This is a genomic window from Marinomonas foliarum (assembly GCF_003337275.1).
Lineage (GTDB): Bacteria > Pseudomonadota > Gammaproteobacteria > Pseudomonadales > Marinomonadaceae > Marinomonas > Marinomonas foliarum.
In genome coordinates this window covers 1-57,671 of the sequence record NZ_QPJQ01000010.1, presented here as the reverse complement: position 1 = coordinate 57,671, position 57,671 = coordinate 1, and the positions used below count along the sequence as shown (strand labels likewise).

Sequence of the window (57,671 nt, the reverse complement as noted above, 5' to 3'; positions counted from 1 at the left end):
TTAGGGCACCTTCACATGAACTGGTATTCGTTATCTTAATGCAAGATTAATAACCGATTACCAGAGATTCGAAGCGTAAGGTTTAACCTGAATTTAAGCAACTAAAGCGATGAAAATAGTGAGGGGCTAACAAATGCCTTTCATAAAGAAAAGAAAGGCATTCATCTAGGTTTATTTTGCTAGAAAGTTTTTAAGACGATTTGCGTCCAGATAAAGAACTACGAGCATTCATACGCGACTCAATATTCTTCAGCAAAGACGTTCGATGAAAAATAGTACCGCCAATAATCCCAATCGCACTACCAATAGAAATGTCGACCAGCCGATGCTCCAGCAAGACCATAGTACTCATATTCGCACTGGTGATCTCAGCCATAATAACCGTTAAAGGCGTGATAAATATCACCGCCGCACCGTAGTTTTTAACGATTAATATTTCCACAACGAATTGAAAAAAAATCATGCTTAATGCCAACACCCAATAGTTAGGGTGAAACGAAAACAGTAAGTATGCCACGCCCATACCCAGTGCAGTTCCTACAATTCGATGAATATTTCGGTGCCAGATCATGCGATAAGTAGCACCTTGTAAAATAGCAGCACAGGAAATAGGTACCCAAAGCGCATTAGGCAAGGCTAACAACACCGCCAATAAATAAGAGAAAGCGATAAAGAAAGCCACTAATGCGCCCTCTAAAATAATCGCATTCACCTGAGTATCCGTTTCAATTTTTGTCGCAGGTAAATCATTTGCGCCAGTCATCAGGCTATAAATAAACGCCAAACCACACGATAGCATTCCACCCAAGGCAACCATGCCAATATTGGACGACCATTTCCCCAAATCAAACGGCAAATAAATCGCCAATGCAGAAACGAGAATAAAGAAAAAGCTACCTGGAGGCGGTAGGCAATAATATCGAGTAATCACAATCGCTCCGAAAGACAACAACCCAAGAGCAAGCGCCGCAACGTAAGGGTTAAAGCTGGACAGAGAACCAATAGTAAAGCAGATCATAAAACCAAAAGAACACATAGCGAGCGTCACCATGCGATGCGCCGTTCGAGTTTTGGGCAAATATAAAATAACCATCGCACCTAAACTAGACAGGGTTGCCAAGGCGAATTGATCTGTTGCTGCACCAATCAAGGCAGGAATACCAACACAAACAGCAGCAAGGACAGCCAGGTGCCAGGGGCGCTTGACATCACTCCATGCAAAAAGGCCTTTTAATTGAGTTAATAATACGTTGAACAAGAAAATACTCCGCTAAAAATGTTTAGTATTAAAACAGTATATCATTTTTGTAAATCTTCAACGGAAGAAAAACACACTCAATTTAATAATCTTGCCTAAGACAATAAAAGCGACCTTTCTAGAGGATTTTTAAAAATATACATATTCCTTTCTGCTATAAAAAATATAATCTCTATGTAATGTTTTGTAACTGACCACCAAAATACAACAATTTCTACAAGGACACAGATTATGAACCTGATACGGACTCTTTTATCCTTTCTCATGAAGGACAAAATCATTGCATCCCCAAACTTTAACCGCTGGTTAGTTCCCCCTGCCTCCATTGCTATTCATTTATGTATAGGCTCCGTGTATGCATGGAGTATTTTCAATCCAGCACTAACAACTGAATTTGGTGTTGTTACTAGCGCAGCAGAAGACTGGAGCCTAAGCAGTGTGGTGTGGATCTTCTCTGTGGCCATTGTATTTCTTGGTCTATCTGCAGCAATTGCAGGTAAATGGCTTGAGGAAGTAGGCCCTCGTTGTGTTGGTGTAACAGCAGCATTTCTTTGGGGCGGCGGTTTCATTATCGGTAGCGTAGGGATATCAACACACCAATTATGGCTGGTGTATTTGGGCTATGGCGTTTTGGGGGGGTGTGGCTTAGGCCTTGGTTATGTATCCCCTGTTTCGACTCTACTGCGCTGGTTTCCTGATAAGCGCGGTATGGCAACAGGTATGGCGATAATGGGTTTTGGTGGTGGCGCTATGATTGGCGCCCCTTTGAAGTCTTTTTTATTAGAAAAATTCGCGATTGCACCAACTTACCTTGGACCTGAATCAGCTGTAAATCTAATTACTGAAGGCGGAAAGCGCTTTGCAGAAATGACAAGTGGCAAATTAGAGGTTGTTATTGCCAGCGCTTCTGAAGCGGCAAAGCTGCCGACTCCTGGTGAAGCGGGTGTTTATGTTGTTGGTACAGGTGACACTGGTGCTTCCAGCGTATTTTTAACACTGGGAATTGTCTACTTTATTATCATGATCATTGCTGCCTTCGCTTATCGTGTTCCACCTAAAGATTGGAAACCGGAAGGTTGGACACCACCAGCAAAAGATGCAGCAAACACCATGATCAGCCACAATAATGTACACATTGATCAGGCCTTAAAAACGCCTCAATTTTGGCTGTTATGGGTTGTATTGTGCTTTAACGTGACCGCTGGTATCGGTGTAATCGGTATTGCAAAAACCATGATGACGGAGATATTTGGTTCTACTCTTCCCACTGTCGCTACTGCAACATTTGCTGGCACATACGTATTGATGATTTCTGTGTTTAATATGTGTGGTCGATTCTTTTGGGCATCTACTTCCGACTTCATTGGACGCAAAAACACCTATCACTGCTTCTTTGTCCTTGGCACGCTTTTATACCTTTCCATTCCTTATGCAGCTTCTGCGGTAAGCGCGGACCCTTCTGTAACTTGGTTAGTGATGTTCTACGCAGCAACCATGATTATCTTCACTATGTACGGCGGTGGCTTTGCCACTATACCTGCTTACTTAGCGGATATTTTTGGCACGCTACACGTTGGTGGCATACATGGCCGATTGCTAACTGCATGGGCAACAGCTGGTGTTCTAGGGCCTTTCGTTATCACCTACCTAAGAAATCTTTCGGTTGAAAATGCGATTACCGACTTGGTTAACAAAATAGACCCGGCCGCGTTCGAACAAAAATTTAACGCGTCCGTTTCCCAGCTAAATGAGCTAATCGCAGCTAAGTCAGTGACCGTCGCCAAATTGATGGAAATCGCTCCAGCCGGGACTATCGACCCAACGTCTAGCCTCTACAATACAACTATGTATGTTATGGCTGGATTGTTGGTCGTTGGCTTCTTCGCGAACTTAATGGTCCGTCCAGTAAAAGAAAAGCACCATGTAGAAAACACACACCCGAACCTCTAGTCGTTAACATAAACGTACAGTCGGTGACAAAATGTAAAGGCAACAAGACAAATCATGTCTTGTTGCCTTTTCTAGAAAATGTTCCGATCAATCGAACAAGTTCACACTACTTTTCGGAGTGTTCGAATTTTAAAAGCTCGTTCTCAGTCATTGTCGAGCAACAAAAATAAAGACAACTATAATAATAAAAGCTTTATCAAATGCTGTACTCATCTGATTAGAAGCATACTTTAATAGAAGGAACAACTTCATGATTAAGCGTATAAAATCCATGCCTATCACACATCAACTAGGTGTTGCTGTGTTCACGGTTTCTATTCTCTGTTTTAGTGCATTGAGCTGGTTAGCATCTAATAAATCCTACGACGGTTTTATGACCAGCATCGACCACGAACTACAAACTAGCGCTAACCAAGGCAGTATGTTGCTTGATTTTTATTATGAAAATCTAGAAAGCAATACAGACAGATTAGCCGATATATTTTTCACACTTTTCCCCAATGGAATCACAGTAAGTGATTCAGAAACGGTAAAAATTGGCGAATACGACAGCCCTTTGGCAACCAACTCAGGCGAAACCATTAATTTAAACTTTGATAAGCCAGACCAGTTTACAAAAATGACAGGCGGCACAGCGACGGTTTTCATTCGCTACGGTGATGACTTTCTTCGCGTCAGCACATCCTTGAAAAAAGAAAATGGTGACCGTGCTTTCGGCACTTTATTAGGCAAAGGTCACCCTGGTTATCAAACACTTATCCAAGGTAAAACATACTCTGGTCCGGCAGCACTATTTGGCCGCAACTACATGACAAAGTACGTTCCCTTTAAAGATACCGCAGGTAAAGTAGCTGGTATTCTTTATATTGGTTTTGATTACACTGAAGGGCTAAAAAGCTTAGAACAAGAAATCAATACCCTATCCTTTGGAGAAACAGGCAAAGCCACTGTTATCAGTTTAAAAGAAGGCAAAAACTTCGGCAGAGTCGTTATTGATTCCAAGAATAAAGGTAAGCTATTTAGTGAAATAGGCCTAGCCAATGCAGAAAAACACTTAGAGTTAATGAAAAAGCAAGATACTGGCACATTTTTCACCCAACAAACCATCAATGGTGTCACTAAAGAAAACATCATGTCATTTCGTCATGCCGAAAACTGGAATTGGGCGCTATTAACAGGAGGTCCGGTAAATGAATTCACAGTGGTCGCTAACTCTGTTCGTAATAGCTTAATCATCATCTCACTCATTTGTGCGACCATTCTTGTAGCTCTGATTGCCTTTATTACTCAGCGCATTCTTTCCCCTTTAAAACGTGTTGGTCAAGACTTGCAAGAGCTAGGTAATGGAAACCTTTCAACACATCTTTTTGAAAATGGGCACAATAACCAGATTCATAGTCGCAATGAAATAGCTATTCTGTTCGAGCACGGACGAAATACCATCAAACAATTACGCTCCATGCAAATGGAAGTAAGAAGCAGCATGGAATTACTTGCCAGCTCCAGCCAGAAAGTACAAAAAACTGCCTCACAGGCTTCAAAAGGTATGACCAAACAGCAAGTTGAAACAGACTTGGTTGCTACCGCCATGAACCAGATGGTTATTGCCGTTGAAGATGTGTCAAAAAATATCACAGAGACAACGAATGAAACCCATAAAGCCGACGAAGAAACTCGAGCAGGTACTCAGGTAGTTAATAATGTTGCTACCGATATGCAAGCGCTAACTAAGGTCATTGGCCATGCCTCTTCCGTTATGCAAGAAGTTGAAAAAGAAAGTGTAAACATTGGTTCCGTACTTGATGTTATTCGCAGCATTGCGGAGCAAACCAATCTGCTCGCCCTTAATGCTGCCATTGAGGCCGCTCGCGCAGGTGAACAAGGCCGAGGTTTTGCCGTTGTTGCTGACGAAGTAAGAACGCTGGCAACTAGAACTCAAGATGCGACATCTGAAATTGAAGGTATGATCGACCAACTACAAAAACTGTCTAAAACAGCTTCTATTGAAGTTATCAGTGGTCGTGACCAGGCAGCAGGAAATGCGGAAAAAGCGATTGAAGCAAGCAAAGGATTAATGAAGGTTACAGAGTCTGTTAGCTTAATAAACTCTATGTCTATTAACATCGCCAGCTCAATTACAGAACAATCTGCCGTGGCTGTCAGTGTTAATGAAAACATATCGAACATTCGCCACGTATCAAATGAAACTGCTGATGGCGTAAAAGAAATGATAGCAACAACCCAGACTCTTTCTGAGGTATTAGAAAAATTGAAGATTTCAGTAAATAGATTCTCTCTGTAACTTCAGCCCTGAAACACTTAGTTTGTTTGCAAAAAAGGGAACAGCCAATGGCTTGTTCCCTTTTTCATGAGTTTAAGAAGTCTTGTAAAATCTATTTAAAAATTTTATCAGACCAAACCGTCAAACCTGCCGCCACACTTCCAAAGTGGTCACCATCCAATACAGGAATGTCACCGATATTCGCTTGAATTGCATCGCGAATAACTGGCGATTTAGCCGAGCCCCCCGTCATATAAATGAGATCTGGTTTCTCGCCCGCTTGCTCAATGGCTGCTTTCATTAAATTCAGCATTTTCTCTAATGGCGAAGCAATCGATTTCGCCAATTGTTCGCGAGTAACATCAGCACCTAAAGCGGCTTCAATATAATCCAGTGAAGCAAAATAGTTCTGGGCGTCGGACAACGCAATCTTCGCCTCTTCCGCACTGCGAACAATATGATAGTTATGCTTTTCTTCACGCATTCGCAAGAAACGCTCAATCAATTTTGGTTCTGCCGCATCCACTCGTAGCTGATGCATTTGGTTCTTCGTCTCCATACTATTGAAGGTCGCAATGGCTGAAACATCATTGGTTGTAATGGCATTCCAATAAAGCTGCGTCGGCATTGGCAAGCCTGTTTTTAACAATGACTCCATACCAAAAAGCGGCATTAAATGCTTACCTGCAATCTGTATATCTAAATCATTACCGCCAATCCGCTCACCGGTATGCGCTAAAAAATCACCACGACGATCTTCTTTTTGAAGATAATCAGGGCCCATACGAACCATGGCACAGTCCGTAGTGCCGCCACCGATATCCACAACCAATACCGTTTTATTTTCGGTAAGCTTAACTTCAAAATCCAAACCAGCCGCAATTGGCTCATAAAGAAACTCGATTTCTTTAAACCCAGCTCGCTTGCCTGCTGTTGTTAAAATCTCTAGCGCTTGGCGGTTACTGACTTCTGCATCAAGGCCTTGGAAGTTAACAGGACGGCCAATAACAGTGTGAGTAATGTCAGCGCCCAAGCTTTTTTCAGCACGCTGTTTGATGTTCTGCATCATCACAGTGACTACATCTTCAAAAAAATGTATATGCTCGGAGCGCAGTCCTGCACCGCCTAGAAATGACTTAGGTGATTTTACGAAGTAACCTTCTTCAGGCCATTGGAAATATTCGTCAAATGCCGCACGGCCAAAAAATAACGTTTGATCTTCATCCGCAATATCTTCTTCATAACGAGCTCGTTTTGCTCTTGTTAACGCGTTCATTCGCAATTCTGCAAACGCTTGCCTTGACTGAATATCTGGCAGCCCTCTTCCGACCGCTTCAGTAATTAAATCTCTATCTAAAGCGTATAAAGTAGAGGGTAAAAATGCATGCTCTCCTTCTAAAGCGACCAAACGCACAGCAGAATCCTGAACTATGCCTAATGCACAATTTGATGTTCCGTAATCAAATCCACAAATCATCTAAAATTACCTGTTATCGCTAATAGGAAAGGGCCGCGGACGATAGCAGAAAGATCCAAAAGTATCAAAGCCATCGATAACACCAAGAAAACATTTATGAGACACACAAAAAGCTGCAATGAAATAACAGTGAATAATATAGAATATGCCCTATATTTATAATTGCATTTACCACTAAGCTCAGGAGATATTAAATGCATCTTTCGTTACAGACTAAAATAACCCTTCAGTCCATTATTGTGGCTGTGATTATTGCTATCGGTGTTGGCGGTGTTTCCTTCTATGCCTTCAAAACAGACAGTGATGCTCGCATAAAATCAGAAGCAAGCTCTCAAGCCAATGCTATTTCAACTTATATCAACAGCTGGTCTGATGATCGCAGCAGCACCATGCAAGCCATCAAACAAAAAATAGAAGCTTCTTTACAAGACAATCCTGATCTAAACGAAAAAGACATTCTTAATATCCTCCAACAAGCTCAAGCCAGTCTCGGGTTTGGTATGACTTTTTTAGGGATGGAAAATGGCGCAATGTACCGCCATGATCCATCACTCAACAGTGCTGATTACGACCCGCGTAAACGCAGCTGGTACATTGATGCCAAACAGAAAAATAACGCTTATGTCACTGCACCTTATATCTCAGCCTCTACTAAAAAGCTTTCAATGACATTTGTAGAGCCCATTACCGTTAACGGGAAGTTTATAGGTGCCATTGGTGGTCTGGTATTTTTAGATAGCATACTAGACAGTATTCTAGCGATGAAAGTCGCTGGTAACGGCTATAGCGTATTATTCGATGGCGACGGTAAAATCATTGCTCACCCCAACACAGATCGTATTTTGAAGGATGCTACGGACTTATCCCCGATATTAAACAACGACTTTTTCAAAGGTGTTGGCTCTAAAGCTAAATTTACCGAGCTAAATATAGATGACAAAGATATTGATATGTATGCAAGCAACATCAAAGGCAGTCCTTGGGTGTTAGGGTTAATGATGAACAAAGACGTTCTGAATGCCCCACTTGTTAGCTTGGGAACAAACATTATTATCGCCGTCTTTATTTTGCTTTCGATTGCCATATTGGTCGTTGTTCAAGTGACACGATTCCTATTAAAAGATTTACGTCGCGTTTCTGACAGCATGGCGCAAATTGCCCAAGGTGACGGAGATCTAACACAACGTCTAACCGCCAGTTCTAAAGATGAAATCGCGGTATTGGTAGACAACTTTAACAAGTTCGTCGCCCTGCTACATGGCACCGTGTCACATCTCAAAAAAATTGGCCATGAATTATCAGGCCAAGCCAGTGCGTCACACACATCCTCTAGAAACAGCTCTCTGAAACTAGAAGAGCAGCAACACAATATTTCAATGGTAGCGACGGCCATTCATCAAATGGCACAGGCGACACAAGAAATCGCTAGCAACGCGACCAACACTGCAATCAATGCTGATGAGACAGTTGCAGCCAGCAACATTGGTCAATCACAAGTACTGAAAAGCCAAGAAAGCATTAGAACTCTCGCAGAAGATATCCAAGGTGTTGCTGGTGTCATTAATGACCTTAGTAAAAACGCCGATGGTATTAATACTATCTTAACGACGATCTCAGGTATTGCTGAGCAAACTAACTTATTAGCCCTAAATGCAGCAATCGAAGCGGCACGTGCTGGCGAGCAAGGACGAGGCTTTGCCGTAGTGGCTGATGAAGTTCGAGTGTTGTCACAACGTACTTATAGCTCAATTGAAGAAATTCAAAAAATGATTGAATCTCTACAGAAAATCACCAAGGATGCGGTGAATAAAATTCAATTAAGCCATACCAGAGCAAATAGTAGCGTTGAAGACGTTAATCAGGCCAGAGAGAGCCTAGATAAGATTCAACAGTCTGTCACCACCATTAACGACCGCGCTGCACAAATAGCAACAGCAACTGAAGAGCAAACTAGTGTTACTGCAGAAGTAAATCAGAACACAGCTGACATACAACAAGGCTCGACAGAGCTTGTGGCAATTGCAGCAGAAAGTGCAGCTCGTGCCGAAGAGTTAAAAGTGCTAGCGGATGACTTGATCAAAAACATCAATCACTTCAGAACATAATAACCGGATATCAATAAAAACGGCCTATCAGATGTACCTGATAGGCCGTTTTTATTTCTCTAACTATTATGCTTTCGCAACTGGTTACACTAGTGGTGAAACGCCAATAATCGCTTGATGAAGATAAAAAACGATAGCAAACCACGATACCATAGCAAAAACAAAGGCAATCAAGTTCGTTGGCACAGTGGATTCTTCCGAGGTTTTATAAACAACGCCAGCCTTACGATCTCGACGACGATATACGGCAAAACTCACAATAGACCAAACCAAGAAGCTTCCGAAGATAATCAGATCCGCTAAAGTGCCGTTACTGATTAAATGCGCGAAAGCCCATAGCTTCACCGCAATTAACATTGGGTAGCCCACTTTATTTTTCATCGTTGTATTCGGCACTAACGCAGAACCAACGAAGAAAAGTGCAACCAGTACCAATAAGCCAGCTAAATGACGAGACCAAACAGGAGGAAACCACAACCACACAGGCTCAAGGCGAACTTGCATATAACCCATTACAATAAAAGCAGTGGCAATCAAGGTCACCATGCCAAAACGCATCTTCCAGCGCATTGCGCCATGCCTTGCCATACTTGTCTCACGCCATTGAGGTGCAACCAAGCGAATGGAATGCAACACAAAGAAAATGACTAACCCAACAACTAAAATCAACATACTAGGATGTTCCTCATACACTTTAAAAATCTTCCAACTATCGCGGCTCGGCTATTCTTGAAATCTAAGCTCCACGTTAAATTTATAGCGCAGGATTATAGAGGGAAATAAGCAGGAGGCCTATAATTCATTACAAACTACTAACGAATCACGAAATAGCCTTAATTCTTTCTTCGTTTATTTCACAACCCCCCACGGTCATTAGATGGGCATAGGACAAAAACCAATAGAAGTCGTTAAAATGTCATAAAAAGCCCTGTAAAATACCTTTATTGAGCTAGAAAAAGCCCCCTCCTTTGCACTAGAATACACCGTTTTGACTAACGGGCAGGTTGCCATGATCAAGACACCTTATTACCTCATTGATAAAGCTGCTCTTCTTAAGAACCTAGAGAAGATCGCTTATGTGCGCCAAGAGTCCGGAGCCAAGTCTTTATTAGCTCTTAAATGCTTTGCGACGTGGTCTGTATTTGACTTAATGCAAGACTACATGGATGGCACCACGTCCTCTTCCTTGTACGAAGTCAAGCTGGGAAAAACCAAATTTAAAGGTGAAACACATGCTTACAGCGTCGCCTATTCAGACGATGAAATAGCAGAAGTGTTGGATCACTCAGACAAAATCATTTTCAATTCCATTGGACAATTCAATCGCTTTAAAGAAGTCAGTAAAGACAAGACTCGTGGCTTGCGTGTTAACCCACAAGTCAGTACCTCTGAGTTTTTGATCGCCGACCCCGCCAGACCTTTTAGTCGTCTTGGCGAATGGGATCCTGAAAAAATCGCCACGGTGATTAACGATATCTCTGGTTTTATGTTCCACAATAATTGTGAGAACAACAGTTTTGAACGCTTTGACGAGATGTTAAACCTAATCGAAGAGCGTTTTGGCCACCTGATTCAGCAGGTAAAATGGGTCAGCCTTGGTGGCGGCATTCACTTTACTGGTGATGACTACCCAATTGATAAATTCTGCCAGCGTTTAAAAACGTTTGCCGAAAAATATGACATTCAGGTCTATTTAGAACCAGGTGAAGCCAGTATTACCAAAAGCACCACATTAGAAGTGACCGTACTAGACACATTATTCAACGGTAAAAATTTAGCGGTCGTTGATAGCTCCATCGAAGCTCACATGCTGGATCTGCTGATCTATCGAGAAAATGCTAAAATGGCACCTTGTGATGGCGAACATGAATACATGATTTGTGGGAAGTCCTGTTTGGCTGGGGACATTTTCGGCGAATTCAAATTTGATAAAACACTGCAAGTGGGTGACCGCCTGTCTTTCCAAGACGCAGCGGGTTACACCATGGTGAAGAAGAACTGGTTTAACGGTGTTAAGATGCCGTCTATTGCCATACGCCAATTGGATGGCAGCATCGAACTTGTTAGGGAATTCGGTTACCACGATTTTGAGCAGAACTTGTCTTAATTCTGCTTCGATTACTACTTTGGAGAAAGCACTACCATGAAAAAAAATGTTCTCATTATTGGCGGCGGAGGCGTGGCACAAGTTGTGGCACACAAATGCGCCCAACACAATGACACACTGGGCAATATCGCAATTGCTTCACGCAGCGTTTCGAAATGCGACGATATTGTATCCAGTGTCCTCGACAAAGGCAGCATGAAAGTAGAGGGCCGCATTCAAGCATTCGCCCTAAACGCTCTTGACGTGCCAGCAACCGTTAAACTGATTCAAGAAACGGAATCCCAGATTGTTATTAACGTTGGTTCAGCGTTTATCAATATGTCTGTGCTTGAAGCTTGCATGGAAACGGGGGCAGCTTACTTAGATACAGCAATCCACGAAGATCCAGCAAAAATCTGTGAAACACCACCTTGGTACGCAAACTACGAATGGAAGCGTCGTGACGCCTGTAAAGAAAAAGGTATCACCGCCATTCTAGGTGTTGGCTTTGATCCAGGTGTTGTAAATGCCTACGCAGCACTTGCGTACAACCATTACTTCGACAGCGTAACAGATATCGATATCATTGATATTAACGCGGGTAGCCATGGTAAATATTTCGCGACTAACTTCGACCCTGAGATCAACTTCCGTGAATTTACCGGTGTTGTGTACTCATGGCAGAATCGCGAATGGAACGTCAACAAGATGTTTGAAGTAAGTCGTACAGATGACCTGCCTGTAGTAGGAAAGCAAACGTCTTACATGAGCGGCCATGACGAAGTACATTCGATTTCTCAAAACTTAAATGTACCAAACGTACGTTTTTGGATGGGTTTTGGTGAGCATTACATCAACGTATTTACTGTATTACAAAGCCTAGGACTGTTGTCTGAACAGCCAGTTAAAACGGCAGAAGGCTTAGAAGTTGTACCGCTTAAAGTCGTTAAAGCCGTGCTTCCTGATCCGTCTTCTCTTGCTCCTGAGTACACAGGTAAGACTTGTATCGGTGATGTTGTTAAAGGCATCAAAGACGGCAAAGAAAGAGAAGTATTTATCTACAACGTAGCGGACCACAAAGACGCTTACAACGAAGTGGGTAGCCAAGGTATCTCTTACACCGCTGGCGTTCCACCAGTTGCTGCTGCCATCCTAGTTGCCAATGGCACTTGGGATGCAAAAGAAATGCGCAACGTAGAGCAACTTGACCCAAGACCTTTCTTAGGTTTATTAAACGAAATGGGCTTGCCGACTCGCATTAAAGACGAAACGGGCGACCACCCTTTCACGTTTTAATAATTGATTAAATTTAGTGATCAATATAAAAAAACCAGAGCATGAGCTCTGGTTTTTTTGTGTTTAAAACAAGATCCATTATCTATGAGCAAATGCTGTCTTCGTGCAATCTCCGTCGATTTTGCCTTTCTCTTCTTCCAAAATTTCATCAGTAAACTGCCCCATAAAGCAGCAACAAATCCCTTCTCCAATCATGGTACGCGGCCCCATTGGATGACCAATGTGTTTATAAACGCCATGGCTATGTCCATGGGAATGATCATGAGAGTGGCTATGATCATGAGAGTGGCTATGACCATGGGGATGCCCGTGACTGTGATCATGTCCATGGGAATGACCATTTGGATTCAATACTGATGAATGCCCATGATCTGCCGACTGGATCACACTCGTGAAGTGCTTAGCATCGGATTCCGACAATCCTTGCGTATCGTCTTGAGGATCAACAAATTCGGCATGGTGATGATGAACATCCACTTCGCCTGCAGCAAGACGACGCTTGAAGGAATTCATCAAGCTTTCTTCGCCAGTTTGTAATTCACCCTGCATGATTTCTTCTACACGGTTCTGGAAAGCATCAATAACACGAGGGTGATCATTCAAGTAAGGCGTTTGAATAAACTCAATCGCTTGGTTCTCTTGAGCAACCTTATCAACATAGCCCTGAATACGCTTGATCAATCGACCCGTAAACAAAAAGTACGGAGCAACAACAATGCGTTTAAAGCCAAGCTTCATTAACTTTTCAAGACCGACACCAACAGACGGATAAGTCACGCCAGAATACACAGTGTCCGCCCAACCAAAGCCCATGTTCTCATTAACAATACGTGTTAGCTTCGCCGCTTCGGCATTGGCAGAGGTATCAGATGTACCACGACCAACCACCACCAACATGGTGTCATAAAGGTTTTCTGGCGGATTTTCTGGATCAAGACCAAGGGATTCATAAATGCGCGCTTGAAAGGCGTCGATCATGTCATCTTGCAAGCCTAATTCACGCCCATAAGTGATCTTTAAACCTGGGTGTTTTTCTTCGTAGGTGGTCAATACAGAAGGAATGTCATTTTTCGCATGCGTCGCAGCAAAGAGCATTCCCGGCACGGCATAGATTTCTTCAACACCTTGGTCAACCAAGCTGTTTAAACCCATATGAATGTTTGGAGCAGAAAACTCTAGAAAGCCGTACTCCACCGGAAGATCGGGATAGCGCGCTTTAAGTCCTTTCGCCACTAGGCCAAATTCACGTTCAGCATCTTTATCACGGCTGCCGTGACCACAAATCATAATGCCCTTTTTGGCCTGTTCTCTATTACTCATCATTTCTCTCTACTTTATTCATCTCAGCTAGTCATTAGTCTAAATACAACTAGCAAGGTTACAAGCGATCTTCTGCCCAAGATCACTGACGTTGTTCTTGTTGCTGATCTAAATCAAGCAACAAGGATTGTATTTTTTCACGATGTACATCGGCGTTCTGCCACATGCCTCGCTGGATGGCTTCTAATAAGCGCTCACCCATTTCTTCTAGCGCGTGAGGGTTATTATCGCGCATAAAGGCTTGGTTGTCTGGATCCAGCAATAACCGATCAGTTACTTGCTCATATTGATAATCCGCCACCAGATCTGTCGTCGCATCGTAGGCAAACAAATAATCTACGGTCGCCGTCATTTCAAACGCACCTTTATAACCGTGAGTTTGCATAGCGTCGATCCATTTGGGGTTCAGCACCCGCGAACGCACCACACGATTCAGCTCTTCTTTTAAGGTACGAATTTTTGGCGAACTCGGATTGGAATGATCGCTATGATAAACACTCGGCGCTTGGCCGCTAAACTCTGTTACCGCGTTGGCCATGCCACCTTGGAATTGATAATAATCGTCCGAGTCAAGAATATCGTGCTCACGGTTATCTTGGTTTTGCACGACGGCATCTAATTGAGACAAACGCTCAACAAAGGCGGACTTAGCCTCTATACCGTCTTGTTTACCATTGTAATTATTACCGTCATACGCGTAACCGCCCCAGTTCACATAAGCTTCCGCCAAATCCGCTTTGGTGTCCCAGCAACGCTCATCGATCAAACCTTGCAAACCAGCCCCATAAGCGCCCGGTTTGCTGCCGAACACACGATAAGTGGCTTGACGATTTGACTCAGTTTCACTCATACCTTGAGCAAGCAATTTACTTTTGCGCGCTTCCACATTGGCGCGAATCACATTGCCTGTGCCAGGCTCTTGATAATCTGCAATAGCCTGCACTGCCGCATCATAGAGTCGCATAACGTTGGCGAAAGCATCTCGAAAGAAGCCAGAAACACGCAGGGTAACATCCACTCGTGGACGACCTAATTGCATGCAAGAAAGGATTTCAAAATCAGTCACACGGTTTGACCCCGGCGCCCAAATAGGACGAACCCCCATCAAAGCAAACGCTTGGGCAATATCATCGCCGCCAGTTCGCATAGTGGCCGTTCCCCATACGGACAAACCTAAATCTTTCGGATAATCACCATGCTCTTGCAAGTGGCGCTGAATAAGCGCTTCGGCTGACTGCTGACCTATTGCCCAGGCTGCAGGCGAAGGAATAGCGCGATTATCCACAGAGAAAAAATTGCGCCCGGTAGGCAAGGTATCAAGCCGGCCACGTGTCGGAGCGCCGCTTGGGCCTGGGGGAATAAAACCACCCGCCAATCCTGTTATTAACGCCTGAATTTCATCATGAGCACTTTGCTGCAAAGCAACCAATAAGCGTTTTTTACTGTGCGCCAATAACACGGCGGTTTGAGGGAGTTTTGTTGCCAACTCATCAGTGAAGCCTTCTCCAATCAAATGGCTCAAAACCAGCTCTTTGGCAAATAGTTCCAAGCGTTCCTTGGTGTCAGCATGAGTCCGCCACGTTAGTTCGCTTACTGATTGTAAAAACTCAGGCTTATTGCCGAACCAAGGTGTTCGCTCACTTTTCATCGGATCAAAATCGTCTTGTTCCAGCGACAAGTCTTTGACTAAGGCGTGTAGAATGCCTTGACTGGAAACCTCACTTCCACGAGACAAACGCAACAAAGCCACCAGCGTATCGGCAAGTTTATCGTCTTCTGGCAATTCCCCTAGACGATGCAGTCCATGGCGAATTTGTGCTTCTTTGATTTCACATAAATAGGTATCTAAACCTTCTAGTACAGATTCATCATTGTCCGCTTGCACGCCTGCCAGCTCTTCAAGCAGATGCGTGGTTTGGACCTTTTCAAGAATCTGCTCACGTAGCCAGGTTTCACGGCGTACATCCATGCCCATGGCTTGGTAATATTCATCGACTAAATTTTCTAGCTCGGCCATGTCACCATAGGTTTCAGCACGGGTCATGGGCGGCATCAGATGATCGATAATCACCGCTTGCGTGCGGCGTTTGGCTTGCGCTCCTTCCCCCGGATCATTGACGATAAAGGGATAAAAGTGTGGCATTGGCCCAAGAGCAATATCCGGCCAGCAAGAAGCCGACAAAGCCGTGCCTTTGCCCGGTAACCATTCAAGGTTGCCATGTTTCCCCACATGAACAAAGGCATCGACTTTGTAGACGTGACGCAACCAAAAGTAAAAAGCCAAATAGCTGTGAGGCGGAATCAAATCTGGGTCATGATAATTCGCTGCCAAATCTAAATTAAAACCACGGGCCGGCTGAATACCAACAAAGGTTTCCCCTAAGCGAATGCCTGCCAACATGATGCGTCTCTGGCCATTTTGCTCGCGGCATTTATGATCGTCTTCTGGCGGCCCCCAGCGATCCCAAACCGCGTTCTGGCATTCCAACGGCAACTGATAGAAATAATGTAAGTAGTCTTCTAAAACGAGGCTTTGCCAGCAACCGCGCTCATGCAAGGTGTTGGGATTATTGGTCACAGCGCCGAGCAATTCTTCGATCAAGGCGTTGCCGTGATCGGGAATGTTGTCGATAGGATAACCTGCGGCTTCTAAGGCTTTTAATAGATTCACTGCCGAGGCTGGCGTATCCAAACCAACGCCGTTACCAATACGACCATCTTTGGTTGGGTAGTTTGCTAACACAAAGGCGATGCGTTTTTCATGATTTGGTTTGCTAGCCAAATTAGCAAAACGCTTAGCAAGTTGAGCAACAAAACGTGCGCGCTCTTCCTGTAATTCGTAACGCACCAAATCCACTTGAGCAATGTCATTGTAATGACTCAAAGCCTTGAAGCTCACAGCTCGCGTGATAATACGCCCGTCCATTTCTGGCAAGACGATTTGCATGGCGACATCACGGCTGCGAAGGCCTTGAGTTTGCCCTTGCCAATCCTCTTCGGTACTACCAGAAAGAATCAACTGTAAAACCGGAATAGGAGAAGCAAAGGCTGATTGAAAATCCGTTGGCTCAGAAGCCAGATCAGGACTTCCCACGCGATTGGCAGCGAAACCAGTGGTATTTAAAATCACCTTGGCTTGTGTGCGTTCCACTAACGACTCGATCAAGCCCACCGATACATCGTCTTTGAGAGAGCTCACTGCTACAGCAAGCGGCACTAGACCTTCTTGCTTTAATATCTCGATAAGACCATCAAACATCGCAGTGTTACCGCTTTGTAGATGGGAACGATAAAACGCCAAGATAGCAACAGGCGAGCCTTGCGCTAATTCATCGGAATAATGGTTTTGCCACTGGGCAAAACTAGAGGAATGACCAGCATGATAAATAAGCGCACTTGGCAAAGGGGCTGGCTCTTGCCAATGGCAAGGCGTGCCGAAGTAGTGATCCGTGAGGAAATAGAACAATTGCTGAGAGTTTGCTTGGCCACTTTCACGCAGATAACGCCACACTCGATGGCAGTCTTCTGGCTTTGCGGTAGAGACCCTTGTTAACGAAGGATCTTGTGAATCGTCCCCTGGCACCACAATCAGTGTTCGGCCAGCTTTGGCTCTCGCCCACTCTTGTAGTCGCTGGAAACCATATTCCCAATAATGCTCGCCACCCAATAGTGAGACAATAACGACCTTGGCATGATCAAGCACCTTGTGCTCGTACAAATCATAAGCAGCCGGTTTGACCAACTGCATCCAATTGGCAAGGCGAACACTCGGTAATCGTAGGCGCTCCAATCCATCATCGGAGCCATGAAAAGAAGCTATCTCGTCCAGCGCGCTACCAAGCGCACCGAGTACACTATCCGCCGCGGCCAAAATGACTAAGTCTGCTGGTGTTTGTCCAAGATCGACAATCCCTTCGTCGTCAACAAAGCCACCCGGTTTGGCTGCTAATAAGTGCACTCTTTCTCCAGTTTGTTTCTTTTACTCACTCGTCATTCTCGCGAAAGCGGGAATCCATAGCTTTTCCATTACGAGCTTTGCATAGCCCTCTTAACCCCTCCCTAACCCTCCCCTTAGCAAGGGGAGGGAATGTCTAGCTCCTCCCCCTTTTCAAGGGGGAGGCTGGGAGGGGGTTAAGCACTCAAAGCATCGTGTAATATATTCTCAATCTGCTCTTTACTAATGCCTTTACCAATAAACACCAACTGAGTTTTACGCACTTCTTCTGGTTGCCATAAACGGTCAAAATATCGATCCAAACGCGTTCCAACCACTTGAAACACTTGGCGCATAGGTTTGCCATGAACGGCAGCAAAACCTTTTACACGAAAGATATTATGCTCTTCAACCAACTGAGTTAAAGTGTCTTGTAAAAGATCAGATTGCACTTCGCCCAAAGTAACCACAAAAGAATCAAAATGATCATGCGCATGATCATGATGCTCGCCATGGGCGTGATGATGATCGTGATGGTTGTGAACTTCATCGATTCGACTTTCCGTTGCTGCGTCGATGCCCAACAAAACATCCAGAGCCGCTTCACCATTTTCGATATAAACGGTTTTGACTGTGCTTGGCACTTCGTGAGCAATAATCGCCTGCACGCGAGCACGTTCTTCGTCATTGAGTAAGTCGTTTTTACTAACCACCACCAAGTCTGCCGCACTTAGCTGATCATCTAATAATTCCTGCAAGCTAGGATCGTGATCCAGACTTTCATCAGCTAGGCGCTGGGCTTGTACCTTACCTTCATCATGAGCAAAACGGCCTGCAGCCACAGCCGCACCATCAACCACGGTAATCACCGCATCGACGGTGCAATGCTCTTTGATGCCCGGCCAGTTGAAGGCTTGCACCAAAGGTTTTGGCAACGCCAAACCGCTGGTTTCAATCAGGATATGATCTATATCATCACGGCGAGCAACAAGCTGCTGCATGACAGGTAAAAACTCTTCTTCTACCGTGCAGCAAATACAGCCGTTCGCCAATTCGTAAAAGCCGTCGTCACTGCGCTGGTTTCCTTCTTCCACGCCTTCTGGGCAATCAAGTGGACAAGAGCGCAATAGATCGGAATCTATGTCTAGCTCGCCAAATTCGTTAACGATCACGGCGATACGTTTGCCTGCCGCTTGCTTTAGCACATTGGATAATAAGGTTGTTTTACCACTGCCCAAAAAGCCAGTCACAATTGTTGTTGGAATTTTATTCAACTGCATGATTCATCCTTCTTACTTTAAGGGATAATATTTTAAAATTATGTTTTCTTAGACTTATGTATCTTACGAAAGATGTGTGCCTGTCCTTTGTCGTATAAATAGGAGTCTGCAAAATCTTCTGTGTCTAATACCTTCCCGACCAATATCAAACTGGTGCGAGTGAATTTTTTCTCTCTTACTTTGGCAACAATATCCGCTAAAGTTCCCACCACATAGTCTTGATCTGGCCAACTAGTGCGATAACACACAGCAACGGGGCAATCTTCACCATAATGAGGAATCAGTTCTTCGACGATTTTATGGATACGAGTAATTCCAAGATGAATAGCTAACGTCGCACCACTTTGTGCTAAAGCAGGCAAACGCTCTCGTTCTGGGAAAGGTGTTTTGCCTTCATAGCGCGTCATAATAACGGTTTGAGAGACACCTGATAAGGTCAATTCTTTGCGTAGTAACGCAGCCGATGCCGCCACAGCACTAACACCAGGAATGACTTCATAATCAATATCTAATGCTTCTAAACGACGAATTTGCTCGCCAATCGCACCATATAAAGCAGGGTCACCAGACTGTAAGCGAGCAACGTCTTTGCCTTCTTGAGCCGCTTTTTCGATGACTGCTGTGGTTTCATCTAGATTCATTTCGGCCGTATCGTAAATCGCTTCGGCAGTACCACGGACACTATCGATCACCTGTGGTGGAATCAAGGAACCAGCATAAAGAACAATCGGGCAGCGCTCCATGGTTCTGACCGCTTTCACTGTCATCAAATCAGGATCACCAGGGCCGGCGCCAATAAAATACACTGTCATTTTTTCACTTACCTTTTATAAAGAGCTAAAGCTTTTTAGAATAGCCGCGCGGCGTATAAATCCATTTTTTCTCACCATTAACAATGTGTTTGGTGTCAGAGTTCCCAACGCTAACCATGGTGAACATATCCACGTTTTTTGCGTCTAATTCACCCAGTGTCGTAAAGGTAATCTCTTCTTCAGGGCGAGTTAATTGACGCCCAATCATCACAGGAGTGCTGGCGGGACGATATTGCAATAGGACATCTCGAGCGTGGTTAAGCTGCCAATCTCTTTTCTTTGAAACAGGGTTATAAAACGACACGACAAAATCACCCGCACCACAAGCGTGCAAGCGTTTATCGATGGTTTCCCAAGGGGTTAATAAATCGGAAAGTGAAATGGTACAGAAATCGTGGCCCAGCATGGCACCCACTCGGCTAGCGCCGGCTTGCATGGCTGAAATACCGGGGATAACTTCAATATCCACATCTAGCCATTCAGGGTGATTTTCTTTACCTTGCAGTTGCATATCCAGCAATTCAAACACTAAAGTCGCCATGGCATATATGCCAATGTCACCACTGGAAATTAATGCGGTAGTTTTGCCTTGTGCGGCCAAATCAAGGGCTAAGCGCGCACGACCTATTTCTTCACCTAAAGGCAGGTTATGAAAGGTTTTACCGTCACTAAGCTCACCCAATAAATCCAAATAATAACCATAAGCCACCCAATCGCTACAAGCGGCCAATGCTTGCGTTGCTTTGGGTGCAACCAACCCTAAATCACCAGGGCCCATGCCCATTACAAATAGCTTGTTCATACGTTCTCTACAATGAAATCAAGCGCCATAGGGCGCGAATGAAACCATTGTACACGTATTGCTAATTTGACGGGATGAAAACCCCACGGTTTAAAGTGAAGACAACTCAGGTGATGAGTTAAAGCTACGACTCGACTTTAACAAGACGACATTTTGTCGCCATAGTTCCTACTTCTAACTCGGCTGTTTCTCCATGAATCCAGAAAGAAAGGCCTTCCCCAAGATAAAATGAGCCAGATGCGCTAACAGCTTGAGTCAACATGTACTCTTTATCATTCCAAGTAAGTTGCGCATCTTCAGCATGAAAGAAAACATGTAAAGGTGAAGCATTGCATAGATAAGTAGCTGAGTTAGTCTGTGAAATATCCCCCATTTCATCAACCTCGTTAGTCGATGAGGAGTCTTTAGTAATCGAACTACACGCAGTCAAAGAGAGCAAAGACGCACAGACGAAGATTTTTTGTAAGCGTGATTTTTTTATATCCACAATGCATGACTCCATTCAAAATCAATATTCCAAACTAGCTTTTAAAAATAGCCGCTATTGCAACAAAACAATAAATCGGTTTATCACTATATTTTATATCGGTCTGGGTATAAAGCTCTACTCATAGTGCCATGATTATTGGTTACTTTTTGTTACTCAGAGAATTATCACAAAATCGCCACATTTTCCGTAGAACACTCTTTGACAGCCTACAATGAAAACAAGTAGTATTTATTTCGTCGGATTTATCCGACTTCGTTCTCGGGGCGGGGTGTAATTCCCCACCGGCGGTAAAGAATCTATTTCTAAGCCCGCGAGCGCCTAGTAGATTTTTATTCTAGGGTCAGCAGATCTGGTGTAATTCCAGAGCCGACGGTTATAGTCCGGATGATAGAGAGCGCGTCAGACAAGACCTTATAGTGGTGTCGTATTTTGCGACGCCTCAGGTATGCCATTTTTACCATGGTATATTTGCCTGCCCGTTCGCCCTGATTCACCTTATATTTTTTTAGGATTAACAAATGAATCAGAGCTCAACGAATAACATTGAATTTACTCCAGCCAACAAACGTATTGCTATTCTTCATGCCTCTTGGCACGAAGATATCGTTATGAATTGCGTTGAAGGCTTTAAAAAAGAACTCGTCTCTCGCGGCTATGATGCTTCTTTGATTGACATCATCCCAGTTCCTGGCGGCTATGAAATCCCATTACAAGCAAAACTACTGGCGAAAAGTGGACAATACTCAGCTATAGCTGGAACAGCATTGGTTGTAGATGGAGGCATATACCGTCACGACTTTGTCGCTCAAGCGATTTGCAACGCGTTAATGCAAGTACAACTGGAAACGGAGGTCCCCGTTCTTACGGCGGTACTAACACCTCATAATTTCCATGAGCACGATGAGCATAAAGAATATTTCAGCCGCCATTTTGTTAAGAAAGGTATTGAGCTTGCGAATGCTTGCGATCAAACCATGCGCTTAACAGAAAAAGCGAAGCAAATGCTATAAGCCAAAAAACCAGACGTGACATATAAAACGCGCTAGGTTTACAAAAAATGCCCCGCTTCTCAAAGCGAGGCATTTTTTTCGTCCAAATATTAAGCATTGCAATTCAAGTAAAGGCCTTACTTCGAAGCGATTGATAAACAGCAGTATTTTTATCCCTTTCGGTACACAAGCCCAGCATATCATCCACAAAAAAGCCCAACGCCCTTCGCTCTATTTGCTCAATGCCCTGCTGCTGTTGCAGCGATAAATTGGTATATTTTGATGCCGCGCCAAAGTCACCAAACAAGACATGTCCATCCTCACTAATCAAAGTATTGTGAGCATAAAGGTCACCATGGCTGACTCTTTTTTCACAAAAATGAGTAACCAGACGCTCTACTTGCTCAACAATCTTGGCGATTTTTTCTATCGGAAACACTTGTTCCACTGGAAATGTATCTCGGGTGCAAGACACCAAACTCGGTGGCAAGCCTAAATTCGTGTAATGAGCAGGAATTAATTCCATCACCAAAGCCGAGCAATCAGCCTCAGTTACTTTCGCTAGCGGCTGAACCAAGTTGTCATGGTTACCAACCGCCAAACACGCATCTAACTCATCCTCAGGATAACCATCACTAGTCACCTCACCTTTGAAAACTTTAACCGCTACTGATTCAGAAAAGCCAAAGGGATTTTTTTGCCACTTTGCAAGAGAAATAACCCCAGATGCGCCTTGCCCCAATACTTGATGTAGCTCTAGATCGCGAAAGTTTACGGTTTTAAATTCGTCATGGGGGTCACGTTCCACGCAAAATGGGTTGCCAGAGAATGCCAACCAAGCTAAACGCGGCAACTCCAATAACGCATCAGGAAAAGCCTCCAACTGATTAGCCGACAGACGAACCAGCTCTAAATGACGACAGCCCACGATAGAGTCAGGCAGAGCCCTTAAACGGTTACCAGCCAAAGCCAGTTTTTGCACTTGGGTCAATCGTCCAAAATCATCTGGGAGAGAGGTTATTTTATTGTCCGTGAGAATGAGCCAACGCGTTTGTGTCGGTAACGATTCAGACGACACAGTAGAAATTTGATTGCTTTTAAAGCCAATCATTTCCAACGTCTCGCATTGCCCTAAGACGTCGGGTAGATGAGTAAACTGATTATTCGAACAGAAAAGTATACGGAGTTTTTTTAGACGTGATAAATCCTCTGGCAGATCACTTAGATTGTTATTAGACAAATCAAGAACTTCTAGGCTATCCGCTAGATCAAAAATAGCGTTAGGAAAACGAGTTAAATTCTCAGAGAGCTGTAGACGAACAACGCCCTTCAACTCCCCGCGATTAAGTTGGTCAAGTGTGTGCAAACTAGAACTCTTTCTACATAAAATTTACATGCATTATAACTAATTACATACGAGGAATGGTGGTTATCAAGTCAGTTACACCAACATCCACTCCCATTTGGGAAAGCAAGGTCGTTATTTGGCCTCGATGATGTGTCTGATGATTAAAAAAATGTTGTAGCGTAAAACCAAATTTTTGTGAGTGCTCGACCCCTTTCATATTTTTATACACAAGCGCCGAGTTAAGCATTTCATCTGTTGCCTCAGTCATCATCGCAATAATTAACTTATCTAAGTCAAAACGCTGGCTCTGCAATAAACTCAAATTATCAAACAACAGAGTATCTAGCGCCGCTGGTCGCTGTATCGTTCGAACAGGATCGAGACTGGAGAACTCAGAAAAATGATCAGCGAAACGCTTCAACCAAATAATATCCGCTACAAGGTTATGGTTTAAGGTACCAATAACTGAACCAAAAAAGGCGCCTTTGTCTTCGACCAAGTCGCTATGATTCAATTCACCAACAGCCTTATAAACAGCCTGATTCATCCATTGATTATAAGATGCCATCAGCTGCATATTGTCTTTTACTGACATGATAACTCCATGATTCATAATCCATTAAGCGGCAAGTAGCACAGAAATTAAAGCAATCAAACCAGGAACTCCCTGCACAAACAAAATCTTCTTATTGGCACTAACTGCGCCATAAACCCCAGCCACAATCACACATAACAAGAAGAAGACAGTCACCTGAAAACCCTCGACACCAAGCCATAACCCCCACAACAACCCTGCAGCCAAAAAGCCATTATAAAGTCCTTGGTTCGCCGCCATCACTTTCGTCGCTTTTGCGAAATCTGGCTTTAAACCAAAAACCTTCATACCTTGAGGCTTATCCCAAAGAAACATCTCGATATACATAATATACAAATGTAAAAGAGCGACCAACGTCGTGGCAACCACTGAAAATAACATCATAAATACAACCTCTTATTTTTATATTTTGTTGGCAGAATAGCTGTCTGAGTAAAACATCAAGAAACTATTTTAGATTCTCTTGATCTACTACTTTAGAAACTTTTTGGTTTTCATCATTTGGTGAGATCTTTCCATTGAAGTCTCTTAATACAATGGTCAACGCATCTACTACCACTTGTGGCTCAATGTCATTACTTTCTAGTAACTCAATAAGATCTACAGCCAGTTTCACGTGGTCTGGCGCAAGTTCTAAAGACATATAGGGCTCCCTGTTAAAGTTGATCTAATTTAAATGCAGAATACGTAAAGAGACAATGATAAATCTTTTTTGCTGTCTATAATGGCGCTTACAGCTAAAAATTATTCAATAGAGAAACATTTCATACACTAAAATATAAATACGCCACATTGAACGAGGTTATCGTGATTACAAATGAATTTTGGTTGGATCGTTGGAAGACTGGACGCATTGGTTTTCATCAAGAAGGCATTAACCCTAAGCTCGTAGAGTTTTGGCCAGCCTTACCGAAAAACAGTCGTGTGCTTGTGCCTTTATGTGGTAAATCGAACGATATGATGTGGCTTGCAGAACAAGGCTATGAAGTCACTGGTGTTGAGCTTTCTTCACTTGCTGTCATTCAATTTTTAGGAGACAACGATTTAACGTATGACACACACCAAGAAGGCGATTTAAAAATACATACGGTAAATGGAGGATTATCACTACGTATTATTGAAGGTGACTACTTCCAATTCAGCGAAGATAACTTTGATGCCTGTTACGATCGTGCCGCTATGGTTGCCATGCCAGATTCAAAGCGTGCAGAGTATGTTGCTCACACACTAAAGCGCTTGTCCCCGTCTGCCTGTGTGCTATTAATCTCATTACAATACGATGGTGATACTCAGGGCCCACCATTCTCAATCGAAGAAGATAACGTCCCTTTGCTTTGGGGAAACCATATTCAAAAAATTGCCTCAGAGAATCTAGCTCAAACCAACCTGCAGTATAAAGAACAAGGACACAGTACATTTGACGAAAGTGTTTGGCGAATTCAGCCTTAAAGAGGATATGACGGAATAGACTTAGATTTGGCTGTCTACCCTAGAGATTTTCTGGGATAATACTGCAGAGTTTTCCACAGACAATCCATGTATCCTCGTAATAGCAAAGAATAGTCATTCACTATTTTCACCGATACCAAGAGTAGACAATGATCAAACGACATAAAACCGCCAAACAACTTTTCTCTTACCCATTATATTGGGCAGAGTGTTATGGCGTCTCCCCCTTCCTACCAACTACTAGGGAAGAAATGGACGCTCTTGGCTGGGATAGCTGCGATGTCATCATTGTTTCGGGCGATGCTTATGTGGATCACCCCAGCTTTGGTATGGCGGTATTGGGTCGCTTATTAGAAGCTCAAGGTTACCGTGTCGGTATTATCGATCAACCAGATTGGCGTAACACAGAAGACTTCATGCGCCTTGGTCGCCCCAACTTATACTTTGGTGTGACCGCTGGCAATATGGACTCCCTGATCAACCGCTACACAGCTGACTTAAAAGTACGTAATGACGATGCCTATACGCCTTACGGCGTTGGTGGAAAACGTCCGGACCGTGCGGTTATCGTTTACTCTCAGCGCTGTAAAGAAGCTTTCCATGATATTCCAGTAATGATTGGTGGCATTGAAGCCAGTCTGCGTCGAATTGCTCAATACGATTATTGGAGTGATGAAGTTCGCCGCTCAGTGTTAATCGACTCTACCGCAGATATCCTGCTTTATGGTAATGCTGAGCGCGCCATGATTGAAGTGACCCATCAAATGGCTATGGGTAAAGCACTTGATGAACTTACAGATATTCGTGGCACAACGATTGTCCGTAACACACCACCTGGTGGCTACACTGAAATCGATTCAACCCGTGTAGATTGGCCTGGCAAAGTCGACCAGATTTACAGCCCTTACGAATACATCCCGGAAGGCAAGTGCCAAACTAAAGACGAAGAAGAGTCCGACGTCATGCCTATTCGTGTAATTCCCGCCCCACTTCGCCGTGGCGAAAAGCTTGATCCGGAAAAGACCTATATCCGTTTACCGTCTTTTGAGAAAGTCTCGAAAGATCCTGTTCTATACGCCCATACATCACGTATTTTGCACCTTGAATCCAACCCACACAACGCACGTGCTCTAATTCAAAAGCATGGCAAGAAAGAGATCTGGGTAAACCCACCGCCAATTCCGTTGGAAACACCAGAAATGGATGGCGTGTTTGATTTACCTTATGCACGAGTGCCCCACCCAAAATACAAAAAAGCCCGAATTCCGGCTTATGACATGATCAAGACATCAATCAATATCATGCGTGGTTGTTTTGGTGGCTGTACTTTTTGCTCTATCACTGAGCATGAAGGACGTGTCATTCAATCCCGCTCACACGAATCGATTTTGAATGAAATTGAAGATATTAAAGCCAAAGTCCCGGGCTTCACTGGGCATATTTCAGACCTTGGCGGGCCGACTTCTAACATGTACACGCTGAACTGTAACGATGATGAAGTACAAGCGTCATGCCGCAAACTTTCCTGCGTTTACCCGACCATCTGCTCTAATTTGAATACAGATCACAGCCCTACAACTCAGCTATACAGAAAAACTCGAGCAGTTGAAGGTATTCATACTGTATCGATAGCTTCTGGTTTACGCTATGACCTTGCCGTAGAAGATCCAGAGTACGTTCGTGAGCTTGTTACCCATCACGTGGGTGGTTTACTAAAAATCGCGCCTGAGCATTCAGAGAAAGATACTTTGTCGAAAATGATGAAACCAGGTATGGGAACTTACGATCGCTTCAAGCGCATGTTTGATAAATACTCTAAAGAAGCGGGCAAGAAACAGCATTTGATTCCTTACTTTATTGCCGCACATCCAGGCAGCTCAGATGAAGACATGCTTAACCTTGCTGTATGGTTGAAAACTAACGATTTCAAACCAGACCAAGTACAAACCTTTTATCCTTCGCCAATGTCATTAGCAACGGCCATGTACCACTCTGGCAAGAACCCACTAAAACCAGTTACCTATAAGAGTGAAGACGTTTACACGCCAAAAGACGCCAAGCAGCGAACAGTACAAAAAGGCTTCTTACGCTACCATGATCCTAGCAACTGGCAGGATCTACGCAATAGCCTAATAAAAATGGGCCGCCCAGATCTAATTGGCCATGGCGATAACAAATTAGTGCCAGCGGCAGAAAAAGATAAGCAAATCCATCGACGTCCTCAGAAAGTCAAACCAGGGCAAGCGACTGGCGCGTCACATACGTCAAATAGACCAACCATGGAGAAAAACGTAGCAGCAGAAAAGGCTCGTAATAAAAGTACTCCGAAACCGACTAATCACCGCACTAACACTGGGGGGGCGACTCCAACAAAACGCCGCAAGACAAAAGTAAAATCGCGCCAACAATAAAAGTGAAATAACAGATATAAAAAAAGCGCTAAGTTAATAACTTGGCGCTTTTTTTATTTGAATAAATACTAACTATGCTCTGTCTTTGCCAGCGTCTGTCTTCTTCGGCAAGCAAGAACCAACTCAATGGCCGATATTAAGATCAAAGTATAACCTAACGTCTCAATTCCCTCTTCGACGATATTTTTAACCAGTCTCATATAGGAATCCCCCATAACAGCCTGCCAAAAAGAACCACGTCCCATTAAGCGAGAAAATGCCATAATAGTGACAAAGCCAGCGAGAAATGTGCCAAAACTAGGCTGTTGTGAGTATTCCTTTAATGAAGCATAAATAGAAGAAAAACGCCCCCATAGGTAAATAACTACACAAACAAAAATCACACTTACAATTGTCTGCCAAGCGCCATCAAATACATAACTATCGAGCAAAGAGTCTGACTCACGAACAAACATCATAGCTGACAAAGCACCTAATAATGTTGCCGCTATATTTAATTTTTTATCCAATCGCGCTGCATACAAAAACAATATACAACTAAAGAAAGACATAAAATCCTGCATATGCTCTGTTAGAGTTTGCTCGCTGTATTCAGCAGCAGTCTGAAATTGGTATCCTTCCAAAGAAATAAGTTGCGCAACTCCGGCTACAGCAAAAAGGTAAATAAAACCACGAAGAATAAACATGAAAAAACCTCAATTTTTGGAATCGAGATTTTAGTGAAAAAAAGATGAAATAACGACATAGCACAATGAGATGACACTATCATTACTCACTTTTTGCTTATGTAATGACATTTGCAATGCAAATGTCATTAATGAAGACTCTAAGATGATTTGTAATCAATAAGGTTTAGAGAAGCCTCACTGTCCATCAGCTCATCCTGCATACTTTCCACATGCCCTGCCACTTCATCTGGGGATGAAAAATGGGCAATATGATACATAGCGTCACCCTCTTGAACCAAAGGAATGTTTTGCTTACCTATAATGATCCCGCCATTTTTACACAGCACCTTATCTAAAACATCGCCATAAGGATCTTTAATCTCAGCCAATACATCACCAGCTTCAACAAGATCACCTAGCTCTTTTATGTGAGTCGTAAAACCACTATCTGTGGCTCTTATCCAGCTACTGCTTCGGGCAATTCTCGGTTCAGAAAGCGATTTTTTGCTACGGGATTTTGGCAACATACTTAAGTGCCGCATTACACCAACTATGCCTTTAACACCTGCACGTATAGACAGCTCATCAAAACGTAATGCTTCACCCGCTTCATACAATATTACCTTTGCACCAACATCATTAGCGCACTCTCGTAGCGATCCATCACGAAGGTTTGAATTCATTAAAACAGGCACGCCAAAGGCTTTAGCAATAGATAATGTTTCAGGATCATCCAAATTTGCCCTTACCTGAGGAAGATTTGTACGGTGCAAGCTACCAGTATGGAGATCAATGCCGTAGTCGGCTTTAGAGACTATTTCGTTTAAAAATCGATCTGCAACACGACCCGCTAGAGAGCCGCGTTTAGAACCTGGGAAAGAACGATTTAAATCTCGCCGGTCGGGTAAATAGCGGCTTTGGTTCAATACACCATAACCATTAACAATCGGCACCGCGATCAAGGTGCCTTTTAGGTTTTCAAGATATTTGCTTTGAATAATTCGGCTAATAATCTCAATACCGTTAAGCTCATCACCATGAATTGCGGCACTCAGAAACAACGTCGGCCCTGAGCGTTTACCACGTTTAACAAACACAGGCATCGACATATTTGTGTCAGTGTACAACTTTACCATCGGCAGTTTTATTCGAGCTGTACCACCCAATGGAATATCAACACCGCCAATTGTTAAAGCTGTTTTCCCCATTAACCTTTCCCTTTTGTTTTTGTATTACTTAAGAACGCTGTTTTTTCAATGTGCTGAATGATCATCGCAGCCACGTCTTTACCTGTCGCAGATTCAATGCCCTCCAAGCCAGGCGAAGAGTTCACTTCCATAATAAGTGGGCCATTATTGGAGCGCAGAATATCCACACCACACATATTCAAACCCATTACCTTTGCAGCTTCTACCGCCGTACGTCTTTCTTCTGGTGACAATCTAATTAAAGAAGCAGTACCACCACGGTGAAGGTTTGAGCGGAACTCACCTTCCGCACCTTGGCGCTTCATTGCGGCAATAACTTTTCCACCAACAACCAAACAACGGATATCAGCTCCACCCGCTTCTTTAATATACTCTTGCACTAAAATGTTGGCTTTCAATCCCATGAAAGCTTCAATAATAGATTCGGCGGTCTTATTTGACTCAGCCAAAACAACACCAATCCCCTGAGTTCCCTCTAAAAGCTTAATAACAACAGGTGCACCGCCAACATTTTTTAGGAGATCACCAATTTTATCTGGATGATGCGCAAAACCAGTTTTTGGTAACCCCAGACCTTTACGAGACATAAGTTGTAGAGATCTTAATTTATCCCGTGAGCGGCTAATCGCAACAGATTCATTAATACTGTGAGTTCCCATCATCTCAAACTGCCTAACAACAGCGGTTCCATAGAAGGTCACTGAAGCACCAATTCTCGGAATAACTGCGTCGTATTTAGGTAGCGGCTTACCATCATAGCGCACAGAAGGATTACTACTTGTTATGTCCATATAACAATGCATCGTATCAATAACATCCACTTCATGACCAAGCTTTTCACCAGCCTCAACCAATCTACGGGTAGAATAAAGTCGAGGGTTACGAGAGAGAATTGCAATTTTCATAGATGTCCTTTGAACAAAAAAGAAAGCAGATGATGCTTAAAAAGGTTAATGCCAATGGCGCGAGAATAGTGAATAACCTTACATTTAGGAAGCTATTTTATTCATTTTACCTAAAAAAAATCTCCGATCACCTTTAAAATCTAAAAGCGATCGGAGACTCTTGTTAGCGATAAAGAATAATACTTATTTTTTCGGTGCGTACGGATTTTCGGAGGATTTGAATTCGAAAATAATAGGCGTACCTGTAATATTCAACACGGTTCTGAATTTGTTCTCAAGGTAACGTTTATAGCTTCCAGGTAAAGAATCCGTCTGGTTACCATGCACGACAATACGCGGAGGATTTGACCCCCCTTGGTGGGCATAGCGCAGCTTGATACGGCGACTATTCACCATTGGAGGCTGGTGCTCGGCGATAGAATCTTCAAGAATACGAGTCAATCGGTTTGTTGACCACTTGGCATAACAAGACTCGTAAGTGCTTTCAATCGTATCGTACAAATCGCCAACGCCAGTACCATGCAAAGCTGATATATAATGAACTTTCGCATATGGCACAAAACCCAAGCGGCGTTCAACTTCGCTTTTAATGTGCTCTCTATCGTCTTTCTTTAGTCCATCCCATTTATTTATAGCCAGCACCACACCACGACCTGCATCTAATACATAACCGATCATGTGAAGATCTTGTTCAACCAAGTCTTCATGGGAGTCAATGACAACAATAACTACGTTAGCGTCTTGGATAGCCTGTAAAGTCTTAACAATAGAAAATTTTTCCACTGCTTCCTTCACATGCTTACGACGGCGCACCCCTGCAGTATCAATAAGAGTATATTCTTTATCATGACGTACATAAGGAATGTAAACGCTGTCGCGGGTAGTACCGGGCATGTCATAAACAACAACACGATCCTCGCCTAGCATTCGGTTTACCAATGTAGATTTACCCACATTTGGACGGCCAACTACACCGATGCGAATACCACGTGACGCTAGATTAATTTGGTTCTTCGCTTCTTCCACACGTTCTGCATACGGCAACATAACCTTATCAATAAGGACATGAACACCTTTACCATGAGAAGCAGCAATAGGATGTAACTCACCCATACCTAGGGAATAGAAGTCTGCCAAAGCAATATCTTCATTAATACCATCGGTTTTATTGACAACAAGAGTGATTGGCTTATTCGATCGACGCAAATGATTCGCTATCATTTCATCGGCAGGATTCAAACCATGACGACCATCGACAATAAATAAAACAGTATCGGCTTCTTCTATCGCTAATAGCGACTGTCTAGCCATTCTTTCATCAATACCTTGTTCATCGCCACTGATACCACCAGTATCAATAACAATAAATTCATGCTCACCAAGCTTACCATCACCGTATTTACGGTCACGAGTTAGGCCGGGGTAATCGGCAACCAAAGCATCACGTGATCTCGTCAACTGATTGAAGAGAGTTGATTTGCCAACATTGGGTCTACCTACCAATGCAATAACTGGAATCATTTTTTTACCTATAAAAATACAAAGTGGCCACCACCTCTATGAATGAGATGGCAGCCGCTTTAAAAATTCGCTAACACAAAATCAAAACTGATTTTAATAGCTCAATGCCGTCACATTAGAGTTCGGCGTTAAAATAAACATTTTCTTGTCATTTGAGACCATTCGACTACCAGGCGGAACCTTACCATCGGCTAATCTTTGTGCAGCAACCTCACCAGTTACCAGGTCAAGTAAATGAACATATCCACCACGATCCATCACAGCGACGTAATCGCGAAAAAACTCAGGAGTGATTAAGTCACGCTCCTCAAGATCAGAGTTCTTCCACACCTCAGTACCGTTTTTAGCATTTAGAGCAATAACATTACTCTTCATATCAACAGCAACAAGCAGCTCACCTTTCACCGCGACACCAACCGAACTGGATATGTTACGCTGCCATAAAGGTCGACCGCTCTCAATAGAAAGCGCGACAAGCGTCCCATTATAGGCAACAGCATAAACAACGCCATTATCTACAACTAAACGGCCATTGATATCACTTAAACGTTCAATCTCGTAACGACCTTCTGGCTTACCGACATCATACGACCAAGCTAAGCTACCAGTCTGTAATTCGTAAGCTTTCAACTTACCGTTTGCAAAACCAACGATTACTTTGCCATTTTCAATAACAGGCGCGCTTGTACCACGTACTGTTAACGATGGCAAATCTTCTTTTGCTCGCCACTGAGTTTCCCCAGTACTTGCATCCAGCACACTAATCCAACCATCCGCGGTTTGAATTGCTAACTTTCCAGCAGCATAAGCAGCCTCAGACAACACCTCTGAGCTTAGTGTTTTCTCCCATAACACAGTCTTAGTTGCCAACGAAGCAGCAACAAGCTGAGCGTCATAGGTACCGAAATACAAAACATCTTCGTGACGAGTTACACCTGAACTGGCTTTATACTCTGTCGGAAAAATACGCTTCTCTTTTCCGCGATTCTGCCCAAGCTCGTAAAGTGTGCCCTTATCAGTGACAAAGAACAAAGAAGCGTCATCTAGGACAAGGTTAAATCTTTCACTAGACTCACCAAAATTACCATCGACACCAGAGCGCCAATCTGTCCCTAAATCCACTTTATTCTTGAGGGGAGGAAGATCAGCTAAAGCTGGACGTGAATTAGAACAACCTTGAAGCACAAGTGCCGCAAGTAATGTGATGAATATAGTAGACTTACGCATAGTTAACCTTTCACCAAATCCTTCAGTTTTATTTCTAGTAACGGATGATTTACACCCGTACCAATGGCTTCACTTGCTTTTTGGTAAGCAAGACGAGCCTCGTCACGCTTTCCTTGCTGCATAAAAATATCACCAATCAACTCTTGCTTCTGCGCTTCAAACTCTTCATCAGACACTTTGTCAGCGCGCGTCATTGCGGCAGAAAAGTCTTCTTTCTGAAGCAATAGTTGCGCGACTCGCAAATCAGCAATGGCAACAAAAGAAGCATCGCTTGTTTTAGAAATAGCATTATCTAAAGCTGCAATCGCCTCATCGTAGTTACCATTTTCAGCATCTACTCGAGCCAAAAACAACTGACCAAACATGGCATAACCAGTATCACCATAATCGTCTGAAAGTTGCTTAGCGATAAAAGTTACCGTCTTTTGATTATTTTCATCACTTAAATCTGCAGAAGCTTGAACCAAATTTTGGTACAGAGCAGATGCCTCACTAATATAGTTAGCTTGATTGTTTTTCCAAGCTTGCCAACCAAAATACCCACCTACAGAAGCTGCGACAACAATGACCAATACTAGACCATTCTTTTTCCACCATGTCTTAAACGCTTCAATTTGTTCTTCTTCAGTCTTTAATTCAGACACTTTCTCTTCCTCATGCAAGGTATACAACCAATTTTTGGTAGGCGCACACTATTCAATCAAATTACAACTTGGCATTAATATATGCAGAAACACCGTCAAGAGAGTAAGCTTGCTGCTCACCCGTTAACATGTCTTTAACCTGACAAATACCTTGCTCAATCTCATCTTGGCCTAAAATAATCGTAAAGCGAGCTTCGGACTTATCAGCTTTCTTCATCTGATTTTTGAAACTTCCACCGCCACAATGACGTAACACGACTAAGTTGGCGTTCCCCTCGCGTAAACTCTCCGCCAATACAAAAGAAGCGACTTCCGCTGCCTCCCCCATGCTTATAACAAAAACGTCTGTCGAGAATTTAGCGCCTGCCGGTATCAAATCTAACGTTTCAAGTAAAAGCACCAAACGTTCGATCCCCATTGCAAAACCAACGGCTGGAGTAGACTTTCCACCCAACTGTTCCACCAAACCATCATAACGACCGCCAGCGCACACTGTTGCCTGTGAACCTAAATGCGTTGTTACCCACTCAAAAACTGTTTTTCCGTAATAATCTAAACCACGTACCAAACGACGGTTAATGACATACGAGATACCATTAGCTTTCAAGATAGCCTGCAGAAGGTCAAAGTGAGCTTGTGACTCTTCACCAATAAAATCTTCTAAGTTCGGCGCATCTTTCAACACAGCCTGAGTTGGCTCATCTTTAGAATCTAATATTCTTAATGGATTAGTATCTAAACGGCGTTGACTATCTTCGTCTAGCTGACCTTTATATTGTGTCAAATACTCAACCAAAGCCGCTTTATAAGCTTCACGCTCAGAGGCCAAGCCTATGGTGTTTAACTGCAACTCAACGTGCTCAAGCAGCCCAAGTTCTTTCCATAACCGAGCCGACAAAATAATCAACTCTGCATCAATATCAGCCGTTCCCATTCCGAACGACTCCACACCGATCTGATGAAACTGACGATAACGCCCTTTCTGCGGTCGCTCGTAACGGAACATTGGCCCTGTGTACCATAAACGCTGAACTTGATTAAACAACAAGCCAGCCTGGTCAGCAGCTCGCACACAACTTGCGGTGCCTTCTGGTCGTAAAGTAAGAGACTCACCATTACGATCATCAAACGTGTACATTTCTTTTTCAACGATATCTGTTGTTTCACCGACACCGCGTTTAAACAAATCCGTATTTTCAACAATTGGGAAACGGATTTGTTGATACCCATAGGATTTAACAACACTCGCTACTGTTTTTTCTAGATATAACCAAACAGAAGACTGATCAGGCAAAATATCGTTCATTCCCCTGATTGCTTGAATTTTACGAGCCACAATGGATCCTTAATTTTTTACAATAATATTGGCGATTTCACGTTCTTTTAGAACCGCCTTTTTTCGAATCATTTCTTCCAAGTCATCAACAAGTGTTGCGTTTTTCGTTTTGCTACTTGGCTTACCGTCTTGATAGATCAAATTATTTGGCGATCCACCAGCCAAACCGATATCGGCTTCTTTTGCTTCACCAGGTCCATTAACCACACAACCAATGACAGCAACGTCCATCGGAATAGTAATGTCTTCTAATCGCTCTTCTAGCTCATTCATTGTTTTAATAACATCGAAGTTCTGACGTGAGCAGCTTGGACAAGCAATGAAGTTAATGCCGCGATTACGCAACTTTAAGCTACGCAACATATCCCAACCGACTTTAATTTCTTGCACTGGATCAGCTGCAAGAGACACGCGAATGGTATCACCAATGCCATCCATCAAAAGCAAACCAAGCCCAATAGAGGATTTCACAGTACCTGAACGCAAGCCCCCAGCTTCTGTAATGCCAAGGTGTAAAGGGTTATCGATCTGGCTAGCAATTTTTCGATATGCCTCAACCGTCATAAAAATATCAGACGCTTTCAGGCTTAATTTGTATTCGTGAAAGTCTAATTCATCGAAGTACTGAATTTGGCGAAAAGCCGATTCAACCAGCGCATCTGGCGTTGGCTCACCGTACTTTTTCTGAAGATCCTTTTCTAAGGAACCAGCATTCACGCCAATACGAATAGGGATATTTTTGTCTCTTGCACAATCAACAACAGCGCGAACACGGTCTTTATTACCTATATTGCCGGGGTTAATACGTAAACAATCCACTCCGTATTCAGCGACTTTTAACGCAATTTTATAGTCAAAATGAATATCAGCTACAAGTGGAATTGATACTTCGGCACGTATTTTCTTAAATGCTTCAGCGGCATCCATGGATGGAATAGAAACACGAACGATATCTGCACCAGCGTCGGCTATCGCACGGATTTGCGCAACCGTTGCATCAACATCGCACGTTTCAGTATTTGTCATACTTTGGACACTAATTGGCGCACCTCCGCCAACGGGAACATTCCCAACCATAATCTGTCGAGAGTGACGTCGTTTAATAGGTGATTCAAAATGCATAAGGGTCTCTACTTGAGCTCAAAACGAGCCAAATCTTTACGTGTAAAAGAAGAAAAATCGAAATCGTTGCCTTTGTAGGTCAAAGATGACACGCCTTTGGCATATCCCAAGACCACACGGTAAGGTGCCTTACCTGTTAAGGATAACTCACTGCCAGCAGACTTAACGCCTGAAAACAAAATTTTTCCAGTCGCATCTCTCACTTCAGTCCAGCAGTCAGCATCAAAAGCAATCACAACTTCATCAGAATAAGTAGGCAATACTGGCTCAGGGGACACTTCAGTAGGTACTTCAGAGGTTGCTCTTACTACCTCGTCAGGATTAACACCAGCCTCTTCTAGAATAGCCATTGTTTCAGCAGACAAACCAGTTACTACATCGCCATCATCTGCGACATCTTCAGCTGCCGTCATTTCAGGAGTGCTTTCTGATAAATCTTGAGACTCCTCTGTGGCGTTATTAACATCCACCTCTGGCTCACTAGGTGTTTCTTCGACAGCGGCCTGCTCGGAGCTCTGAGCGCTTTCTTCTACAATGCTCACATCATCTGCAGATTGCGCCGGCCACCAAAAAACTAAAAACACTAAAACGGCGACAATAACTACCGATATAAACATAACGATAGGGTCACCCAAATGACTCTGTCTATTCACTTTATCAACAGGCTTGATTGTCGACTCGGCATCAGCACGCTCTGCATCAAATGCGTTCAACATTTCTGATGTTTCTATGCTCAATAATCGGCAATAACTTTTAAGAAAGCCACGAGCAAAGGTACTAGAACGAAAATATTTAAAATTATTCGCTTCAAGTGCTCGTACTTGGTCAATGGGGATTTTTAACTCTGTAGCAACATATCTTTCATCAAACTCTAGCTCAAGTCTCTTCGCTTTAAGTCGCTTACCAATATTAATCGTATCTATATTCGTTTTACTTACAGGAGCATCAGTTTGAAATTCAGTTGTCATGTCAATACCTTGAGCCATTCAGGCATGTAAAATTACTCGCAGATGAGGACAGTGTAGGGTCAGTCTCGCGTGCAATTAGATGCCGCGACAGACAGTTGTACTCATCAAAATGCACCGATCCTCGGGCAATTTGTTTATTAGCCTGGATATTATTAAAAATTAAGCGAGCTTTGTCATTACTACCTTGTATTAAAACAAGATTGAGCTCCGTCATCAAACCAATCAGAGGTAAATCAGCAATTTCTTTTGCCTGTTTTAGATAGATTCCAGCTAAATTTACTTGATTCTGACGTATTGCACATCTGGATAGGTTAATTTGCACTGTCTGGCGCCTATTAGGGCTATTTTTATCTGCATTTTCAAATGCCTTACAAGCAAGTTCCCAACGCTCCTCCACCCCCAACAGCACGCCATAGTTATTCAACAAAAAACCGTCATTTGGGTATTCACTTAGTGCCCTTTCGTGAACCGCTATAGCTTCGCTGTACTCTTCAACACTCAACCAATATAACCCAAGCAAACGCCAATACTCCCTAAATTGCTCCGAGGAACCCACCTGATCTAGCTGCCACTTTGCCAAAGGCCACTGACCCAGTAAAAGATGCGCTTGTATCATTGAGAGGCGCTTTGAGTCAGATATAGGAGGTCGCTGAGGGGAAACAGCTTGATAAGCACAAGAGGAAATCAACAAGCAACACAATAAAAAAGGCAGTAACCATAAGCGCATACAGACATCCTTGTCATATACAATTTTTTTGAACAATAAGTTAGTTTTTTACTTCTCGCAACTCAATATACTTCTGACTACGGCGAGTTTTGTCATGAAAATCCCCCACTAATTGACCACAAGCAGCGTCGATATCATCACCACGAGTCGTTCGAACTGTCACTGTATAACCTGCATCAGCTAGGATTTTCTGGAATCGACGAGTACGGTTATTAGATGGTTTTTCATAACCCGAATGAGGGAACGGATTAAATGGAATCAAGTTGATTTTACATTCCAATACTTTAAGAAGCTCAGCCAATTCATGGGCCTGCTCTTCGTTGTCATTCACACCAGACATCAAGGTGTATTCAATCGTAATATGGCGCTTATCTGGTAAATTTGCCAAGTAGTGCTGGCAAGATTCGATTAACTCAGCAATCGGGTATTTTTTATTAATAGGAACAAGCTCATTACGCAAAGCGTCATTTGGCGCATGCAATGAAATAGCCAAAGACACATCAGTACGTTTTACCAACTCATAAATCTTAGGGACCACACCTGAAGTACTCAAGGTGACACGGCGCTTAGACAATCCATAAGCATGGTCATGCATCATTAGAATCATAGCATCAACTACAGGCTCAAAATTCATCAATGGCTCGCCCATACCCATCATAACTACGTTGGTAACGCGACGAGGACCATTCGGGTCCATAGGGCCAAAAGACTTAATCGCAATCCACACTTGCCCAATAATTTCAGCGGGAGTTAAATTACGGTTAAAACCTTGCTTACCTGTTGAACAAAAGCTGCAATCCAAAGAACAACCCACTTGAGATGACACACACAAGGTCGCGCGATCACCATCAGGAATCAGTACGGTTTCAACACAATCGTTCTTGCCGCCTTCAGTTCGGATAATCCATTTACGTGTACCGTCAGTTGAGATATTTTGAGAAACCACTTCCGGCCCACGAATCTCACAAATTTGCTCTAATTTAGCACGCAAAGCCTTGCTGACATCCGTCATTTCATCGAAGCTTTCCGCTCCCTTTTGATGGATCCATTTAATCACCTGAGTGGCACGGAATTTCTTCTCGCCAATGGATTCAAAAAACTCGATCAATTTCTCAGGGGATAAACCCAACAGGTTTACTTTTTTGGTGTCAGTCATAATTCAATGTCGCTTGCTATGGTTAGCATTAAGTGTAAACGAAAAAAGCCTCTGAAAAGAAAAGTCTTTTCAGAAGCCTCTGTAAAAAAGCGGGCTGACGCCCGCCCTTTCAAAACAGATCGGACATAAAGGTCCTAGCTGTCAATTACTTACCGAAGAAGTAAGCAATTTCACGTGCTGCAGATTCAACAGAATCAGAACCGTGAACAGCATTTGCATCGATAGACGTTGCGTAATCTGCACGCAAAGTACCAGCAGTTGCCTCTTTAGGGTTAGTTGCCCCCATAAGCTCACGGTGACGAAGAACAGCGCCTTCACCTTCGAGAACAGAAACAACAACAGGACCAGAAGTCATGAAAGCAACCAAATCTTTGTAGAAAGGACGCTCTTTGTGCTCAGCGTAGAAGCCGCCAGCCAACTCGTCGTCTAGTTGAATCATTTTAGCTTCAACAATTTTAAAACCAGCACGCTCGAAACGAGTGTAGATTTCGCCGATTACGTTTTTAGCAACAGCATCTGGCTTGATGATTGATAGAGTACGTTCTAACGCCATGGTATAACTCCAAATTAAATTTTGAGGGCGATGCCTTTGCATGACCCAGGACATAAAAGTTCAGCGCGCGTATTATACGCATCAATTCATTAAAATTGTACGATCAAACGGACATTATTTATTCAAACCAGAATAAAAGTACCAATTATTACGACTAAGCCATAGAGCGAAGGCGAGTCACTGCGTTTTTGATCGTATCAGCAGCAAAATCCACCTCTTCTTCCGTGGTAAAACGTCCCACAGAAAGACGCAAGGAACTGTGCGCTAGATCATCAGCTAAACCAATCGCTCGTAAAACATAAGAAGGCTCCAAGCTTGCTGAAGTACAAGCCGAACCAGATGAAACAGCAATATCACTCAAAGACATCAACAAAACTTCGCCATCAACATCAGAGAAACCAACATTCAACACGCCGGCAACGCGGTTATCTGAATCACCATTGAGATGCACTCCAGATAGCTCAGTCAAAGAAGCCCATAAACGCTCACGCAAGGCTTTGATGCGAGTACAATCCTGTTCCATATATTCACCAGCCAAACGAAACGCTTCCCCCATACCGACGATTTGATGAGTCGCCAAGGTACCAGAGCGCATACCGCGTTCATGGCCACCACCGTGAATTTGCGCCTCTAGCATCACTTTTGGCGAACGTCTTACATATAAAGCACCAATCCCTTTTGGTCCATAAGTCTTATGAGCCGTAAGCGACATCAAATCTACTTTCATAGCATTAACGTCAATCTCAATTTTGCCTGTAGTTTGCGCAGCATCAACATGAAAAAACACGCCATGAGATCGCGTTATTTCTCCAATCGCCGCAATATCGGTCAGCACGCCAAGCTCATTATTACCATGCATAAGAGAAACCAAAACAGTATCTTCGCGAAGCACTTCTTCAACTTGCCCCGGTGAAATCACACCATGAATATCTGGCTGTAAATACGTTACTTCAAAGCCATCTTTTTCAAGCTGCTTACAAGGATCCAAAACCGCCTTATGCTCAATCATCGACGTAATAATATGTCGGCCTTTCTGACGATAAGCATGAGCAACACCCTTAAGAGCCAAGTTATTGGCTTCCGTCGCGCCCGACGTCCAAACAATTTCACGAGAATCGGCCTTAATCAAACTCGCAACTTGCAACCTAGCTTCCTCTACCGCTTCTTCAGCACGCCAACCAAATAGATGCGAGCGAGAAGCAGGATTACCAAAATTACCGTCCTGCGTTAAACACGCCATCATTTTTTCAGCCACTCTTGGGTCGACTGGCGTGGTAGCAGAATTATCTAGGTAAACAGGGGTGTTCATTTAACGCTCTCCAATATCAATTAAGCTGCTGCCTGTGCAATGCCTTTTATGCGCCCTACAATAGAGCGCAAACCATTGCCACGAGTTGGACTCAAATGCCTCTCAAGATCCAGCTCTTCAAAATAAGCCGTTATATCAAAATCTAAAATTTCTTGTGGTGTTTTATGATCCAATGCAGCCAAAACCAATCCCAGTAAACCACGCACTATAATGGCATCACTGTCTACGGCAAATGTCAGAACCTCACCTTTTGTCGCATCTTGCTCACTATCCGGCTGAATCCAAACACTGCTCTGACAGCCCTTTACCAAACGCTCTGAAGTGCGCCATGCATCATCAAATGCAGGTAAGGATTTACCCAAATCAATGATGTACTTGTACTTATCTTCCCAGTCGTCAAAAAACGACAGATCATCTACGATGTCTTCTGTACTAGGCAAAGCCATGACTACCCTCTTTTTTACATCAAGCCTATTAAAACAAAAACGGCATTAGCAAAGTGCCAAGGCCGTTTAATATTGTATTCGATTTTAATGAATGACCGAAGCCATCCCAGAAAGACATTAGAAGAAAAGACCCGCTTCTAGCTGTGCCTCTTCACTCATCATTTCTCGTGACCATGGCGGATCAAATACCAACTCCACTTTCACCGTTTCGACATTAGGCACTTTCGCCACTCGATACTTAACGTCACCAACCAACACTGGTCCCATTCCGCAACCCGGTGCCGTCAGTGTCATATCGATAAAAACAGACTTGCTGTCTTGATCTACTGTTACTTTATAAACCAAGCCTAAAGACACTAAACTAATCGGAATCTCTGGGTCATAGATTGTATCTAGAGCTTGCCAAACCTGTTCTTCACTTACTTCGCCAGTACCGAGATCTTCAAAATCTAGAACTTCAGGCTGCTGACCAATTGCTTCAGCGTCGGTTCCATCTATACGAAGCATATTACCTTGCCAAGTGACAGTGTAATTCCCCCCCAAACTCTGATTAATCGTTATAAACTGACCTTCAGGAATACTAACTGGCTCACCGCTTGGCACTCGTCGCGCAGGGCAAGCACGGTTTGTAACTACCATTTTTTGCATGAAGTTAACTCACACTAAAGCTTTCGCCACAGCCACATTCCGCTACAACGTTAGGGTTTTTAAACTTCACAACTTCGTTAACGCCTTCGCGTACCAAGTCAATCTCGGTGCCTTTCAGCATTGTGGTTGATTGCGCATCAACCGCAAGCGTGACACTGCCAAACTCTAATACAGTGTCTTCTTCCAAAGCGCTATCAACAATATCCAGCACATAAGAAAACCCTGTACAACCACTTTCTTTGGTACTTAACCGAATAAGTTTGCCGGGTTGTTTTGTCAATTTTGAGGCAAAATATTTCTGTGCAGAAGCGGTTAAAGACACGCTAGAGACAGGATCAAACGTTGTTACTGTCATTGAAACCTCCTAAGCCAGCATTGTTCGCACTTTTTTCAGTGCCACAAACAAAGCGTCAACTTCTTCTAATGTATTATAAATCGCGAACGATGCTCGCGCGGTACCAGGAACATTAAAACGTGCCATCAAAGGCTGCGCACAATGATCACCAGTACGAACAGCAATCCCCTGACGATCCAGCAAAAAACCAATATCCGCAGGATGACCTTGGTCCAGAACAAAACTCAATACGCCAATTTTTTCTTTGGCTGTACCAATAATGGTTAAACCTTCGAACTCTTCAGCCAGCTCAGTTGCTCGATCTAATAGCGCCTTCTCATGGGCTGCTACCGCATCCTGATCCAAAGCGCTAAACCAACGAATTGCCTCACCCATAGCAATCGCATCACCCACATTGGGCGTACCTGCTTCAAAACGATAAGGCAATACATTCCAAGTCGCATCTTGCAAAGTCACGGTGGAAATCATCTCGCCACCAGTGCGCCAGACAGGCCAAGTCGATAAAACAGACTCTTTACCCCATAAGACACCAACTCCCATTGGCCCATAGATTTTATGACCTGAAAAGGCATAAAAATCACAACCAATATCTTGCACATCAGCATAGCCATGAGCAGCACCTTGAGCACCATCTACCAGTACCCAAGCTCCGACTTTTTTCGCTTTAGCCGTCATTTCTTTAATGGGATTTACGGTCCCCAACGCATTGGAAACATGCGGAAAAGCCACAAATTTAGTATGCTCGTTCAGCATGGCATCATAAGCCGCTTGATCTAATTCACCAGCATCTGTCACGGGAATCGTTCTTAAAGTAGCACCTGACGCTTTACAGGCTTGCTGCCAAGTAACGAGATTGGCATGATGGTCCATTCCAGTCGCGATAACTTCATCACCCGGTGACAACAAAGACCCCAAACCATTGGCGACTATATTAATCGCCTCGGTGGTGCCTGTTGTCCAAATCACTTCTTCGCGTTTCGGCGCATTGATAAAGTTTTTAACAATATCTCGTGCATCTTCAAAACGACGAGTTGCCTCGTCCGCAAGACGATGGGCACCACGATGCACATTGGAATTGCAAGTCGAGTAATAATCAACCAAAGCATCAATCACACACTGTGGCTTTTGCGTTGTCGCGGCATTATCGAGATAAACAAGTGGATTACCATCAATGACACGCTTTAAAATCGGAAATTGCTCGCGGATAGCCGCTACATCAAAACTCATTCGATTCTCGCTTACTTTACTTCCATTTGCGCAAAGCGCTCACGGATAATAGGACGAATCCACTCTGCTAACGCGGCGTTTGGCATCAAATCAATCAACTCATTAATAAAGCCAAAGTTAAGCATTACTTGCGCTTTTGAACGGCTTACACCGCGAGTCTGTAAGTAATACAAAGCCTGCTTATCAATCTGAGCAACCGTAGCACCATGGGCACATTTCACATCATCTGCGTAAATCTCTAACTCGGGCTTGGTGTTAATCTCGGCCTTATCAGATAACAGCAAATTGCGATTATTCAACTCTGCCAAGGTTTTCTGCGCATCACGGTGTATATGAATACGGCCATTAAATACAGCACGAGAACGATCCGCGACGATACAACGAACGTTTTCTTCTGTTTTACCATTTGGCATAGCGTGCTCAACCGTTGCATGAAGATCAAACAACTCTTTACCATCCAGCAAATACATGGCATTTAACTTAGCATCAGCAAACTCACCCGCATGAATAATGTCTGTATCCAAACGAGACAACTCACTACCGAAACCAACGATTGTACTGTTCATTTTCGCATGGTCATGCAAATTAAAGTGACTACCGCCAATAGCAACATTACTTCCTGTTTGCAGGGCAAAACGGTAATGCTCTAGACGCGCATTAGTGCCTACATTGTATTCAACAAACGCCGTATTAAAGCTATCGCCTTGCGCTTGAACATCTTCAATGACGGTTAATCGCGAACCCGCTGCCAAAGAAACCTGAACGCGTGTATGAGATTCCGCGCCTGGGCTCAACAAAGAACTAATTCGGATAGGTTGAATAATTTCAACACCTTCCGCAACAGACACAACGACAACATCTTGTGCTAGTGCATCGTTAACTAAACCAAAGATATGACGTTCTGGCTTAATCGTCGAAAACGTATTTAGTGCATCGGCTTGTTGTGCTGACTCCAAATCACCACCTAAGGCAATAGACAGACCTTCAGGCAAGGTATTGGCTAATTGAGCAGGATCAAACTGACCGTTTACAAACACCAATTCAATAGCAGATAAATCCGCAATAGCGACAGGCGATAAATCAACCTTGTCACTAATCATTTTAGCCGGTGTACGCTCTACTGGGCGAAGCGGCGTATAACGCCACGCTTCCGTTTTACGCGTTGGCCATTTAGTTTTTGCTAAAAGATCCAGCGCATGAGCACGTTTTGGCGCCAACCAATCATGAATACCTTGCGCTCGAGTAATGGCGCTTTCTAACCATTCACTCATGCCTTACCCCTCAAGTTCGTCTTCAGTCGGCTCTTTCTGCAGCCAAGCGTAGCCTTGAGCTTCTAACTCAAGAGCAAGGGAAGCATCGCCGCTTTTAACGATTTTACCGTCAGACAATACATGCACGAAGTCAGGCTTAATGTAATCCAAAAGACGCTGGTAATGCGTTACAACAATAAAACTACGATCAGCAGAACGCTGGCTGTTTACACCTTCAGCAACTACTTGCAAGGCATCGATATCCAAACCTGAATCGGTTTCATCTAGGATGCAAAGCTTTGGCTTAAGCAATAACATTTGCATTAGCTCATTACGCTTTTTCTCACCACCAGAGAATCCTTCGTTAACGCCACGCTTTAAGAAAGCCACAGGTAAGTTAACTTGTTTACAAGCCGCTTTTGCTTCTTTTAAGAAGTCAGCAGACGTAATAGCGTCTTCACCACGCGCTTCTCGTTGCGCATCAACTGATGCTTTTAAAAACTCTAAATTGCTTACACCAGGAATTTCGACTGGGTATTGGAATGCCAAGAATAAACCCGCGCGAGCGCGGTCTTCTGTTTCCATTTCTAGCAAATCTTCACCACCAAGCGTCACACTACCGCTTTCGACACTGTAACCATCACGGCCAGATAAAACATAGCCTAGGGTACTTTTACCAGCACCATTTGGGCCCATGATCGCGTGTACTTCACCCGGTTTGATATCTAGATCTAACCCTTTGATGATTTGTTTTTCTTCAACGCTGGCGTGCAAATCTTTTATCGTCAACAAACTGTTCGTGTTCGACATCTTTAATAATTCCTTAACCTACTGAGCCTTCAAGGCTTATTTCTAGTAACTTGCCAGCTTCAACAGCAAATTCCATTGGTAATTCTTTAAATACTTCCTTACAGAAGCCATTCACAATCATGGATACGGCTTTTTCAGGATCAAGACCACGCTGACGACATAAGAACATCTGCTCGTCGCTGACTTTAGACGTCGTTGCTTCGTGCTCCACAATAGCGGACGGATTACGGCTTTCCACATAAGGGAAAGTATGCGCACCACACTGATCTCCGATCAGCAAAGAATCACACTGAGTGAAGTTACGTGCGCCCTCAGCGCCTGGGTTCATACGAACAAGCCCACGGTAACTATTGTTACTTCGGCCTGCCGAAATACCTTTGGAGATAATGGTAGACTTGGTGTTTTTACCAAGATGAATCATTTTGGTCCCCGTGTCTGCTTGCTGACGACCACGCGTCAAAGCAACCGAGTAAAACTCACCAACACTGTTATCACCTTTCAAAATACAGCTTGGATACTTCCAAGTAACAGAAGAACCGGTCTCTACTTGCGTCCAAGAAATTTTAGCGTTGGTATGACAAATACCGCGCTTAGTTACAAAGTTATAAATGCCACCTTTGCCGTTTTCATCGCCTGGATACCAGTTCTGCACAGTTGAGTATTTAATCTCGGCATTATCCAACGCAACCAATTCAACAACCGCTGCATGCAACTGATTTTCATCACGTTGTGGTGCAGTGCAGCCTTCCAGATAACTGACGTGACTGCCTTCATCAGCAACAATCAAAGTACGCTCGAACTGACCAGTATTTTGCTCATTGATACGGAAATAAGTAGACAACTCCATTGGGCAGCGGGTGCCTTTAGGAATATAAACAAAAGAACCATCGGTAAAGACAGCGCAGTTCAAGGCTGCATAGTAGTTGTCTTTCTTAGGAACAACACTGCCGATGTATTTTTTAACAAGGTCTGGATACTTATGAACCGCTTCAGAAATTGGGCAAAAGATAACGCCCGCTTCTTCTAGTTTTTCACGGAATGTAGTCACAACAGAAACAGAATCAAATACCGCGTCAACTGCGATACCAGCTAACATTTGCTGCTCAATTAGAGGAATACCAAGTTTCTCATAAGTACGCAGTAATTCAGGGTCAACTTCATCCAAAGATTTAGGCTTATCCTTCATACTCTTTGGTGCCGAATAGTAAGAAATGGACTGGAAATCAATTTTTGGATAATCAACTAACGCCCACTCTGGCTCTTCCATTTCTAGCCATTCACGAAATGCGCCTAGACGCCATTCGAGCATCCATTCAGGCTCGCCTTTCATTCCTGAAATACGACGAATAACATCTTCATTCAAACCTGGCTCGAATGTTTCTGATTCTACATCAGACACAAAGCCCGCTTCGTATTCCCGTGCCAGCGCCTTATCTATCTGCTCAGTCATATAAAAACTCACTCAATTATAGCCACCAACGCACTGTCAATCAGTGCATCAAGCTCTACTAATTTATTCTCTATTTAATCAACAATCGCCGCGCTAATTTTGTCATTTTCAAAACTACGCTGTCGGCTTTCAAGTTCTTGCCGCTCTGCGACTTGGCGGACATCATTTCGGCGCACCAATTGATCTAGGCTAATTTGATTTAAAAAATCATGTATTTGATCGCTTAAATCACACCATAAATGATGTGTCAGACAAGTGTTGCCACTCTGGCAATCACTTCGCCCCTTACAACCTGTTGCGTCAACCGATTCATTTACCGCATCCACTATTTGCGCAACAAAAATATCATTATTTGAACGACTCAAACGATATCCTCCACCAGGCCCCCTGACACTATTTACTAGTGACCGCTTACGGAGCTTGGAGAACAATTGCTCAAGATAAGATAACGATATCCCTTGTCGGCTTGAAATATCAGACAAGGACACAGGCCCTTTATCTGAGTGTAATGCCAAATCAAGCATGGCGGTTACCGCATAACGACCTTTTGTTGTCAGACGCATAAGCCATCCAATTTAGATTATTCTGTGAGAACAAATAGTACACAAAACCTACTGTTTTGATCAAGTATTTACCTGACTATTTTGGTAGGTTATTACTCTTATAAAATAATAAGCGCGTATTTTACGTGCACTAAAGGAAAAACTAAACTGCCGAATAGGGATATCAAGGATATGCTGGTTATAATCAGACACTGTTACGAAGAAATACAAATAGAAGATTGCGGCGAAAGCCAATAAGCATAATGATGATTAGATGACTCAAAGTAGTATTTCAAACCTTGAAGAACAGCACTAAAGCAAACAGAGGAGAATAAGATGCCACCTAAAACTCAGGTCGATAGCACCGTAGTAGAGGCTCCCAAGAAAAAGCCAGTCATGCTAATTACTGCTTTTTTCTTATGCTTTATTTTTAGTGTTTTAGCGTCGTCAGGTGTGGCTTACATTCTGCTTAAACCATCACCAGAAAACGCAAAAGCTGCAGACACAATAACTGAGCAGGGTAATCTAATCGCCACCATGGAACGAACACTTGCCCAGCAAAGCTCCAAAATAAAAACCATAGAAGAACAAAGCGAAGTACTAAAACTCTACCTGAGACACAGCAGTTCGACAGCCTTGAAAAACATTTTGATCGACCAAGAACGCAACATTCAGGCCTACCTAAAAGTCATGAAGTCTGCTATGAAAGACCTTTCCGCGTTGAGCCCAAGGACCACAGATTGGAATAACGAATATCAATACCAGCTAGACCTAGCCCTAAAAGGCAGCATTGAAAGAGAAGACCTGCTCAAGATACTTAAAACTGGCGAACCAAATGAGAAAAGTCAGTAGCCAACAAAGCCACTTAATAAACAGGGATGAATCAATTGCCATTATCAACAATCAAAAATACGAGCATTTTAAAAGCGTACGATGCGATTAAAACCAGCTTTTGGTTTACCCCCTGTCTTATTTTATCCCTGACCATTTTGGGCTGTATATCTTTGCTGCTCATTGACTTGTACGCAGGCCTAGATTCATTACCTTGGCTGAATTCTTTATACCACGCCAACGCGGATATCACCCGAGATCTTCTTACTACCGTCGCGAGCAGTGTAATGACTGTAGTCAGTATCACATTTTCTATTACCATCGTAGCGCTTACTAACGCCTCATCGCAATTTGGACCAAGGTTAATTCGTAACTTTATGGAAGACTCAAGCACTCAAATCGTGCTTGGCGTGTTTATCTCTCTATTTGTTTATTGTCTAGTATTGGTTCGTATGACTGATGACTTTGCTGATGGCGCTTTCCTACCAGGGCTCACTATTGCTGGTGCGATAGCAATGACACTGTTTGGTATTCTTCTGCTCATTTATTTCATCCACCATGTTTCCCTCAATTTGCAATCTGACAGCGTCATCGACAATGTTTACAGCGAGCTACAATCTAGTATCGAACAAATTTTTAAACAACAAAAAGAGGAAGAAGCAGACTCTTCAACGGATAAAAAACAAGTTCAGACGACAAAACAAGCTGACAAAAAACATAAGCAATTTCAATTCCAGAGCAAATCTTGTGGCTATATTCAGGCTATCAACTACGCAGACATAACAAATGTAATAAGTAAGCTAGATGGACATCTAGATATTTTGGTGAACCCAGGAGACTTTATCGTAAACCGAATGGTTGTGATGACAAGTAACATTGAAAGGTTTTCGGAAGAAGACAAACAAACATTGCACGAGTGCTTTACTCTAGGGCCAAAACGAACACCAATACAAGACCCTGAATTTGCGGTTCATCAATTGGTTGAAATTGCTTTAAGAGCCCTTTCTCCTGGTATCAACGACCCATATTCAGCCATAGCCTGTATTGATAAACTCACCGCTGCGGTTTGTGATTTAACTCAAAAAAGCTTCCCTGAAGGCGCTACCTATGATGATAATGACATAGAGAGAGTGACTTACAAGACGACATCTTTCGAAAACTTGGCCAATATTGCCTTCAACCAAATCCGCCAATACTCTCAATCATGCTTGGCAGTGCAATTACGTCAATTGGAAGGGGTTATCCGTATTGCAGAACAAGCGAACCATTCAACACATTGGTCTTTCGTATACCACCAGAAGCTCATGCTCGAACACGGACTAGAGCAACAACAACTCGTCGATTTGGATAAAAAAGAAGTCTCTAGTCGGCTGCAAACCTTAACTAAGCTATTAGAAAAGGCTAAAACTCTAAAATCGTAAGCCACAAGGCAAACCATTACTCAGTAAGGCGAAGCGACAAACTAATCGGATAGTGGTCGGACGAGTAAACATCTGTATGTACATTCACATCAACCACATCCAGGCCGCGACAATAGATATGATCAAGATGACGTAGTAAGTGCCCCAACTTGGGCTGACGCGTAATCGGTACTTCTTTTAATAGACTGGACCTAGCCATCGCATCAAAATACGCCATTCGTTTACCATTCCAGGTATTAAAATCGCCAGCCAATAATATAGGTCCATGATGATGCTCAAATGCTTGGAAAGCTTGATTCAAATGCGCCCTAAATTTCTCGAAAGAGACAAAGTTGATCATGTGGGTATTAATGACCAGCAAAGAGGACTCAAGTAAAGAATCAGACACACTCGCTAACGGATACTCGGTCGCCAACACCATTTTTTTTGTGTTAGAAATAGGCTCACTATGTTCAGAGACCGAAAAAAAGTGTCTGCTTGCTTCAGCTCTTGATCCTGTTTTAACACCCGTTTCAACATTGGATTTTATGCTTTTAAAACTACTGGCCATAATCCATTGATGTTGTGAAGAATGATGAAAAAGACTATCAAAGGGCGAGTTCAAAATAGCCTCTTGAAGCAAAATTAAGTCTTTACCTTCAATAAGAGAAATGAAATCACCTTGCCAGCCCTTTCTTTTGCATTTGAATACGTTCCACAACAGGACGTTAATATCTGGTCCTATTACCTGTTTCGATGCACTCCCCATGACCTTTAATGACTCAACAGCGCTAAAACGTTTTTTCATCATAATAAATGGCCTTACAAATAGGGCGAAAATAATCGAAACAAGTTATTACGAATCTTCTTGTACATAGCCAGGTTTGCCATACCTGCTTCTAAAACTTGCTCAGAATTAAGCTTTTTAGATTCATACAATGCTGTAAGCTGAGAGTTAAGATCGCCATCAAAGCATTCGAGGTTGATTTCGAAATTAAATTCCAAGCTCCTCGCATCCCAATTCGTAGAACCTATAAACGACCATACATCATCTATAAGCACGATTTTACTGTGATCAAAAGGTCGTTTGTTTTTATAAATTTCTATACCATGTTCGATAATTCTTAGATAGTTGGCTTCCATTACCCAATCCACAAAAAGAATATTGCTTCGCTCGGGCACAATAATTTCAACAGAAACACCACGCAAAGCCGCAGCATGAAGAGACGTCATTAACGTTTGGTCAGGAATAAAATATGGAGTAATGATCCTAACACTCTTTTGCGCACAAACAAGGGCGTTCATTAGTGTCCAGCGTATTCTATTGTGATGTTCATCAGGCCCATCTTGAATCACTCGAGATACAACAGATGTCTTCTTTGGCTCAGTGATACCTGAATTATAAGAAGGGAATTTAATTAACTCGCCCGTTGCGAAAAACCAATCCTCGATAAAGACCTGACTAATCTGATCTATTACTGGACCAGCCACTTTAAAGTGAACATCATCAATTGGGTGCTTAGCCGATTTAACTAAGTTCCCTTTACTGATATTCATACCGCCGATATAAGCTTCTTGGCCATCTACGCAAAGTATTTTTCTATGGTTTCTTAGATTAATAAAGCGAATACCAGTCAAGGAAATAGCAGGCAAGAACTGAGCTGTTCTGACACCTCGTTTCTTTAATGCTCTATCAGATTTTCGCCAGCTATAGCCCACCCCTATTCCATCTAACAATACATACACAACCACACCTCGGTCTTTCGCTTGCGCCAGTGCAGTAACAAACTTCTGTCCTAATGAATCGTAATCAAATATATAACTTGATAGCACAATATGATGTTTTGCGCCTCGAATAGACTCAATCATTGCAGGGTAAGCGTTATCGCCATTAACCAACAACTCTATACTATTAGCATCAACATAGTTCACTGGATGAATCGTGTACCCAGCAATGATCGACGAATGCCAATGCTTAGGCTGTCCATGAAAATCAATACAATCCTCTTCATAACGAAAGTCTTGCTTTATTTTTTGAGGATGCTCTCTTTGAGCCAAGCGTTTAATACGATTTATGCCAAACAACCAGTAAAACAAGCTGCCTAATACAGGGGAGAAAACAACCAATCCGATCCAAGCAAGCGAAGTCCGGTCATTTTCTTTGTACAACAATACATGTAGAGATGCCATAACAGACAACCCGATATGCAAAACAACGATAATGGTTACCCAATAGAAGCTAACCCATTCGATCAGCGCTCCAAAAACTGGCATAAACTCCAACTCAGCTAATTTACTGAAAGCGTGATTATCTACATTAATGACAAGCTTTATCACGCAACTTATACTCGATACGTTACAGTATTAATCAACAAGATAAAGATATTTACACAAGGCTTACAGGGGCGGCTAACAAAAAGCTCAAGATATCAGTAATAATATTTGATGAAGAGAGTGACAGATCCATATTCTTAACCATCACTCTCTGAATATTTTCACATTACTATAAAGAACAAGCCAGCAGGGTTCCTTGCTTAATAGCTCGCTTAGCGTCCAACTCAGAAGCCACATCAGCCCCGCCGATAAAATGTACAGAGTGGCCAATTTCAGCTTCTAACAATCGATTTGGCTCTTGTCCCGCGCATACAACAATCGTATCGACATCAAGACAACGAGCTTCGCCATTTACCGTTAAATGTAGCCCTTCATCATCAATACGCTGATAATCACAGTCTGACAAAAAGACGACGCCTTTTTTTGACAATTCGGTACGATGAATCCAACCTGTTGTCTTACCTAAATTAGCACCTACCTTGCTTTTCTTACGTTGCAATAAAAAGATCTCTCGCTCTGATTTTACAAACACAGGCTTAACACCTTCCACGCCACCACGAGCAGAAAAACTCATATCAACGCCCCATTGAGACATAAAGTCGGAAATTTTTTGCTCTTTATGAGCTGTTGAATGAATTAAATACTCACTGATATCGAAACCAATGCCACCTGCACCAATAACAGCCACGCGCTTACCAACCGGTTTGCCATTCATTACATCTAAATAACTCAGTACTTTTTGATGCTCTACCCCTTCAATTTCAGGTGTTCTAGGCAAGATTCCCGTTGCCAGTACCACTTCATCAAAACTCTCTTTTTTTAGAAGTTCACCGTCCACTCGGGTATTCAGCTGAAGATTAACGCCTGTTAGTTCAACCTGACGAGCAAAATACCGCAAAGTTTCATAGAACTCACCTTTACCAGGGATTCGTTTGGCAATATTAAATTGCCCACCAACTTCATTACTTGCATCGTATAAAGTAACAATATGACCGCGCTTTGCTGACGTTGTTGCAAAAGCTAAACCAGCAGGACCAGCTCCTACCACAGCAATACGCTTAGGAGTGTCAACTGGTGTAATAACAATTTCTGTCTCATGACACGCTCTTGGGTTAACCAAGCAAGACGTCATTTTTTGATCAAATACATGATCTAAACAGGCTTGGTTACAAGCAATACAGGTATTAATTTCGTTTGCACGATTTTGCTCTGCTTTTACCACAAATTCAGGATCGGCAAGGAAAGGTCTCGCCATAGAGACAATATCCGCATCACCACGAGCCAGCACTTGCTCTGCCACGTCAGGCGTATTAATTCGGTTAGAAGTGACCAAAGGAACAGTCAAGGATTTACGGAGTTCTGCCGTTACCCAAGTAAATGCCGCTCGTGGCACTTTTGTAGCAATCGTCGGCACTCTCGCTTCGTGCCAACCAATCCCTGTACTAATGATACTTGCGCCTGCTTTTTCGATAGCAAGGCCAAGCTTCACCACTTCTTCAAGGTCACTACCTCCTTCGACAAGGTCCAACATAGACAACCGGTAGATAATAATAAAATCTCTGCCTACGGCGGCTCTGATTCGTCTTACGATGTCTGTCGGTAACTTAATTCGATGCTCGTATTCTCCGCCCCACTCATCCCCACGCTGGTTGGTTCGAGCGGCAATAAATTGATTAAGTAAATAACCTTCTGAGCCCATCACCTCAACACCGTCATAGCCCGCTTTCTTAGCTAAAACAGCAGCATTGATAAAATCAGCTATTTGCTTTTCAATACCTTCTGGCGTTAATGCCTCAGGCTTAAAAGGATTAATCGGCGCTTGTAACGCTGACGGCGCAACCAATTTAGGATTGTATCCATAACGACCCGTATGTAAGATCTGCATGCATATCTTGCCACCTTCGGCATGAACGGCATCAGTAATGATACGATGCTTTTCAACATCCTCTTCAGACGCCATTTTTGCAGCACCGGCATAAACAGCGCCTTCAGAGTTTGGCGCAATGCCGCCAGTCACAATCAGGCCAACTCCACCACGAGCACGTTCTGCATAGAAAACAGCCATTCGCTCAATTCCGCCTTTTATTTCCTCTAGGCCTAAATGCATAGACCCCATCAGCACTCGATTCTTTAACTGAGTAAAGCCTAGATCTAGTGGTTCAAATAAATTTGGATAAGTTGAATGGCTCATAATCATGACTCGCTTTGTTTATTGTTTTTTAGATTGCTGCTGCCCACAAGCAATTTAGACACTGTCAAGATAGGTTTTCATTTTGACATTGTCAAGATAGAAGTATTTAATCAGCCCATGTCGACATTAAAAACACAATATCACCACGGTGATCTCACTAAATCATTACTTGATTCCGCCGCTATTATTATCAAAGAGCAAGGCGTTGAGAGTCTTAGTATGCGTAAACTTGCAGACACCGTTGGTGTTTCAAGAACAGCGCCATATCATCATTTCAAAGATAAAAACGCACTACTTTGTGCACTGGCAGAGCAAGGTTTTCATGAGCAGGAAAGAATACTTAACTCTTTAAAATCCGAAAAACAGCAAGCCACTGAAACCTTCAAAAAATACGTTCATGCATATTTAGAGTACGCACTCCAATATAGCGAAACCTACGATCTTATGTATGGCAGAACATTGTGGAAAGCAGGCAACCCAAGCGACTCACTCAAAACTGCATCAAAACAAACCTTTAAAGCTTGGATCGATTGGGTGGAAGAGTTACAAGAGAAAAATATTCTTCCCAATAACAACACGCCACTCAGAATAGGACAAACAACTTGGGCTAGCCTTCACGGACTAGCCCGTCTGTTTATAGATGGAATCTACCTAGACAAGGAAGATTTGTCAGATATGGTTGAGCAAATGATTAAAAACCTCTGCTCAACCAGCACCTAAATTAGACCGAGTATTCGATAATAATTGCTCTTTACGTAATCGCCTAATGTCTCGGTGACTTAAATATAGCAATGGCAAAATAACGAACAATGAACCGATAAATACTCCTAAATCTGGAGTTTCACCAAAGATCCACCAACCAAGTAAAAAAGCGAAAATTAACCCTGAGTACTCGGCACTTGTCACTTTACTCGATTCCACATACCGATACCCAATCAGACAGGACACGCTGTATAAAATCGAACAAACCGAAGACAAAGCAGCAAACATTATATTCCCAAGATCAAACACTTCACCCTCCCAAAAAGCCAAGATACTCACCATTGGCAAAGCAAACATTTGCGTCACAAACAAACCATATAGCATGCTTTGCTCTTGGGGCAGTTTCTTAATCAATAAACTATTTACTGCTAAAACAATGGCGAAAAGGATCGCACTTATCATTGAAAAGGTAATTTCAGTCGGCCTTAAAATCACTAGAATTCCAATAAAGCCTAAAATAGCGGCAAGTAGCACATCTATACTTAGTCGTTCTTTGTAGAAAAAAGCACCAAACAGCATAATGAATATAGGCGCTGTATAAAATACTGCATTGGCTGTCGCTAATGGTAATTCCGCCAACGAAATAGTAAGCAAAACCCCAGCCAACACCCACATATTTCCTCGAATAAAGTGCAGCTTTAAACCCAAGGTTGCGGTTGATTTATCTGAGCTTAAATACTTGTGCACTGCGATAGGAAAAAGAAAAAGGCACATAAAAAAAGCACGAAAAAACGTAAATTGAAAAATCGCCACATCAACGTCTGCCATCTTAATAAAGACATCACACAAAGTTGCAAAAAAGCTTCCTAGGACAAGAATTAAAATAGCACTACTTACTGTACGACCAGACAAAATTTATCTCCTTAAGAGCACAGATTATTCGCACCAGCTTAATCAGTACAACACATTAGATAAAATGATATATTTTCGACTAGTATTAGTTATTTGGATAATAAACCATGCTTCCACCTCTAAAATCTCTTCCTGTCTTCGAAGCCGTCGCTAGATTAAACAGCTTTTCTCAGGCCGCCAGCGAGCTCAATGTAAGCCAAAGCGCAGTTTCTCATCAGATAAGGATTCTAGAAAATTACTTAGGAGAAAGCCTCTTCCATAGACAAGGAAGAAACCTAGAGCTAACAAAAGAAGGGAAACATTATTTAGACTCAATCAGCAACTCATTGCTGCAGATTGAAGAAGCGACGAACCATATTAAAGGACAACAGAAAACCAACATCAGACTGGCTGTATATAGTTCATTTGCTGTTTATTGGCTTATACCAAGACTTCCAGAACTGAAGCACTTGCATCCAAATTTAGAGCTTAGCATTGAAATGAGCCATGGCACGCCGGATCTTTCAGATCGAACAGCTGATTTTTTTATCACTACTGAAAAAGAAAAACGAGGTTTTCTATTTGAATCTCTCTATCAAGAAGAGCTATTTCCCGTTTGCAGCCAAAGCTATCTAGAGACGATTAAAAGTAAATTGAGCACAATAACCTACCAAGAGTTAGCGGATAAATTAAGTGTAACTCCAAACTCTTTGGCCCAATTCCCACTTATTACGTCATATAGCATCTACGATCGCCATACAGAAGACTGGAAACGCTGGTTTGCGAATTTAACTCTCGCACTTCCAGAGCACATTCAATTTCATCGATTCAGCCATCTCATGTTGGCTTACGAGGCTGCAAAACACTCTCTAGGGATTGCACTCGTGAATGACTACATGATGAGTGAAAGAGCCGATGAAACTACACTAATCAAATTACCCTGCAGTGCATTTAAAACGGGGGACAATTTTTATATAGCTTACAAAGAAAGCAGAAAAGATGAAGAAGCAATAAGGTCTTTAAGGAGCTGGTTAAAAAAAGAGGCTAAGAACCTTATTAACTTATAAATGCAAGGTAGCACAAACTTAGATAACACAACGTAGTTTCTTTTTAATTTCGACTTTGTCTAACTCATTTAGCCTAGACGAAAAAAAGCCCTGACAGCATAGCTATCAGGGCCTTCTTAATATAAAGCTTGATAATAGCCTACTATAACATGCGTATCTTTGATAAAAAGCCCCACTAGTGGGAGAGAGTGTTTTGATGTTCTTAAACGAAAAAACCCCACCCTGCTGAGCAGGATGGGGTTTCTCTTAATATAAAGCTTGACGACGACCTACTCTCACATGGGATCTCCCACACTACCA

Annotated in this window: 50 protein-coding genes and 2 riboswitches (1 of these 52 running past the window's edge); of the genes, 12 read left to right on the top strand and 38 right to left on the bottom strand. The window is 42.9% G+C overall.

What is annotated here, in order from left to right; all coding sequences use genetic code 11:
* Positions 1 to 28: riboswitch (cobalamin riboswitch) on the bottom strand (it extends 186 nt beyond the left edge of the window).
* Between the two features lie 162 nt (positions 29 to 190).
* Positions 191 to 1,258, bottom strand: coding sequence for an FUSC family protein (locus DFP77_RS07330; RefSeq protein WP_114411633.1), 1,068 nt, complete (start codon positions 1,256 to 1,258; stop codon positions 191 to 193).
* 231 nt (positions 1,259 to 1,489) lie between these two features.
* Here DFP77_RS07330 and DFP77_RS07325 point away from each other — a divergent pair, with 231 nt between their 5' ends.
* Positions 1,490 to 3,208, top strand: a complete 1,719-nt coding sequence (locus DFP77_RS07325; RefSeq protein ID WP_114411632.1) for an OFA family MFS transporter — start codon at positions 1,490 to 1,492, stop codon at positions 3,206 to 3,208.
* A gap of 250 nt (positions 3,209 to 3,458) precedes the next feature.
* Positions 3,459 to 5,510: a methyl-accepting chemotaxis protein gene (locus tag DFP77_RS07320; RefSeq protein ID WP_114411631.1), complete on the top strand. Its 2,052-nt coding sequence runs from the start codon at positions 3,459 to 3,461 to the stop codon at positions 5,508 to 5,510.
* Between the two features lie 91 nt (positions 5,511 to 5,601).
* On the opposite strand, the gene yegD is transcribed toward DFP77_RS07320, so the two are convergent.
* Entirely contained in the window at positions 5,602 to 6,966 is a 1,365-nt protein-coding gene (gene yegD / locus DFP77_RS07315) for a molecular chaperone (protein WP_114411630.1), read from the bottom strand.
* Between the two features lie 194 nt (positions 6,967 to 7,160).
* Here yegD and DFP77_RS07310 point away from each other — a divergent pair, with 194 nt between their 5' ends.
* Positions 7,161 to 9,071, top strand: coding sequence for a methyl-accepting chemotaxis protein (locus DFP77_RS07310; RefSeq protein ID WP_114411629.1), 1,911 nt, complete (start codon positions 7,161 to 7,163; stop codon positions 9,069 to 9,071).
* An 84-nt stretch (positions 9,072 to 9,155) separates the two neighbouring features.
* On the opposite strand, the gene DFP77_RS07305 is transcribed toward DFP77_RS07310, so the two are convergent.
* Complete coding sequence (locus tag DFP77_RS07305) at positions 9,156 to 9,743, bottom strand: NnrU family protein (RefSeq protein WP_114411628.1); 588 nt, start codon at positions 9,741 to 9,743, stop codon at positions 9,156 to 9,158.
* Between the two features lie 337 nt (positions 9,744 to 10,080).
* On the opposite strand from DFP77_RS07305, the gene nspC reads away from it, so the two are divergent.
* Positions 10,081 to 11,178 carry a carboxynorspermidine decarboxylase gene (nspC, locus tag DFP77_RS07300; RefSeq protein WP_114411627.1) on the top strand — a complete coding sequence of 366 codons (1,098 nt, stop codon included), beginning with the start codon at positions 10,081 to 10,083 and terminating at the stop codon, positions 11,176 to 11,178.
* A 36-nt stretch (positions 11,179 to 11,214) separates the two neighbouring features.
* Entirely contained in the window at positions 11,215 to 12,453 is a 1,239-nt protein-coding gene (locus DFP77_RS07295; protein ID WP_114411626.1) for a saccharopine dehydrogenase family protein, read from the top strand.
* Positions 12,454 to 12,531: 78 nt separating this feature from the next.
* On the opposite strand, the gene DFP77_RS07290 is transcribed toward DFP77_RS07295, so the two are convergent.
* The 6 genes from DFP77_RS07290 to DFP77_RS07265 all read right to left on the bottom strand — a co-directional run bounded on the left by DFP77_RS07290 (position 12,532) and on the right by DFP77_RS07265 (position 21,088).
* Positions 12,532 to 13,773, bottom strand: coding sequence for a sirohydrochlorin chelatase (locus DFP77_RS07290; RefSeq protein ID WP_114411625.1), 1,242 nt, complete (start codon positions 13,771 to 13,773; stop codon positions 12,532 to 12,534).
* A gap of 82 nt (positions 13,774 to 13,855) precedes the next feature.
* A complete protein-coding gene (gene cobN / locus DFP77_RS07285) occupies positions 13,856 to 17,731 on the bottom strand; it encodes a cobaltochelatase subunit CobN (protein WP_114411624.1) in 3,876 nt (1,291 codons plus the stop codon).
* A gap of 173 nt (positions 17,732 to 17,904) precedes the next feature.
* Positions 17,905 to 18,987 (bottom strand): cobalamin biosynthesis protein CobW, encoded by a 1,083-nt coding sequence (gene cobW / locus DFP77_RS07280; protein WP_114411623.1) that lies wholly within the window; start codon positions 18,985 to 18,987, stop codon positions 17,905 to 17,907.
* Between the two features lie 38 nt (positions 18,988 to 19,025).
* Entirely contained in the window at positions 19,026 to 19,799 is a 774-nt protein-coding gene (gene cobM / locus DFP77_RS07275; protein WP_114411622.1) for a precorrin-4 C(11)-methyltransferase, read from the bottom strand.
* Between the two features lie 25 nt (positions 19,800 to 19,824).
* Entirely contained in the window at positions 19,825 to 20,601 is a 777-nt protein-coding gene (gene cobJ / locus DFP77_RS07270; RefSeq protein WP_114411621.1) for a precorrin-3B C(17)-methyltransferase, read from the bottom strand.
* A gap of 124 nt (positions 20,602 to 20,725) precedes the next feature.
* The gene (locus tag DFP77_RS07265; RefSeq protein ID WP_181858512.1) at positions 20,726 to 21,088 is read right to left on the bottom strand and encodes an MliC family protein; all 363 of its coding nucleotides are present in this window, start codon (positions 21,086 to 21,088) and stop codon (positions 20,726 to 20,728) included.
* 253 nt (positions 21,089 to 21,341) lie between these two features.
* A riboswitch (FMN riboswitch) is annotated at positions 21,342 to 21,491 on the top strand.
* Positions 21,492 to 21,609: 118 nt separating this feature from the next.
* Between DFP77_RS07265 and DFP77_RS07260 the strand changes: the two genes are divergently transcribed.
* Positions 21,610 to 22,101: a 6,7-dimethyl-8-ribityllumazine synthase gene (locus DFP77_RS07260; RefSeq protein WP_114411619.1), complete on the top strand. Its 492-nt coding sequence runs from the start codon at positions 21,610 to 21,612 to the stop codon at positions 22,099 to 22,101.
* 103 nt (positions 22,102 to 22,204) lie between these two features.
* Here DFP77_RS07260 and DFP77_RS07255 read toward each other — a convergent pair whose 3' ends face one another.
* From DFP77_RS07255 to DFP77_RS07240, 4 genes are all read right to left on the bottom strand, one after another.
* The gene (locus tag DFP77_RS07255) at positions 22,205 to 23,446 is read right to left on the bottom strand and encodes a leucine-rich repeat-containing protein kinase family protein (protein ID WP_114411618.1); all 1,242 of its coding nucleotides are present in this window, start codon (positions 23,444 to 23,446) and stop codon (positions 22,205 to 22,207) included.
* A gap of 43 nt (positions 23,447 to 23,489) precedes the next feature.
* Positions 23,490 to 24,023: a DinB family protein gene (locus DFP77_RS07250; protein ID WP_114411617.1), complete on the bottom strand. Its 534-nt coding sequence runs from the start codon at positions 24,021 to 24,023 to the stop codon at positions 23,490 to 23,492.
* A 24-nt stretch (positions 24,024 to 24,047) separates the two neighbouring features.
* Positions 24,048 to 24,407: a DUF1304 domain-containing protein gene (locus DFP77_RS07245; protein ID WP_114411616.1), complete on the bottom strand. Its 360-nt coding sequence runs from the start codon at positions 24,405 to 24,407 to the stop codon at positions 24,048 to 24,050.
* A gap of 64 nt (positions 24,408 to 24,471) precedes the next feature.
* A complete protein-coding gene (locus DFP77_RS07240; RefSeq protein WP_114411615.1) occupies positions 24,472 to 24,666 on the bottom strand; it encodes a DUF2496 domain-containing protein in 195 nt (64 codons plus the stop codon).
* 164 nt (positions 24,667 to 24,830) lie between these two features.
* On the opposite strand from DFP77_RS07240, the gene tmpT reads away from it, so the two are divergent.
* Together tmpT and DFP77_RS07230 are read left to right on the top strand one after the other, a co-directional pair.
* Complete coding sequence (tmpT, locus tag DFP77_RS07235; RefSeq protein WP_114411614.1) at positions 24,831 to 25,472, top strand: thiopurine S-methyltransferase; 642 nt, start codon at positions 24,831 to 24,833, stop codon at positions 25,470 to 25,472.
* Positions 25,473 to 25,621: 149 nt separating this feature from the next.
* On the top strand, positions 25,622 to 27,883 hold the full coding sequence (locus DFP77_RS07230; RefSeq protein ID WP_114411613.1) for a YgiQ family radical SAM protein: 2,262 nt from the start codon (positions 25,622 to 25,624) through the stop codon (positions 27,881 to 27,883).
* A gap of 68 nt (positions 27,884 to 27,951) precedes the next feature.
* Here the strand turns inward: DFP77_RS07230 and DFP77_RS07225 are convergent, their stop codons facing one another.
* The 21 genes from DFP77_RS07225 to iscR form a co-directional block, all read right to left on the bottom strand.
* Positions 27,952 to 28,569: a hypothetical protein gene (locus DFP77_RS07225; RefSeq protein WP_114411612.1), complete on the bottom strand. Its 618-nt coding sequence runs from the start codon at positions 28,567 to 28,569 to the stop codon at positions 27,952 to 27,954.
* A 140-nt stretch (positions 28,570 to 28,709) separates the two neighbouring features.
* Positions 28,710 to 29,759, bottom strand: coding sequence for a succinylglutamate desuccinylase/aspartoacylase family protein (locus tag DFP77_RS07220; RefSeq protein WP_114411611.1), 1,050 nt, complete (start codon positions 29,757 to 29,759; stop codon positions 28,710 to 28,712).
* The gene (gene rimK / locus DFP77_RS07215) at positions 29,759 to 30,664 is read right to left on the bottom strand and encodes a 30S ribosomal protein S6--L-glutamate ligase (RefSeq protein WP_114411610.1); all 906 of its coding nucleotides are present in this window, start codon (positions 30,662 to 30,664) and stop codon (positions 29,759 to 29,761) included. The genes DFP77_RS07220 and rimK overlap by 1 nt, the downstream gene beginning before the upstream one ends.
* A gap of 183 nt (positions 30,665 to 30,847) precedes the next feature.
* Complete coding sequence (der, locus tag DFP77_RS07210; RefSeq protein ID WP_114411609.1) at positions 30,848 to 32,185, bottom strand: ribosome biogenesis GTPase Der; 1,338 nt, start codon at positions 32,183 to 32,185, stop codon at positions 30,848 to 30,850.
* Positions 32,186 to 32,278: 93 nt separating this feature from the next.
* Positions 32,279 to 33,412 (bottom strand): outer membrane protein assembly factor BamB, encoded by a 1,134-nt coding sequence (bamB, locus tag DFP77_RS07205; protein WP_114411608.1) that lies wholly within the window; start codon positions 33,410 to 33,412, stop codon positions 32,279 to 32,281.
* Between the two features lie 2 nt (positions 33,413 to 33,414).
* A complete protein-coding gene (locus DFP77_RS07200) occupies positions 33,415 to 34,056 on the bottom strand; it encodes a YfgM family protein (protein ID WP_114411607.1) in 642 nt (213 codons plus the stop codon).
* Between the two features lie 61 nt (positions 34,057 to 34,117).
* Positions 34,118 to 35,392, bottom strand: coding sequence for a histidine--tRNA ligase (hisS, locus tag DFP77_RS07195; RefSeq protein WP_114411606.1), 1,275 nt, complete (start codon positions 35,390 to 35,392; stop codon positions 34,118 to 34,120).
* A gap of 9 nt (positions 35,393 to 35,401) precedes the next feature.
* On the bottom strand, positions 35,402 to 36,514 hold the full coding sequence (ispG, locus tag DFP77_RS07190) for a flavodoxin-dependent (E)-4-hydroxy-3-methylbut-2-enyl-diphosphate synthase (RefSeq protein WP_114411605.1): 1,113 nt from the start codon (positions 36,512 to 36,514) through the stop codon (positions 35,402 to 35,404).
* Between the two features lie 8 nt (positions 36,515 to 36,522).
* Positions 36,523 to 37,482, bottom strand: a complete 960-nt coding sequence (locus DFP77_RS07185) for a RodZ domain-containing protein (protein WP_239544316.1) — start codon at positions 37,480 to 37,482, stop codon at positions 36,523 to 36,525.
* A 1-nt stretch (position 37,483) separates the two neighbouring features.
* Complete coding sequence (locus DFP77_RS07180) at positions 37,484 to 38,209, bottom strand: hypothetical protein (RefSeq protein WP_114411603.1); 726 nt, start codon at positions 38,207 to 38,209, stop codon at positions 37,484 to 37,486.
* A 40-nt stretch (positions 38,210 to 38,249) separates the two neighbouring features.
* Positions 38,250 to 39,365, bottom strand: a complete 1,116-nt coding sequence (gene rlmN / locus DFP77_RS07175; protein ID WP_205115454.1) for a dual-specificity RNA methyltransferase RlmN — start codon at positions 39,363 to 39,365, stop codon at positions 38,250 to 38,252.
* Between the two features lie 145 nt (positions 39,366 to 39,510).
* Positions 39,511 to 39,918, bottom strand: a complete 408-nt coding sequence (gene ndk / locus DFP77_RS07170; RefSeq protein ID WP_114411601.1) for a nucleoside-diphosphate kinase — start codon at positions 39,916 to 39,918, stop codon at positions 39,511 to 39,513.
* A 154-nt stretch (positions 39,919 to 40,072) separates the two neighbouring features.
* Positions 40,073 to 41,227 carry an IscS subfamily cysteine desulfurase gene (locus DFP77_RS07165; protein WP_114411600.1) on the bottom strand — a complete coding sequence of 385 codons (1,155 nt, stop codon included), beginning with the start codon at positions 41,225 to 41,227 and terminating at the stop codon, positions 40,073 to 40,075.
* Positions 41,228 to 41,247: 20 nt separating this feature from the next.
* Positions 41,248 to 41,673 carry a SufE family protein gene (locus DFP77_RS07160; protein WP_114411599.1) on the bottom strand — a complete coding sequence of 142 codons (426 nt, stop codon included), beginning with the start codon at positions 41,671 to 41,673 and terminating at the stop codon, positions 41,248 to 41,250.
* 117 nt (positions 41,674 to 41,790) lie between these two features.
* Positions 41,791 to 42,321 (bottom strand): putative Fe-S cluster assembly protein SufT, encoded by a 531-nt coding sequence (gene sufT, locus DFP77_RS07155; RefSeq protein ID WP_114411598.1) that lies wholly within the window; start codon positions 42,319 to 42,321, stop codon positions 41,791 to 41,793.
* Positions 42,322 to 42,325: 4 nt separating this feature from the next.
* On the bottom strand, positions 42,326 to 42,676 hold the full coding sequence (locus tag DFP77_RS07150) for a HesB/IscA family protein (protein ID WP_114411597.1): 351 nt from the start codon (positions 42,674 to 42,676) through the stop codon (positions 42,326 to 42,328).
* Positions 42,677 to 42,685: 9 nt separating this feature from the next.
* Positions 42,686 to 43,903, bottom strand: a complete 1,218-nt coding sequence (locus DFP77_RS07145) for an aminotransferase class V-fold PLP-dependent enzyme (protein WP_114411596.1) — start codon at positions 43,901 to 43,903, stop codon at positions 42,686 to 42,688.
* Between the two features lie 11 nt (positions 43,904 to 43,914).
* Positions 43,915 to 45,174, bottom strand: coding sequence for a Fe-S cluster assembly protein SufD (sufD, locus tag DFP77_RS07140; protein WP_114411595.1), 1,260 nt, complete (start codon positions 45,172 to 45,174; stop codon positions 43,915 to 43,917).
* A gap of 3 nt (positions 45,175 to 45,177) precedes the next feature.
* Complete coding sequence (sufC, locus tag DFP77_RS07135; protein WP_114411594.1) at positions 45,178 to 45,963, bottom strand: Fe-S cluster assembly ATPase SufC; 786 nt, start codon at positions 45,961 to 45,963, stop codon at positions 45,178 to 45,180.
* Between the two features lie 13 nt (positions 45,964 to 45,976).
* Positions 45,977 to 47,413 (bottom strand): Fe-S cluster assembly protein SufB, encoded by a 1,437-nt coding sequence (gene sufB / locus DFP77_RS07130; protein WP_114411593.1) that lies wholly within the window; start codon positions 47,411 to 47,413, stop codon positions 45,977 to 45,979.
* Between the two features lie 74 nt (positions 47,414 to 47,487).
* Entirely contained in the window at positions 47,488 to 47,976 is a 489-nt protein-coding gene (iscR, locus tag DFP77_RS07125; RefSeq protein ID WP_114411592.1) for a Fe-S cluster assembly transcriptional regulator IscR, read from the bottom strand.
* A 315-nt stretch (positions 47,977 to 48,291) separates the two neighbouring features.
* On the opposite strand from iscR, the gene DFP77_RS07120 reads away from it, so the two are divergent.
* Both DFP77_RS07120 and DFP77_RS07115 read left to right on the top strand, forming a co-directional pair.
* Positions 48,292 to 48,807, top strand: a complete 516-nt coding sequence (locus DFP77_RS07120) for a hypothetical protein (RefSeq protein WP_114411591.1) — start codon at positions 48,292 to 48,294, stop codon at positions 48,805 to 48,807.
* Positions 48,808 to 48,842: 35 nt separating this feature from the next.
* Positions 48,843 to 50,207 (top strand): DUF2254 domain-containing protein, encoded by a 1,365-nt coding sequence (locus tag DFP77_RS07115; protein ID WP_181858511.1) that lies wholly within the window; start codon positions 48,843 to 48,845, stop codon positions 50,205 to 50,207.
* Between the two features lie 16 nt (positions 50,208 to 50,223).
* Here DFP77_RS07115 and DFP77_RS07110 read toward each other — a convergent pair whose 3' ends face one another.
* From DFP77_RS07110 to DFP77_RS07100, 3 genes are all read right to left on the bottom strand, one after another.
* On the bottom strand, positions 50,224 to 50,997 hold the full coding sequence (locus DFP77_RS07110; RefSeq protein ID WP_114411589.1) for an endonuclease/exonuclease/phosphatase family protein: 774 nt from the start codon (positions 50,995 to 50,997) through the stop codon (positions 50,224 to 50,226).
* Between the two features lie 11 nt (positions 50,998 to 51,008).
* A complete protein-coding gene (locus DFP77_RS07105; RefSeq protein ID WP_258861084.1) occupies positions 51,009 to 52,523 on the bottom strand; it encodes a phospholipase D-like domain-containing protein in 1,515 nt (504 codons plus the stop codon).
* 166 nt (positions 52,524 to 52,689) lie between these two features.
* Complete coding sequence (locus DFP77_RS07100; protein WP_114411686.1) at positions 52,690 to 54,711, bottom strand: NADPH-dependent 2,4-dienoyl-CoA reductase; 2,022 nt, start codon at positions 54,709 to 54,711, stop codon at positions 52,690 to 52,692.
* Here DFP77_RS07100 and DFP77_RS07095 point away from each other — a divergent pair.
* Entirely contained in the window at positions 54,703 to 55,431 is a 729-nt protein-coding gene (locus tag DFP77_RS07095) for a TetR/AcrR family transcriptional regulator (protein ID WP_309477159.1), read from the top strand. The genes DFP77_RS07100 and DFP77_RS07095 overlap by 9 nt on opposite strands.
* Here the strand turns inward: DFP77_RS07095 and DFP77_RS07090 are convergent.
* Positions 55,417 to 56,325 (bottom strand): DMT family transporter, encoded by a 909-nt coding sequence (locus DFP77_RS07090; RefSeq protein ID WP_114411588.1) that lies wholly within the window; start codon positions 56,323 to 56,325, stop codon positions 55,417 to 55,419. The genes DFP77_RS07095 and DFP77_RS07090 overlap by 15 nt on opposite strands.
* A 107-nt stretch (positions 56,326 to 56,432) precedes the next feature.
* On the opposite strand from DFP77_RS07090, the gene DFP77_RS07085 reads away from it, so the two are divergent.
* Positions 56,433 to 57,371, top strand: coding sequence for a LysR substrate-binding domain-containing protein (locus DFP77_RS07085; protein WP_114411587.1), 939 nt, complete (start codon positions 56,433 to 56,435; stop codon positions 57,369 to 57,371).
* Positions 57,372 to 57,671: the final 300 nt, after the last annotated feature.

Bases quoted from the DNA above. Each gene is read 5' to 3' on its own strand.
- DFP77_RS07325 (WP_114411632.1), top strand. From the start codon at position 1,490: ATGAACCTGATACGGACTCTTTTATCCTTTCTCATGAAGGACAAAATC.
- DFP77_RS07320 (WP_114411631.1), top strand. From the start codon at position 3,459: ATGATTAAGCGTATAAAATCCATGCCTATCACACATCAACTAGGTGTT.
- yegD (WP_114411630.1), bottom strand. From the start codon at position 6,966: ATGATTTGTGGATTTGATTACGGAACATCAAATTGTGCATTAGGCATA.
- DFP77_RS07310 (WP_114411629.1), top strand. From the start codon at position 7,161: ATGCATCTTTCGTTACAGACTAAAATAACCCTTCAGTCCATTATTGTG.
- DFP77_RS07305 (WP_114411628.1), bottom strand. From the start codon at position 9,743: ATGTTGATTTTAGTTGTTGGGTTAGTCATTTTCTTTGTGTTGCATTCC.
- nspC (WP_114411627.1), top strand. From the start codon at position 10,081: ATGATCAAGACACCTTATTACCTCATTGATAAAGCTGCTCTTCTTAAG.
- DFP77_RS07295 (WP_114411626.1), top strand. From the start codon at position 11,215: ATGAAAAAAAATGTTCTCATTATTGGCGGCGGAGGCGTGGCACAAGTT.
- DFP77_RS07290 (WP_114411625.1), bottom strand. From the start codon at position 13,773: ATGAGTAATAGAGAACAGGCCAAAAAGGGCATTATGATTTGTGGTCAC.
- cobW (WP_114411623.1), bottom strand. From the start codon at position 18,987: ATGCAGTTGAATAAAATTCCAACAACAATTGTGACTGGCTTTTTGGGC.
- cobM (WP_114411622.1), bottom strand. From the start codon at position 19,799: ATGACAGTGTATTTTATTGGCGCCGGCCCTGGTGATCCTGATTTGATG.
- cobJ (WP_114411621.1), bottom strand. From the start codon at position 20,601: ATGAACAAGCTATTTGTAATGGGCATGGGCCCTGGTGATTTAGGGTTG.
- DFP77_RS07260 (WP_114411619.1), top strand. From the start codon at position 21,610: ATGAATCAGAGCTCAACGAATAACATTGAATTTACTCCAGCCAACAAA.
- DFP77_RS07250 (WP_114411617.1), bottom strand. From the start codon at position 24,023: ATGTCAGTAAAAGACAATATGCAGCTGATGGCATCTTATAATCAATGG.
- DFP77_RS07245 (WP_114411616.1), bottom strand. From the start codon at position 24,407: ATGATGTTATTTTCAGTGGTTGCCACGACGTTGGTCGCTCTTTTACAT.
- DFP77_RS07240 (WP_114411615.1), bottom strand. From the start codon at position 24,666: ATGTCTTTAGAACTTGCGCCAGACCACGTGAAACTGGCTGTAGATCTT.
- DFP77_RS07230 (WP_114411613.1), top strand. From the start codon at position 25,622: ATGATCAAACGACATAAAACCGCCAAACAACTTTTCTCTTACCCATTA.
- DFP77_RS07225 (WP_114411612.1), bottom strand. From the start codon at position 28,569: ATGTTTATTCTTCGTGGTTTTATTTACCTTTTTGCTGTAGCCGGAGTT.
- DFP77_RS07220 (WP_114411611.1), bottom strand. From the start codon at position 29,759: ATGGGGAAAACAGCTTTAACAATTGGCGGTGTTGATATTCCATTGGGT.
- rimK (WP_114411610.1), bottom strand. From the start codon at position 30,664: ATGAAAATTGCAATTCTCTCTCGTAACCCTCGACTTTATTCTACCCGT.
- der (WP_114411609.1), bottom strand. From the start codon at position 32,185: ATGATTCCAGTTATTGCATTGGTAGGTAGACCCAATGTTGGCAAATCA.
- bamB (WP_114411608.1), bottom strand. From the start codon at position 33,412: ATGCGTAAGTCTACTATATTCATCACATTACTTGCGGCACTTGTGCTT.
- ispG (WP_114411605.1), bottom strand. From the start codon at position 36,514: ATGCATTTTGAATCACCTATTAAACGACGTCACTCTCGACAGATTATG.
- DFP77_RS07185 (WP_239544316.1), bottom strand. From the start codon at position 37,482: ATGACAACTGAATTTCAAACTGATGCTCCTGTAAGTAAAACGAATATA.
- DFP77_RS07180 (WP_114411603.1), bottom strand. From the start codon at position 38,209: ATGCGCTTATGGTTACTGCCTTTTTTATTGTGTTGCTTGTTGATTTCC.
- rlmN (WP_205115454.1), bottom strand. From the start codon at position 39,365: ATGACTGACACCAAAAAAGTAAACCTGTTGGGTTTATCCCCTGAGAAA.
- ndk (WP_114411601.1), bottom strand. From the start codon at position 39,918: ATGGCGTTAGAACGTACTCTATCAATCATCAAGCCAGATGCTGTTGCT.
- DFP77_RS07165 (WP_114411600.1), bottom strand. From the start codon at position 41,227: ATGAACACCCCTGTTTACCTAGATAATTCTGCTACCACGCCAGTCGAC.
- DFP77_RS07160 (WP_114411599.1), bottom strand. From the start codon at position 41,673: ATGGCTTTGCCTAGTACAGAAGACATCGTAGATGATCTGTCGTTTTTT.
- sufT (WP_114411598.1), bottom strand. From the start codon at position 42,321: ATGCAAAAAATGGTAGTTACAAACCGTGCTTGCCCTGCGCGACGAGTG.
- DFP77_RS07150 (WP_114411597.1), bottom strand. From the start codon at position 42,676: ATGACAGTAACAACGTTTGATCCTGTCTCTAGCGTGTCTTTAACCGCT.
- DFP77_RS07145 (WP_114411596.1), bottom strand. From the start codon at position 43,903: ATGAGTTTTGATGTAGCGGCTATCCGCGAGCAATTTCCGATTTTAAAG.
- sufD (WP_114411595.1), bottom strand. From the start codon at position 45,174: ATGAGTGAATGGTTAGAAAGCGCCATTACTCGAGCGCAAGGTATTCAT.
- sufC (WP_114411594.1), bottom strand. From the start codon at position 45,963: ATGTCGAACACGAACAGTTTGTTGACGATAAAAGATTTGCACGCCAGC.
- sufB (WP_114411593.1), bottom strand. From the start codon at position 47,413: ATGACTGAGCAGATAGATAAGGCGCTGGCACGGGAATACGAAGCGGGC.
- iscR (WP_114411592.1), bottom strand. From the start codon at position 47,976: ATGCGTCTGACAACAAAAGGTCGTTATGCGGTAACCGCCATGCTTGAT.
- DFP77_RS07120 (WP_114411591.1), top strand. From the start codon at position 48,292: ATGCCACCTAAAACTCAGGTCGATAGCACCGTAGTAGAGGCTCCCAAG.
- DFP77_RS07110 (WP_114411589.1), bottom strand. From the start codon at position 50,997: ATGATGAAAAAACGTTTTAGCGCTGTTGAGTCATTAAAGGTCATGGGG.
- DFP77_RS07095 (WP_309477159.1), top strand. From the start codon at position 54,703: ATGGCTCATAATCATGACTCGCTTTGTTTATTGTTTTTTAGATTGCTG.
- DFP77_RS07100 (WP_114411686.1), bottom strand. From the start codon at position 54,711: ATGAGCCATTCAACTTATCCAAATTTATTTGAACCACTAGATCTAGGC.
- DFP77_RS07085 (WP_114411587.1), top strand. From the start codon at position 56,433: ATGCTTCCACCTCTAAAATCTCTTCCTGTCTTCGAAGCCGTCGCTAGA.